47 protein-coding genes and 1 pseudogene (1 of these 48 running past the window's edge) are annotated in these 57,671 nt (G+C 61.7%); 10 read left to right on the forward strand and 38 right to left on the reverse strand.

Annotated features, from left to right (window positions below; genetic code table 11):
* Positions 1 to 130 precede the first annotated feature (130 nt).
* Entirely contained in the window at positions 131 to 589 is a 459-nt protein-coding gene (cadR, locus tag ACYAR8_RS21785; protein ID WP_074890843.1) for a Cd(II)/Pb(II)-responsive transcriptional regulator, read from the reverse strand.
* 83 nt (positions 590 to 672) lie between these two features.
* On the opposite strand from cadR, the gene ACYAR8_RS21790 reads away from it, so the two are divergent.
* Positions 673 to 2,967 (forward strand): heavy metal translocating P-type ATPase, encoded by a 2,295-nt coding sequence (locus ACYAR8_RS21790; protein ID WP_463581035.1) that lies wholly within the window; start codon positions 673 to 675, stop codon positions 2,965 to 2,967.
* 213 nt (positions 2,968 to 3,180) lie between these two features.
* On the opposite strand, the gene hutG is transcribed toward ACYAR8_RS21790, so the two are convergent.
* The 13 genes from hutG to hutC form a co-directional block, all read right to left on the reverse strand.
* Positions 3,181 to 3,984, reverse strand: coding sequence for an N-formylglutamate deformylase (gene hutG, locus ACYAR8_RS21795; RefSeq protein ID WP_108119141.1), 804 nt, complete (start codon positions 3,982 to 3,984; stop codon positions 3,181 to 3,183).
* 13 nt (positions 3,985 to 3,997) lie between these two features.
* Positions 3,998 to 5,203, reverse strand: a complete 1,206-nt coding sequence (gene hutI / locus ACYAR8_RS21800) for an imidazolonepropionase (protein WP_463581036.1) — start codon at positions 5,201 to 5,203, stop codon at positions 3,998 to 4,000.
* A 27-nt stretch (positions 5,204 to 5,230) separates the two neighbouring features.
* On the reverse strand, positions 5,231 to 6,625 hold the full coding sequence (locus ACYAR8_RS21805) for an amino acid permease (protein ID WP_463581037.1): 1,395 nt from the start codon (positions 6,623 to 6,625) through the stop codon (positions 5,231 to 5,233).
* 187 nt (positions 6,626 to 6,812) lie between these two features.
* The gene (hutH, locus tag ACYAR8_RS21810; protein ID WP_463581038.1) at positions 6,813 to 8,363 is read right to left on the reverse strand and encodes a histidine ammonia-lyase; all 1,551 of its coding nucleotides are present in this window, start codon (positions 8,361 to 8,363) and stop codon (positions 6,813 to 6,815) included.
* Positions 8,360 to 10,009 carry an HAL/PAL/TAL family ammonia-lyase gene (locus ACYAR8_RS21815; protein WP_463581039.1) on the reverse strand — a complete coding sequence of 550 codons (1,650 nt, stop codon included), beginning with the start codon at positions 10,007 to 10,009 and terminating at the stop codon, positions 8,360 to 8,362. Before ACYAR8_RS21815 ends, hutH begins: the two co-directional genes overlap by 4 nt.
* A 13-nt stretch (positions 10,010 to 10,022) precedes the next feature.
* Positions 10,023 to 10,898: a quaternary amine ABC transporter ATP-binding protein gene (locus tag ACYAR8_RS21820; protein ID WP_463581040.1), complete on the reverse strand. Its 876-nt coding sequence runs from the start codon at positions 10,896 to 10,898 to the stop codon at positions 10,023 to 10,025.
* Positions 10,895 to 11,746, reverse strand: a complete 852-nt coding sequence (locus ACYAR8_RS21825) for an ABC transporter permease (RefSeq protein ID WP_074890829.1) — start codon at positions 11,744 to 11,746, stop codon at positions 10,895 to 10,897. Before ACYAR8_RS21825 ends, ACYAR8_RS21820 begins: the two co-directional genes overlap by 4 nt.
* Before the next feature lie 186 nt (positions 11,747 to 11,932).
* Positions 11,933 to 12,898 (reverse strand): ABC transporter substrate-binding protein, encoded by a 966-nt coding sequence (locus ACYAR8_RS21830; protein ID WP_065986702.1) that lies wholly within the window; start codon positions 12,896 to 12,898, stop codon positions 11,933 to 11,935.
* 139 nt (positions 12,899 to 13,037) lie between these two features.
* Positions 13,038 to 14,507, reverse strand: a complete 1,470-nt coding sequence (locus tag ACYAR8_RS21835; RefSeq protein WP_463581041.1) for a purine-cytosine permease family protein — start codon at positions 14,505 to 14,507, stop codon at positions 13,038 to 13,040.
* A gap of 172 nt (positions 14,508 to 14,679) precedes the next feature.
* Positions 14,680 to 16,377, reverse strand: a complete 1,698-nt coding sequence (gene hutU, locus ACYAR8_RS21840; protein WP_074890826.1) for a urocanate hydratase — start codon at positions 16,375 to 16,377, stop codon at positions 14,680 to 14,682.
* Between the two features lie 347 nt (positions 16,378 to 16,724).
* Entirely contained in the window at positions 16,725 to 17,903 is a 1,179-nt protein-coding gene (gene nhaA, locus ACYAR8_RS21845) for a Na+/H+ antiporter NhaA (protein WP_108119133.1), read from the reverse strand.
* Between the two features lie 55 nt (positions 17,904 to 17,958).
* Positions 17,959 to 18,552 carry a HutD/Ves family protein gene (locus tag ACYAR8_RS21850; protein WP_463581042.1) on the reverse strand — a complete coding sequence of 198 codons (594 nt, stop codon included), beginning with the start codon at positions 18,550 to 18,552 and terminating at the stop codon, positions 17,959 to 17,961.
* The gene (gene hutC / locus ACYAR8_RS21855) at positions 18,549 to 19,259 is read right to left on the reverse strand and encodes a histidine utilization repressor (RefSeq protein ID WP_463581117.1); all 711 of its coding nucleotides are present in this window, start codon (positions 19,257 to 19,259) and stop codon (positions 18,549 to 18,551) included. The genes ACYAR8_RS21850 and hutC overlap by 4 nt, the downstream gene beginning before the upstream one ends.
* 190 nt (positions 19,260 to 19,449) lie before the next feature.
* Between hutC and ACYAR8_RS21860 the strand changes: the two genes are divergently transcribed.
* Positions 19,450 to 20,814: a formimidoylglutamate deiminase gene (locus ACYAR8_RS21860; protein WP_463581043.1), complete on the forward strand. Its 1,365-nt coding sequence runs from the start codon at positions 19,450 to 19,452 to the stop codon at positions 20,812 to 20,814.
* 108 nt (positions 20,815 to 20,922) lie between these two features.
* Here the strand turns inward: ACYAR8_RS21860 and ACYAR8_RS21865 are convergent, their stop codons facing one another.
* From ACYAR8_RS21865 to ACYAR8_RS21890, 6 genes are all read right to left on the reverse strand, one after another.
* A complete protein-coding gene (locus tag ACYAR8_RS21865) occupies positions 20,923 to 21,417 on the reverse strand; it encodes a lipocalin family protein (protein ID WP_245760079.1) in 495 nt (164 codons plus the stop codon).
* Positions 21,418 to 21,503: 86 nt separating this feature from the next.
* Positions 21,504 to 21,758 (reverse strand): outer membrane protein assembly factor BamE domain-containing protein, encoded by a 255-nt coding sequence (bamE, locus tag ACYAR8_RS21870; protein WP_065986688.1) that lies wholly within the window; start codon positions 21,756 to 21,758, stop codon positions 21,504 to 21,506.
* Between the two features lie 242 nt (positions 21,759 to 22,000).
* Positions 22,001 to 23,011, reverse strand: coding sequence for a class 1 fructose-bisphosphatase (locus ACYAR8_RS21875; protein ID WP_065986681.1), 1,011 nt, complete (start codon positions 23,009 to 23,011; stop codon positions 22,001 to 22,003).
* 380 nt (positions 23,012 to 23,391) lie between these two features.
* Positions 23,392 to 24,792, reverse strand: a complete 1,401-nt coding sequence (locus tag ACYAR8_RS21880; RefSeq protein ID WP_463581044.1) for a DUF3999 domain-containing protein — start codon at positions 24,790 to 24,792, stop codon at positions 23,392 to 23,394.
* Positions 24,789 to 27,656, reverse strand: a complete 2,868-nt coding sequence (locus tag ACYAR8_RS21885; protein ID WP_463581045.1) for a DUF2339 domain-containing protein — start codon at positions 27,654 to 27,656, stop codon at positions 24,789 to 24,791. Before ACYAR8_RS21885 ends, ACYAR8_RS21880 begins: the two co-directional genes overlap by 4 nt.
* A 370-nt stretch (positions 27,657 to 28,026) precedes the next feature.
* Positions 28,027 to 30,510 carry a glycogen/starch/alpha-glucan phosphorylase gene (locus ACYAR8_RS21890; RefSeq protein WP_463581046.1) on the reverse strand — a complete coding sequence of 828 codons (2,484 nt, stop codon included), beginning with the start codon at positions 30,508 to 30,510 and terminating at the stop codon, positions 28,027 to 28,029.
* A gap of 378 nt (positions 30,511 to 30,888) precedes the next feature.
* Between ACYAR8_RS21890 and pip the strand changes: the two genes are divergently transcribed.
* The 4 genes from pip to mdoH all read left to right on the forward strand — a co-directional run bounded on the left by pip (position 30,889) and on the right by mdoH (position 37,126).
* Positions 30,889 to 31,860 carry a prolyl aminopeptidase gene (pip, locus tag ACYAR8_RS21895; RefSeq protein WP_463581047.1) on the forward strand — a complete coding sequence of 324 codons (972 nt, stop codon included), beginning with the start codon at positions 30,889 to 30,891 and terminating at the stop codon, positions 31,858 to 31,860.
* Positions 31,861 to 32,298, forward strand: a complete 438-nt coding sequence (gene dtd, locus ACYAR8_RS21900) for a D-aminoacyl-tRNA deacylase (RefSeq protein WP_074890809.1) — start codon at positions 31,861 to 31,863, stop codon at positions 32,296 to 32,298.
* Between the two features lie 264 nt (positions 32,299 to 32,562).
* Positions 32,563 to 34,536: a glucan biosynthesis protein G gene (locus ACYAR8_RS21905; protein ID WP_463581048.1), complete on the forward strand. Its 1,974-nt coding sequence runs from the start codon at positions 32,563 to 32,565 to the stop codon at positions 34,534 to 34,536.
* On the forward strand, positions 34,529 to 37,126 hold the full coding sequence (mdoH, locus tag ACYAR8_RS21910) for a glucans biosynthesis glucosyltransferase MdoH (RefSeq protein WP_074890805.1): 2,598 nt from the start codon (positions 34,529 to 34,531) through the stop codon (positions 37,124 to 37,126). Before ACYAR8_RS21905 ends, mdoH begins: the two co-directional genes overlap by 8 nt.
* A gap of 216 nt (positions 37,127 to 37,342) precedes the next feature.
* Here the strand turns inward: mdoH and ACYAR8_RS21915 are convergent, their stop codons facing one another.
* The 12 genes and pseudogenes from ACYAR8_RS21915 to ubiE all read right to left on the reverse strand — a co-directional run bounded on the left by ACYAR8_RS21915 (position 37,343) and on the right by ubiE (position 47,973).
* Positions 37,343 to 39,286 (reverse strand): methyl-accepting chemotaxis protein, encoded by a 1,944-nt coding sequence (locus tag ACYAR8_RS21915; RefSeq protein WP_108119123.1) that lies wholly within the window; start codon positions 39,284 to 39,286, stop codon positions 37,343 to 37,345.
* A gap of 181 nt (positions 39,287 to 39,467) precedes the next feature.
* The gene (locus ACYAR8_RS21920; RefSeq protein ID WP_463581118.1) at positions 39,468 to 40,331 is read right to left on the reverse strand and encodes a methyl-accepting chemotaxis protein; all 864 of its coding nucleotides are present in this window, start codon (positions 40,329 to 40,331) and stop codon (positions 39,468 to 39,470) included.
* A 39-nt stretch (positions 40,332 to 40,370) separates the two neighbouring features.
* A pseudogene (locus ACYAR8_RS21925) lies at positions 40,371 to 41,384 on the reverse strand (methyl-accepting chemotaxis protein); the annotation flags it as partial.
* Between the two features lie 384 nt (positions 41,385 to 41,768).
* Positions 41,769 to 42,476 (reverse strand): 16S rRNA (uracil(1498)-N(3))-methyltransferase, encoded by a 708-nt coding sequence (locus ACYAR8_RS21930; RefSeq protein WP_463581049.1) that lies wholly within the window; start codon positions 42,474 to 42,476, stop codon positions 41,769 to 41,771.
* The gene (tatC, locus tag ACYAR8_RS21935) at positions 42,473 to 43,267 is read right to left on the reverse strand and encodes a twin-arginine translocase subunit TatC (protein WP_065986665.1); all 795 of its coding nucleotides are present in this window, start codon (positions 43,265 to 43,267) and stop codon (positions 42,473 to 42,475) included. Before tatC ends, ACYAR8_RS21930 begins: the two co-directional genes overlap by 4 nt.
* Positions 43,264 to 43,842: a Sec-independent protein translocase protein TatB gene (tatB, locus tag ACYAR8_RS21940; protein ID WP_463581050.1), complete on the reverse strand. Its 579-nt coding sequence runs from the start codon at positions 43,840 to 43,842 to the stop codon at positions 43,264 to 43,266. Before tatB ends, tatC begins: the two co-directional genes overlap by 4 nt.
* A 10-nt stretch (positions 43,843 to 43,852) precedes the next feature.
* On the reverse strand, positions 43,853 to 44,137 hold the full coding sequence (locus ACYAR8_RS21945) for a twin-arginine translocase TatA/TatE family subunit (RefSeq protein WP_065986662.1): 285 nt from the start codon (positions 44,135 to 44,137) through the stop codon (positions 43,853 to 43,855).
* A 42-nt stretch (positions 44,138 to 44,179) separates the two neighbouring features.
* A complete protein-coding gene (locus ACYAR8_RS21950; protein ID WP_065986654.1) occupies positions 44,180 to 44,512 on the reverse strand; it encodes a phosphoribosyl-ATP diphosphatase in 333 nt (110 codons plus the stop codon).
* Between the two features lie 2 nt (positions 44,513 to 44,514).
* Positions 44,515 to 44,907, reverse strand: a complete 393-nt coding sequence (hisI, locus tag ACYAR8_RS21955; protein WP_108119162.1) for a phosphoribosyl-AMP cyclohydrolase — start codon at positions 44,905 to 44,907, stop codon at positions 44,515 to 44,517.
* 56 nt (positions 44,908 to 44,963) lie between these two features.
* Positions 44,964 to 46,583, reverse strand: a complete 1,620-nt coding sequence (gene ubiB, locus ACYAR8_RS21960) for a ubiquinone biosynthesis regulatory protein kinase UbiB (protein ID WP_108119120.1) — start codon at positions 46,581 to 46,583, stop codon at positions 44,964 to 44,966.
* Positions 46,580 to 47,203 carry a ubiquinone biosynthesis accessory factor UbiJ gene (locus ACYAR8_RS21965; protein ID WP_463581051.1) on the reverse strand — a complete coding sequence of 208 codons (624 nt, stop codon included), beginning with the start codon at positions 47,201 to 47,203 and terminating at the stop codon, positions 46,580 to 46,582. Before ACYAR8_RS21965 ends, ubiB begins: the two co-directional genes overlap by 4 nt.
* Positions 47,203 to 47,973, reverse strand: a complete 771-nt coding sequence (ubiE, locus tag ACYAR8_RS21970; protein ID WP_065986646.1) for a bifunctional demethylmenaquinone methyltransferase/2-methoxy-6-polyprenyl-1,4-benzoquinol methylase UbiE — start codon at positions 47,971 to 47,973, stop codon at positions 47,203 to 47,205. Before ubiE ends, ACYAR8_RS21965 begins: the two co-directional genes overlap by 1 nt.
* Positions 47,974 to 48,114: 141 nt before the next feature.
* Between ubiE and ACYAR8_RS21975 the strand changes: the two genes are divergently transcribed.
* Positions 48,115 to 48,393, forward strand: coding sequence for a polyhydroxyalkanoic acid system family protein (locus tag ACYAR8_RS21975; RefSeq protein WP_108119118.1), 279 nt, complete (start codon positions 48,115 to 48,117; stop codon positions 48,391 to 48,393).
* A 15-nt stretch (positions 48,394 to 48,408) separates the two neighbouring features.
* Here the strand turns inward: ACYAR8_RS21975 and ACYAR8_RS21980 are convergent, their stop codons facing one another.
* From ACYAR8_RS21980 to ACYAR8_RS22005, 6 genes are all read right to left on the reverse strand, one after another.
* Positions 48,409 to 48,786, reverse strand: coding sequence for a gamma-butyrobetaine hydroxylase family protein (locus ACYAR8_RS21980; protein WP_463581052.1), 378 nt, complete (start codon positions 48,784 to 48,786; stop codon positions 48,409 to 48,411).
* A gap of 114 nt (positions 48,787 to 48,900) precedes the next feature.
* Positions 48,901 to 50,238 (reverse strand): ATP-dependent protease ATPase subunit HslU, encoded by a 1,338-nt coding sequence (gene hslU, locus ACYAR8_RS21985; RefSeq protein ID WP_074890793.1) that lies wholly within the window; start codon positions 50,236 to 50,238, stop codon positions 48,901 to 48,903.
* A 69-nt stretch (positions 50,239 to 50,307) separates the two neighbouring features.
* A complete protein-coding gene (gene hslV / locus ACYAR8_RS21990) occupies positions 50,308 to 50,838 on the reverse strand; it encodes an ATP-dependent protease subunit HslV (RefSeq protein ID WP_074890792.1) in 531 nt (176 codons plus the stop codon).
* Positions 50,839 to 51,114: 276 nt separating this feature from the next.
* Positions 51,115 to 51,804 (reverse strand): SPOR domain-containing protein, encoded by a 690-nt coding sequence (locus tag ACYAR8_RS21995; RefSeq protein ID WP_108119117.1) that lies wholly within the window; start codon positions 51,802 to 51,804, stop codon positions 51,115 to 51,117.
* Position 51,805: 1 nt separating this feature from the next.
* Positions 51,806 to 53,551: an arginine--tRNA ligase gene (argS, locus tag ACYAR8_RS22000; RefSeq protein WP_463581053.1), complete on the reverse strand. Its 1,746-nt coding sequence runs from the start codon at positions 53,549 to 53,551 to the stop codon at positions 51,806 to 51,808.
* Positions 53,552 to 53,671: 120 nt separating this feature from the next.
* On the reverse strand, positions 53,672 to 55,891 hold the full coding sequence (locus ACYAR8_RS22005) for a primosomal protein N' (protein ID WP_074890788.1): 2,220 nt from the start codon (positions 55,889 to 55,891) through the stop codon (positions 53,672 to 53,674).
* Positions 55,892 to 56,059: 168 nt separating this feature from the next.
* Between ACYAR8_RS22005 and rpmE the strand changes: the two genes are divergently transcribed.
* From rpmE to ACYAR8_RS22020, 3 genes are all read left to right on the forward strand, one after another.
* Complete coding sequence (gene rpmE / locus ACYAR8_RS22010) at positions 56,060 to 56,293, forward strand: 50S ribosomal protein L31 (protein ID WP_065986634.1); 234 nt, start codon at positions 56,060 to 56,062, stop codon at positions 56,291 to 56,293.
* 23 nt (positions 56,294 to 56,316) lie between these two features.
* Positions 56,317 to 57,117, forward strand: coding sequence for a thermonuclease family protein (locus ACYAR8_RS22015; protein WP_463581054.1), 801 nt, complete (start codon positions 56,317 to 56,319; stop codon positions 57,115 to 57,117).
* A gap of 181 nt (positions 57,118 to 57,298) precedes the next feature.
* A protein-coding gene (locus tag ACYAR8_RS22020; protein WP_074890785.1) for a malic enzyme-like NAD(P)-binding protein crosses the window boundary here: on the forward strand, positions 57,299 to 57,671 show its 5' end (the start). The gene runs 896 nt beyond the window's last position; only the first 373 of its 1,269 coding nucleotides appear in the window; it begins with the start codon at positions 57,299 to 57,301; the stop codon falls past the right edge of the window.

Here is a 57,671-nt window from a genome sequence, read left to right on the forward strand (position 1 = left end):
ATTCAATGGGATTGGCTGGAACGCCGACTTGTAGGACCGGCTTTAGCCGGGAAGGCGTCGGATGCCACGCCACAAAAGTGATGGTGCTCGCACTGACCTCTTCCCGGCTGAAGCCGGTCCCACTAACCAGTCAATGCCCGTGGCTACGGCCTACGTGGGAGTGTTCGACATCCGCGGTCACGACGCTGCCACTGATTTCCAGTCGATCCAGAATTCCACAGTGATCCGGCGCGCCTTCGCTGCAGCGTTGGCGCAGGTCGACCAGTTGCTCCTGCAGCGCTTGCAGGCTCGCGACGCGGGCGTTCACGTGCTGGATGTGTTCGTCGATCAGCGCGTTGACGTTCTCGCACTGATCCCGCGGACTGTCGCGCAGGGCCAGCAGGCTGCGGATTTCGTCCAGCGTCATATCCAGGCTTCGGCAATTGCGGATGAAGGTCAGGCGCTCGACGTGCTCCTGAGTGTACAAACGGTAGTTGCCTTCGCTGCGCGCGGGTTCGCTGAGCAGACCCTCGCGCTCGTAGTACCTAATCGTTTCAACCGGACATTCCGTGAGTTTTGCCAGTTCGCCGATTTTAAATGAAGGGTTCATGCGCAAGATCTCGATAGGACGCTTGACCCTATAGTGGCTACAGGGTGTTCACTTGGCAACACGCACATTTAGAGACTCAATCCATGAGTGACTCTGTACACACATCTTCCCCGAACAAACCCGCTCACGACGCGCACGACCACGCCGATCACGATCATGCCGATCATGACCATGGGCAAGCCAAACTCACGCCCGTGCACAAACACGACCACGCTGCCCACGCCTGCTGCTCCCACGACAGCGCGCCCGCCGTCGTGACCATCGATGGCGCGTCAGACGCTGATGGAAAACTGAGCAGCTTCCGTATCGAAGCCATGGACTGCCCCACCGAGCAGACGCTGATCCAGAACAAGCTCGGCAAGATGAAGGGCATTCAGAAGCTTGAATTCAACCTGATCAACCGCGTGCTGGGCGTGTGGCATGAGTTGCCGTCCACCGATCCCATCCGTGAAGCCATTGGCTCGCTGGGCATGCAGGCGGACCTGATCGAAGAGGGGGCTGACAAGGAAACCGCGTCGCTGCCGCCCGCCAACAAGCCGTGGTGGCCGTTGGCGTTGTCGGGTGTCGCTGCTTTGGCTGCGGAAGTCATCCATTTCACCAACGCCGCGCCCACTTGGGTGGTCGCCATCGTCGCGCTGGTCGCCATTTTCAGCGGCGGCCTGACCACGTACAAAAAGGGCTGGATCGCCCTGAAAAACTTCAACCTGAATATAAACGCGCTGATGAGCATCGCTGTCACCGGCGCGGTGCTGATCGGCCAGTGGCCGGAAGCGGCGATGGTGATGTTTCTGTTCACCGTCGCCGAGCTGATTGAAGCCAAGTCGCTGGACCGTGCCCGCAACGCCATTGGCGGCCTGATGCAGCTGACGCCGGAAACCGCCACCGTGCAGCAGAACGGCGAGTGGCTTGAGCTTGAGGTCAAGGATATTGCGTTGGGCAGCGTCGTTCGGGTCAAGCCGGGCGAACGCATCGGGCTGGACGGTGAAGTGGTTGCCGGCCAGTCGAGCATTGATCAGGCGCCCATCACCGGCGAAAGCTTGCCGGTCGAGAAAACAGTCGGCGACAAGGTTTTTGCCGGCACGATCAATCAGGCCGGTTCGCTGGAATACAAGGTGACCGCCGCTGCCAACAACTCAACGTTGGCGCGGATCATCCATGCCGTCGAGGCGGCCCAGGGCGCGCGCGCGCCGACCCAGCGTTTCGTGGACAGCTTTTCGAAAATCTACACACCCGCCGTGTTTGCGCTGGCGCTGGCGATCGCGATCATCCCGCCGCTGTTCATGGGCGCGGCGTGGTTCGACTGGATCTACCGCGCGCTGGTGCTGTTGGTTGTCGCTTGCCCGTGTGCGCTGGTGATTTCCACCCCGGTGACGATCGTCAGCGGTCTGGCGGCGGCGGCGCGCAAAGGCATCCTGGTCAAGGGCGGCGTATACCTGGAGATGGGGCATAAGCTCGATTACCTGGCGCTCGACAAGACCGGCACCATCACCCACGGCAAGCCGGTGCAGACCGATTACGTATTGCTCGATACGTCACTGGGTGAGCAGGCTGTGGCGATCTCGGCGAGCCTTGCCGGTCGCTCGGATCACCCGGTGTCTCAAGCCATTGCCAAGGCGGCGCAGGACGGCACCCGGCTGCCGGTTGAGGCGTTCGAAGCCCTCGCAGGGCTTGGCGTGAAGGGCGAGGTGCAAGGGCGTTTGTATCACTTGGGCAACCACCGTCTGGTGCATGACGCGGGGTATTGCTCGCCGGAACTGGAAGCGCAACTTGAGGCGCTGGAAAGCCAGGGCAAAACCGTGGTCCTGTTGTTCGACGCCTCCGGCCCGCTGGCGTTGTTTGCGGTCGCCGACACGGTCAAGGACAGCAGCCGCGAGGCCATCGAGCAACTGCATGCGCTGGGCGTTAAGACGATGATGCTGACGGGCGACAACCCGCACACGGCCAAGGCCATCGCCGCTCAGGTGGGGATCGATCAGGCGCAGGGCAATCTGATGCCGACCGACAAGCTGCAAGCCATCGAAGCCCTGTACGCGCAGAACCACCGCGTAGGCATGGTCGGGGATGGCATCAACGATGCGCCGGCGCTGGCCCGGGCGGAGATCGGTTTTGCCATGGCGGCGGCGGGGACGGACACCGCCATCGAAACCGCCGACGTGGCGCTGATGGACGATGATCTGCGCAAGATCCCGACGTTTATTCGCCTGTCGCGGGACACGGCTGCTGTGCTCAAGCAGAACATTGCGCTGGCGCTGGTGATCAAGTTGATCTTTCTGGCGGTGACCTTCGCCGGGATGGCGACCATGTGGATGGCAGTGTTTGCCGACATGGGCGTGAGTTTGCTGGTGGTGGCCAATGGATTGCGGTTGTTGAAGAAGTAACGGCCACCACCAGGAGACTAATGGTGCTCAGACAGGCCTCTTCCCGGCTGAAGCCGGTCCCACTAACGGCACGCGCGCATCCGGTGATGATCGTACCCACGCTCTGCGTGGGCGCGCGGGTGGCGGACGCTCCGCGTCCTTTGACGCGGAGCGTCAGGGGGATTGGTTCCCACGCAGAGCGTGGGAACCATCAAGAGAATCATCAACCCGAGGCTACTTCCCGTACGTCTCCCGCCCCCAGGCGATCATTTCCTCCAGCAGCCCTTTCAACACCAACTGCGTTGGCTCAGCCAGGTCCGGGCGGTAGTGGAAGGGCACGAACTCGTCCATGTACGTGCTCTGCGCCAGTTCCAGTTGCACCGCGTGGATGTGGTTGGCCGGGTCGCCATAGTGGCGGGTGATATGGCCGCCCTTGAAGCGCCCGTTGAGCACATGGCTGTAGTTCTTCGCGGCGGCGCACGTTGAATCCAGACGCTGAGCCAGCGCTTCATCACAACTCGCGCCATTGAACGTCCCGAGATTGAAGTCCGGCAGCCGACCGTCAAACAGATGCGGAATGTGCCCACGAATGGAATGCGCATCGAACAGCAACGCATAACCGAACTCGGCGCGCAGGCGTTCGAGCTCGTTGCGTAGCGTCTCGTGATACGGCGTCCAGATCTTCTCCAGATAGCTCGCGCGTTCTTCCTGGCTCGGCGCCAAACCCTCTTTGAACAGCGGATCGCCCTCGAACAGCGTCGAGGGGAACAGCCCGGTGGTCGCGCCGGCGTACAGCGGCGTGTCGTCTGAGGGGCGATTGAGGTCGATGACGAAGCGTGAATATTCCGCCGAAAGCACGCTTGCCCCCAGATCAGACGCAAAGTCATACAAGCGCGGAATGTGCCAGTCGGTGTCCGGCAGGCTCACCGCCTCGTCCACCAGGCCATCACGCACGGCGGGCGTCAGGTGCAGTCCCGGGTGCGGCATGCTGATCAACAGCGGTACGCGACCGCGAGTGAAACTCAGAACCTTGTCCACAGTATTCCCCTGATTAGAGAGTGCGTTCCACGCCATGACGAACGACGCGTTTGTCCAGATCGCCGCCCAGCCAATAGGCGAGGTCGGCAGGCCGTTCGATGTGCCAGGCGACGAAATCCGCCGTTTTGCCCACTTCCAGCGAACCATGGGTCTCGGCCATGCCCAGCGCCTGCGCCGCGTGAATGGTTACCCCGGCCAAGGCTTCTTCTGGCGTCATGCGGAACAGTGTGCAGGCCATGTTCAGCATCAGCCGCAGCGACAGGCCCGGCGATGTGCCCGGATTAAGGTCGGTGGAAATGGCGATCCTCACCCCGTGTTTGCGCAGGACATCCATCGGCGGCAATTGAGTTTCGCGCAGGAAATAAAACGCCCCCGGCAGCAAAACGGCGACCGTGCCTGAGGCCGCCATCGCGATGGCGTCTTCTTCGGTCATGAACTCCAGGTGATCAGCCGACAGTGCCTGATAACGGGCCGCCAGACTCGAGCCGTGCAGCGAAGACAACTGCTCGGCGTGCAGCTTCACCGGCAGGCCCAACTGGCCGGCGGTGATGAACACCTGTTCGACCTGCGCCGGCGAGAACGCCAGGTATTCGCAGAACGCATCGACCGCATCCACCAGATTTTCTGCCGCCAACGCCGGCAGCATTTCACTGCAGATGTGGGCGATGTAGTCATCGGCGCGGTCTTTGTACTCCGGCGGCAAGGCGTGGGCGGCGAGACAGGTGCTGCGCACGGTGATCGGCAGGTTTTCACCCAGTTGGCGAATCACCCGCAGGATTTTGCGTTCGCTGGCGAGGTCCAGGCCGTAGCCGGATTTCATCTCGATGGTGGTCACGCCATCTCTGAGCAGGTGCACCAGACGACGCTCGGCGCTGGCGTAGAGTTCTTCTTCACTGGCGGCCCGGGTCGCGCGTACGGTGCTGGCGATGCCGCCGCCCGCTGCGGCGATCTCGGCGTAGCTGACGCCCTGCAACCGCTGTTCGAACTCACCGCTGCGGTTACCGCCGAACACCGTGTGGGTGTGGCAATCGATCAGTCCCGGCGTCACCCACGCGCCGTTCAGGTCGACGCGCTTGATGTCACCCTGGTCCGGCATGTCTCGGAGAGGACCGATCCAGACGATCTGCGCTGCATCGGTCACGATGGCGGCGTCCTCGATGATCGAGTACGTGCCGTTCGCCATGGTTGCTGCGTGACAGTGGTGCCAGAGCGTTTTCATCGATCTCTCCAAGAGTGGGTCAATTAATCAGCTATTCGATGGGGCCTTGATCAGGTTCTGCTTCGGCTTGACCCAGATCCAGTACGCAACCACCAGCAAAGCAATCCACACCGCTCCCACCACCAGCGCCGCCTGGCTGTCCGGGAAATAACCCAGCACGCCAAACACAAACACCATGAACAACGTGGCAACAATCGGTGCGACGGGCCAGAACGGCACCGGGAATTTCAGCTGGGCGACTTCTTCTGCGCTCATCGAGCGGCGCATGGCGATCTGCGTGACCAGAATCATCAGCCACACCCAGACCGTCGCGAAGGTCGCAATCGAGGCGATAAGCAGGAACACGTTTTCCGGAATCAGGTAATTCAGCACAACGCCGCAGAGCAGCGCCACACCCATCACCAGCACTGTCATCCACGGCACGCCCTGGGCGGACAACTGAGCAAAACCCTTTGGCGCCTGACCTTGTATTGCCAGTCCGTACATCATGCGTCCGGCACCGAAGATGTCGCTGTTGATCGCCGAAACGGCTGCAGTGATCACCACGATGTTGAGGACGGTGGCTGCTGATGAAATCCCGAGGTGATCGAAGATCTGGACGAACGGGCTGCCCTGGCTGCCGATCTGCTGCCACGGGTACAGCGACATCAGGACGAACAGCGTAAGCACGTAAAACAGCAAAATTCGCAGCGGGACTGCGTTGATCGCGCGGGGAATCACGCGCTCCGGGTTCCGAGCTTCACCGGCGGTGATGCCGATGATTTCGATGCCGCCAAAGGCGAACATCACCACTGCCAGCGAGGCCACGAGACCGCCGATGCCGTTGGGCATGAAGCCGCCGTAGGCCCACAGATTGCTCACGCTGCTGACGCCGCCGCCCGAGACCGAGCCGAGGCCGAACAGCATGATGCCGAAGCCGGCGAGGATCATCGCGATGATCGCGCCGACCTTCAGCAGCGACAGCCAGAACTCGGTTTCACCGAAGACTTTGACGCTGCACAGGTTAAGCGCGCCGATCAGAAAGACGATGCCGAGCACCCAGATCCAGCGTGGCACCTCTGGAAACCAGAAGCCCATGTAAATACCGAAGGCGGTGACGTCGGCCAGGCAGACGATGACCATCTCGAACGCATAGGTCCAGCCGAGGACAAACCCGGCGAGCGGACCCAGATACGTGGTGGCGTACTCGCCGAACGAGCCGGACACCGGGTTGCGCACGGCCATCTCGCCCAAGGCGCGCATGACCATGTAAACCGCAGCACCGGCAATGATGTACACCAGCAGAACGGCGGGGCCGGCCAGCTTGATAGCCGACGCGGAGCCGTAGAACAACCCGGTGCCAATGGCCGAGCCCAGCGCCATGAAGCGAATGTGGCGAGCGCTGAGCCCGCGTTTCAGATCTGTAGCGTTTTGCGATGTCATTTCACACGTTCCTAGTCTTACTTTTTGCTGCGAAACGAGCGGCTCTTGTAGGAGTGAGCTTGCTCGCGATTGCGGTGTGTCAGACGGCAAATGCGTTTCTGACCTATTGCATCGCGAGCAAGCTCACTCCTACAGGGGTAAATCCCCTTCACTCATTTCAACGACAGGCCATCCCGGCCTGTCCCGATCAGAAGCTCGGCAGCAGGTCAGCAGAAACCAGGTCGCTCAGGCAGTTGGAAGCCAGCAGCTCGATGGCGGCCTCGATATCAGGGGCGAAGAAGCGGTCTTTCTCGTAGAACGGGACTTTGCCGCGCAGCGTGTTTCGGGCGATTTCCAGTTTTTCCGAGGTCTTCAGACCGTTGCGCAAGTCCAGACCCTGACACGCAGCCAGCCATTCTACAGCCAGCACGCCGCGAGTGTTCTCCGCCATTTCCCACAGACGCTTGCCGGCAGCAGGTGCCATCGACACATGGTCCTCCTGGTTGGCGGACGTCGGCAGGCTGTCGACGCTGTGCGGGTGGGACAGCGCCTTGTTTTCACTGGCCAGGGCTGCGGCCGTGACCTGAGCGATCATGAAACCTGAGTTAACCCCGCCGTTGGCCACCAGGAACGGCGGCAGCTGCGACATGTGCTTGTCCATCATCAGCGAGATGCGGCGTTCGCTCAGCGAGCCGATTTCGGCGATGGCCAGGGCGATATTGTCGGCCGCCATGGCAACGGGTTCGGCGTGGAAGTTACCGCCGGAAATGACTTCGCCTTCGGCTGCGAACACCAGCGGGTTGTCCGACACCGCGTTGGATTCGATCGCCAGCACTTCGGCGGCCTGACGCAATTGGGTCAGGCAGGCGCCCATGACTTGTGGCTGGCAGCGCAGGGAGTAGGGGTCCTGAACCTTGTCGCAGTCGCGGTGGGAGTCGGAAACCTGACTGCCGTCGCCGAGCAGGTCGCGATAGGCCGCAGCCGAATCGATCTGGCCGCGCTGACCGCGTGCAGCATGAATGCGTGCGTCGAACGGCGCGCGGGAGCCGAGCACGGCTTCAACGGTCAGCGCGCCGCAGCTCAGGGCGCCAGCGAACAGGTCTTCGGCTTCGAACAGGCCACGCAACGCATAGGCTGTCGACACTTGCGTGCCGTTGAGCAGCGCCAGGCCTTCTTTAGCCGCCAGCGTCAGCGGCGTGAGCCCGGCGATCGCCAGCGCTTCCACGGCATTCAGCCATTCGCCCTTGTGGCGCGCCTTGCCTTCGCCCAGCAACACCAGCGACATGTGCGCCAATGGTGCGAGGTCGCCGGAGGCGCCGACCGAACCCTTGAGCGGGATGTGCGGATAGACCTCGGCGTTGATCAGGGCGATCAACGCGTCGATGACCTGACGGCGAATCCCGGAGAAGCCCCGGCTCAGGCTGTTGACCTTGAGCACCATGATCAGGCGCACCAGCTCATCGCTGATCGGCCCGCCAACGCCTGCGGCGTGAGACAGCACCAGCGAACGCTGCAGGTTCTCCAGGTCGGCGCTGGCGATGCGCGTCGACGCCAGCAGGCCGAAACCGGTATTGATGCCGTAAGCGGTGCGGTTTTCGGCGAGGATCTGTTCAACGCAGGCCACGCTGTCTTCGATCTGGCGATCGGCGCTGGCGTCGAGGGTCAGCGTTACCGGCCGCTGATAGATCGCGCGCAGTTGGGCGAGGCTCAACTGGCCAGGGATCAGATTCAGCGGGGTCGCCTGTTGGGTGTTGGTCACGATGCTGCTACTCCTTGATGGGTATCGGTCGTCTGCGCTGAACCGGCTCCTGCCTGTCCCGCGCGAGGGGCGCTTGCGCTGCGACCGTTGTTGTCGGTGTCGGGGTTAGCGCCTGCCGCGTAGTCGCGGCAGCGCTGGAATACGGTTTCCAATGACTCTTCGTTCTTCAGCAGCGTCACGCTGCTGGCGATGTCCGGGGCCAGCCAGCGGTCTTCGTCGTAGGCCGGCACGCGCTCGCGCAAAAGACGCCACGCGACTTCGGTGCCGACGCCAAAACGCGGGCCCTTGAAAAACTCGAACGCCTGGGCGGCCAGCAGATACTCGATGGCGAGGATCTGCGTCACGTTCTCCAGCACCTTGTGCAGCTTCAAGGCGGCGCTGGTGCCCATGCTCAGATGATCCTCCTGCAGGCCGGACGTCACGTAGTTATCAATGACCGCCGGTTGTGCCAACTGGCGGTTTTCGGCACACAGCGAGGCGGCGACGTATTGGGTGATCATCATCCCGGAATTGACCCCCGGCTGGCTGACCAGAAACGCCGGAAGCCCGCTGACTGTCGGGTTGATCAGCCGGTCCAGCCGTCGCTCGGCAATCGAGCCCAGTTCGGCCATGGCGATCGCCAGCAAGTCAGCGGCCATCGCCACGGACTGGCCGTGGGGGTTGGCCTGGGAAACCACCCGATACGCTTCGGGTGTGCCCAGCAGCAGCGGGTTGTCGGTGGCCGAGTTGAGCTCTATTTCGATCTGCCGCGTCGCGTGGGCCAACTGGTCGCGGGTGGCGCCGTGGACCTGCGGGATCGAGCGGATGCTCAGGGCGTCCTGGGTGCGGATGCCCTGACTGTTGGCGAGCACCTCGCTGCCGGCGAGCAGGCCGCGCAGGTTTTTGCCGACCTGCTGCATGCCGGGGTGCGGCTTGAGCGCAATGATGGTTTCGTCAAAGGCGTCGAGCTGGCCCCGCAGACCTTCGAAGGTCATGGCGCTGATAACATCGGCCCACTGCATCAGGCGATTCACGTCGGCAATCGCCAGGCAACTGAGGCCGGTCATGCACGGCGTGCCGTTGACCAGACACAGGCCGTCCTTGGCCCCCAGCTCCACCGGCGACAGGCCTTCTTCGCTGAGCGCCTGCAACGCCGACATCACTTGCCCGCGATAACTCACCTGACCGACGCCCAACAGCGCGACGCCGATGTGCGCCATGTGAGTGAGATATCCCACGGACCCCTGGGACGGCACTTGCGGTGTGATGCGGCGATTGAGCAAGGCGAGCAAGGCCTCGACCACCTGACGATGAATCCCGGACTTGCCCTGGCTGTAGTTGATGATCGCGGCGCAGGTGATCGCGCGCGTCTGCTCGTCCGGTAGCGCCGGGCCGACGCCGCAGGCATGGCTGAGCAGGGTGTTGCGCGACAGCCGACCCAGTTGCTCCCCGGCCAGCGAAACATTGCACAGCGCGCCGAGGCCGGTGTTCACGCCATAAGCGCGCTCCCCGCTGGCAACGATGCGCTGTACGATCGCCTGGGCGTTGTCGATGTGCGCCCATGCGCTTTCCGACAACGCCAGCGTTGCGCCATGGCGGGCAACGGCGGTCACCTCCTGCCAGCTGACCGGGCCCTCACCGATGATGATCAGTTCTGCTCGCGACATGACCACAGCGTCCTTAGAGAGTCGCCACGCGCCGCTGCACGAAACGATCAACGTAATCGTCGGCAGGCGAGTAGAGGATTTCTTTCGGCGTCCCGACCTGGATCAACTGACCGTCCTTCAAAATCGCGATGCGGTTGCCGATACGCACGGCTTCGTCGAGGTCGTGGGTGATGAAAACGATGGTCTTCTTCAGGTTCGACTGCAGCTCCAGCAACTGGTCCTGCATCTCCGCGCGGATCAGCGGATCGAGGGCGCTGAACGCTTCGTCCATCAGGATGATGTCAGTGTCAGCCGCCAGCGCCCGTGCCAGGCCGACACGCTGCCGCATGCCGCCGGAGAGCTGATGGGGGTACTTCTTCTCGTAGCCCTTCAGGCCCACCGTGGTGATCCAGTGCTGCGCGCGCTCGGCGCATTGCGCTTTGCTCTCGCCACGAACGGTCAGGCCGTAGGCGACGTTGTCGATCACGGTCTTGTGCGGCAGCAGGCCGAAGCTCTGGAACACCATGCTGATCTTGTGCCGACGGAAGTTGCGCAGCGCTTCCATGTCGTAGGTCAGGATGTTCTCGCCATCGACCAGAATCTCGCCGCTGGTGGGATCGATCAGGCGGTTGAAGTGGCGCACCAGGGTCGATTTCCCCGAACCCGACAGGCCCATGATCACGAAGATCTCGCCGCTGGAGATGGACAGCGACAGGTCGTTCACGCCGACCACGCAGCCCGTCTGCGCCAGGACCTGATCCTTGCTCTGATTATTCTGAACCATCGCCAGGGCATCCTTGGCGCGGTTGCCGAAGATCTTGTACACGTTCTTGACGACGATTTTGCCGCCCGGGCTCACCGCACTGTCTGGGCCGCCCGAGTTCGCTGGATTAATTATCTCGACGCTCATTTGTTCGCCTCATGCCGTGGACGGCCGTAGGCCTGCGTAATACGGTCGATCACGACCGCCAGAATGACGATGGCCAGACCCGCTTCCAGGCCGCGTCCGACGTTGAGGGTCTGGATGCCGACCAGCACGTCTTCACCCAGACCGCGCGCACCGATCATCGAGGCGATCACCACCATCGACAGCGCCATCATCGTGGTCTGGTTGATCCCGGCCATGATGCTCGGCAGCGCCAGCGGCAGTTGCACGCCAAACAGTTGCTGCCAGCGGTTGGCGCCGAATGCGTTGATCGCTTCCATGACTTCGCCATCGACCTGACGAATGCCCAGGTCTGTCAGACGAATCAACGGCGGCGCGGCGTAGATGACGGTGGCGAAAATCGCCGGGACTTTGCCCAGACCAAACAGCATCAGCACCGGAATCAGGTACACGAAGCTGGGCATGGTCTGCATGATGTCCAACAGCGGCATCAACACCGAACGCAGGCGATTGCTGCGCGCCGACAGAATGCCGAGCGGTATGCCGATGATTACCGAAATGAGCGTGGCCACCAGCATCAGCGCCAGGGTCTGCATCAGCTTGTCCCACAGGCCTACGGCGCCGACCAGAAACAGCAGGCCGACGATGACGACTGTGGTGGTGATCTTGCGGGTCGCGTGCCAGGCGATCAGGCCGACGATGGCCAGCAGGAGCCACCACGGCGCAACGCGCAACAGGCCTTCGAGCTTGACGATGGCCCACAGCAGCGTGTCGGAGATGTGCCGGAACACATCGCCGTAGTTGGTGACCAGCTTGTCGACCCAGTCATTGACCCAGTCGGCGATGGAGAACGTGAAGCTTTCGGGGAACATATCGTTATCTCGATGTTTAGAGTGGCGGCCTGGTTCCTGTAGGAGCGTGGCTTGTCCCGCGATCTGTCGCGAAGCGGCAGCAAAATCAAACGTTGCGGTGTGTCTGACATACCGCGTTCGGCTTATCTACGACCGGTTCCCGGCCGCTCGCGGGACAAGCCACGCTCCTACAGACAGCGGTGCCTGTCAGAGAGAGGCATCCACCTTCTTCGCCGCATCCTCGCTCACCCACTGATGCCAGACTTCCGGGTGCTCCTTGAGGAAGATTTTCGCCAGCTTCGGCGACTCGATGCGCTCTTTGGTCATGCGCGCCAGATTCTGGTTGAGCAGGTCGATCGGGATGTTGACCTTCTCCATCACCGACACCAGTTCAGGCGCCTGTTCGTGGAACGCCTTGGACAGGCCGACCTTGATCTCGATGGTCTTGTTCACGCCGGCTTTCTCTTCCAGACGCACCATGTCCACCTGGCCCATCAGCGGGGTCGGCGACCAGTAGTACGCCAGGATCGGCTCGCCACGCTTGTAGCTGGACAGAATCGCCGCATCCAGCGCCGGGCCGGTGCCTGGGCGGAAGTTGGTGTATTTGCTTTCCAGGCCATAGCTCTTCAGCATTTCGCTGTTTTCCAGCTCGCAGGTCCAGCCGGCCGGGCAGTTATAGAAACGGCCTTTTTCCGGCTCTTCGGCGTCCTTGAACAGGGCTGCGTATTTGCCCAGATCGGCGATGGACTTGAGGTCCGGTGCCTTGGCTTCCAGCTTGCGCTTGGCGTCGCCTTCGATCACGTAACGCGGCACGTACCAGCCTTCCACCGCACCCTTCACCGGTGAGCCGACGCCGACCACTTTGCCGGCGGCTTCAGCCTTGTTCCAGACTTCGCTGCGGCCGACCCATTCTTCGGCAAACACTTGAATATCGTTGGTGCTCAGGGCGTTTTCCATGGTGATGGAGTTGCCCGGCAGACTATCCACTTCGCAGCCATAGCCCTTGTTCAGCACAACTTGCAGCACGTCGGTCAGCAGCATTGCGCTTTCCCAGTTCAGACCGGCGAATTTCACCGGCTTGCCGGACTCGCACCATCCCGCCGCTTGACTGGCGCCACTGGCGAGCACGCCCGCGGTGAGCAACGTGGATAGCAGGGCCTTTTTCGTGTTCATTGAGTGACGCTCCGGTCTTTTAGTGGATGACGGCAGTAGCGAAAACAGACGGCTTCCAGCCAAGGGGAGAGGCACTTGTCGGCCTCGTCCCGCTTCTCTCTCCAGCATGCCCCCTGCAACAGACGTGCATGACGAACGGTCAGTTCACCGCGACGTGCGCAGGGGCAACGGTGCGGCTTGCCTGAAGCGCCTCGGAATCCGTCGGCAGGATCAGGCGATCGGCCACGTTGCCCGGCCACTTCTTCGCCGCCACGTAGTACAGCACAGCGGGCACGATGAGGCCGATGATCCACGAAATGTCGGTGTCATCAAGGCTCGCCACCAGCGGGCCAGTATAAAAATGGGTGGAGATGAACGGCATTTGAATCAGCACGCCCAGCACGTAAATTCCGATGCCCATCCCGTTCCAGCGGCCATAGCGACCGTTCGGGTCCGAGAGCGCCGGGATGTCGTAGCGTTCTTTGGTGATGCAGTAGAAATCCACCAGATTGATCGCGCTCCACGGCGTGAAGAACGCCAGCAGAAACAGGATGAAAGCCGAGAAATCCTTGAGGAACGAGTCCTTGCCCAGCAGCGCCAGGGCCGTTGCGATGCCGACCATGGCGAAAATGTACGTCAGCCGCAGCGCGCTGGAGATGTGCCGATTGCCACGGAAGCCGCTGACAATGGTGGCGATGGACATGAAGCTGCCGTAGGCGTTGAGCGTAGTGATGGTCACCTTGCCGAACGCAATGCTGAAATACAGCGCTGCCGCGACCGCGCCAGTCCCGCCAAGGCCGACGATAAACGAGACCTCGTGATGGGCGAAATTTTTGCCCGCCAGTGCCGCCGCGAACACGCCGAAGACCATGGACGCCTGCGCGCCGATCACCGACCCCAGACCTACCGCCCAGAACGTTTTGCCGGCTGAGGTGCTGCGCGGCAGATAGCGCGAGTAGTCCGCAACGTAAGGGCCAAAGGCGATCTGCCAGGACGCCGACAGGGAAATCGCCAGCAGGAAGCTGCTCAGCGAGAAGTGCTTGTTGCCCAGCAACGCGCCAACGTCATTGCCCGCCAGCAGCGCGGCGAACAGGTAAACGAAGGCGATCACGCCGATGAGGCTGGCGACCCGGCCGATCAGGTGGATGACCCGGTAGCCCAGAATGGTCAGTACCACGATGGCCGCGGCGAAGATCACCACGCCCTGCCAGTCAGGAACGTTGATCAGTTGCGCCACCGCTTGACCGGCAAGCAACGAGCCGCTGGCAGAAAAACCGATGTACATCAGGCACACCAGCACCAGCGGAATCACCGCGCCGTAGACGCCGAACTGCACCCGGCTGGAAATCATCTGCGGCAGACCGAGCTTCGGGCCTTGTGCCGCATGGAGCGCCATGACGCCGCCGCCGATGAGTCGCCCGATGAAAAGCCCGATCAGCGACCAGTACACATCACCGCCCAGCACCACGGCCAGCGCCCCGGTGACGATCGCGGTGATCTGCAGGTTGGCGCCCAGCCAGAGGGTGAACTGGCTGAACAGACGACCGTGTCGCTCGGCATCAGGGATGTAATCGATCGAACGCCGCTCGATCACGGAAGCAGGTGCAGCACGATCATCTTGAACAGCCATTGCGAAGATCCCCGTAAGTCGAATGTTGGGACGCATAACTGCGGAATGCATCTCTCCGTAGGAGTGAGCTTGCTCGCGATTTCGTAATGTCGGGCGCCATCAATGGTGAATGGTCCGACGCTATCGCGAGCAAGGTGGAGCGCCACCGCGGTCACTCCTATAGGGAAGTGCTTTAGCCGTTAATCATCGGCAGGTTGAGACCCTGCTCTTTGGCGCAGTCGATCGCGATCTGATACCCCGCATCGGCATGACGCATCACACCGGTGGCCGGGTCGTTGTGCAGGACTCGGGCGATACGTTCGGCAGCTTCATCGGTGCCGTCGCAGACGATGACCATGCCCGAGTGCTGCGAGAAGCCCATGCCGACGCCGCCGCCATGGTGCAGCGAGACCCAGGTCGCGCCGCTCGCGGTGTTGAGCAGGGCGTTGAGCAGCGGCCAGTCGGACACGGCGTCGGAGCCGTCCTGCATCGACTCGGTCTCGCGGTTGGGGCTGGCCACGGAGCCGGAGTCGAGGTGATCACGACCGATCACCACCGGCGCCGACAGCTCGCCGCTGCGGACCATTTCGTTGAAGGCCAGGCCCAGTTTGGCGCGCTGGCCCAGGCCGACCCAGCAGATACGCGCCGGCAGACCCTGGAAGCTGATGCGCTCGCGGGCCATGTCCAGCCAGTTGTGCAGGTGCGCGTCGTCCGGGATCAGCTCTTTGACTTTGGCGTCGGTCTTGTAGATGTCTTCAGGATTGCCCGACAGCGCGGCCCAGCGGAACGGACCGACGCCACGGCAGAACAGCGGGCGAATGTAAGCAGGCACAAAGCCGGGGAAGTCGAAGGCATGGGTTACGCCGACTTCTTTGGCCATCTGACGGATGTTGTTGCCGTAATCGAACGTCGGCACGCCCATTTTCTGGAACGCCAGCATGGCTTCGACGTGCTCGGCCATGGACTGCTTGGCAGCCTTGACCACTGCGGCAGGCTCGGTGGCGGCGCGCTCGCGGTACTGCTCCCAGGTCCAGCCTTTTGGCAGGTAGCCGTTGAGCGGATCGTGGGCGCTGGTCTGGTCGGTGACCATGTCCGGGCGCACGCCACGACGGACCATTTCCGGAAGGATCTCGGCGGCGTTGCCGCACAGGGCGATGGAGATCGCCTTGCCTTCGGCGGTGTATTTGGCGATGCGGGCGAGGGCGTCGTCGAGGTCCGTGGCTTGCTCGTCGACATAGCGGGTTTTCAGGCGGAAATCGATGCGGCTTTGCTGGCATTCGATGTTCAGCGAGCAGGCGCCCGCCATGCCGGCAGCGAGTGGCTGCGCGCCGCCCATGCCGCCAAGGCCTGCGGTCAGTACCCAACGGCCTTTCAGGTTGCCGTCGTAATGCTGACGGCCGGCTTCGACGAAGGTTTCGTAGGTGCCTTGAACGATGCCCTGGCTACCGATGTAGATCCAGCTGCCGGCGGTCATCTGGCCGTACATCGCCAGGCCTTTTGCATCCAGTTCGTTGAAATGCTCCCAGCTCGCCCAGTGAGGGACCAGATTGGAGTTGGCGATCAGCACGCGGGGCGCGTTGCTGTGGGTCTTGAACACGCCGACCGGTTTGCCGGACTGCACCAGCAGGGTTTCGTCGTCATTCAGGTTCGTCAGGCTTTCGACGATCTTGTCATAGCATTCCCAGTTACGCGCCGCACGACCGATACCACCGTAGACCACCAGTTCGTTCGGGTTCTCGGCGACTTCCGGGTCGAGGTTGTTCATCAACATCCGCAACGGTGCCTCGGTCATCCAGCTCTTGGCGGTCAGTTGCGTGCCACGGGCTGCGCGGATTTCCACATCGCGGCGTTTGGTCCATTGCGGAGCAGGGGTGTTGTGGTCAGTAGTCACTTAACAATCCTCGATGATCAATCCGGCCTGGACGCGGGGGCCCGTGACGAACGTGGGAATAAGGCTCTGCATGGGCGCCGTCGTTGTGAACGAACCGGCCTGGCTGCACGCTTTGGCAACTCATGCTTACTTGTACATACAAGCATATGCAACCAAGGGGCCAACGTTGGTTTTGCAAGCGCAGAAATCCCGTCGGCCCGCATTGCGTCGGGCTTGCCAGGGATCCAGTTGTGCGAAGGGTTATGGATGCAAGGAAGGTGAAAAGAAGGAAATTGTTACTTTTCGGTGCGGGTGCCCCAGCACAGTGCGTGGCTGGGGGTAACAGAGAGTCTGCTGTCAGAGCTGGATCAATGCTGAGCCAGCTTGCTGCGCAACAGCCACACCCCGGCAAGCGCCGACGCGATTGAGCCCAGCAACACGCCCACTTTCACTTCATCGATCAGATGCGCTGCACCCGGGAAGGCCAGGTTGCCGATGAACAGGCTCATGGTGAACCCGATCCCGCAGAGCAGGGCCACGCCATACAGCTGGGGCCAGTTGCTGCCTTCCGGCAGTGTCGCCAGCCCGGACCGGATCGCCAGTACCGCTGCGAGAAATACACCAATCTGCTTGCCGACAAACAGGCCCAGCGCCACACCCAGCGGTACCGGGTCGACCAGGTTGCCGAGAGTAATGCCCGACAGGGACACGCCCGCATTGGCAAAGCCGAAGATCGGTACCACCGCGAACGCCACCCAGTAGTGCATTTTTTCTTCGAGAAACAGCAGCGGCGAGCGGGCTTCTTCTTTACGCGTGCCCAGCGGAATGCACAGGGCCAGTGCCACACCGGCCAACGTTGCGTGCACGCCTGATTGCAGCACGAAGAACCACAACAGCAGACCCAGCAGCAGGTACGGCAGCAATCGCTGCACGCCCATGCGGTTCATGATCACCAGCACGGCCAGCGTCGCGAAGGAGGCGCCGAGCATCACCATATCCAGGCCGGTGCTGTAGAACAGCGCAATGATGGTGACGGCGCCCAGGTCATCGAGAATCGCCAGTGCGGCCAGAAACACCTTCAACGAAGTCGGCACGCGCTTGCCCAGCAATGACAGCACGCCGAGGGCAAAGGCAATGTCGGTGGCGGCAGGGATCGCCCAGCCACTCATGGTTTCGGCGTTGCCCATGTTGACGCCGATGTAGATCAGCGCCGGCACCAACATGCCACCCGCTGCCGCAAAACCGGGGAGTGCACGCTGGCCCCAGGTGGCAAGACCACCGGCCAATACTTCGCGTTTTATTTCCAGGCCGACCATCAGAAAGAAGATCGCCATCAGCCCGTCGTTGATCCATAGCTCGATCGACAGCCCGCCCCAGACACTGTGCAGTGCGGCGAAGTACGAGGGGGCGAGGGGGGAGTTGGCGACGATGATCGCTGCGAGGGCGGCACCCATCAGCACGAGGCCGCCTGCCGATTCCGATGCTAGAAAACTGGCAAGGATGGCGAGGGCTCGTGGGCTTTCTTTGTTGTCGTTGAGCGTCGTCATGGTCGTCCCTGTGCTGGCGAAAAAAAGACGCAATCTAACACAGGGGTGGCGGGACTCAGACGCGCGACAGCTCGATCACGCACACGCGGCTGGCGCGCGGGGCGTAGAGCACCGTCTCCAGCAGCGTGCCCGGGGCATTGTCCAATTGTAAGCAGTCATGTTTTTCGAGCACTTGCGGCGGGTGCTCGCCGACATTGGCGGCCATCTGCTCGGCGGCGCTGAACACCAGAAACACATCGGCCGAACTGAAAAAACGCTGGGGCTGCATCACATCGATCCACTGCAGGCGCGCGCGGTAGCGGGCTGGCGAGTAGATCAGGTTGAAGTCGCGGATCGGGCCGTCGAGCAGTGTGCACGACACTGCGCTGTCGCCGCTGAACGCGAACGGATCGGACGGCAGCAGTGGCTCGCTGTTCTTGCCATCGATATTCAGCGTCATGCCTGTGCCTTGCAGCACGGTAATGATGCGCTGATAACCGGCGAACACCGAAAAGCCGCCCGACTCGGCGATGTCGGCAATCGACAGCCGCCAGCCGAAACCTTCCAGGCCTTCGCCGGCATCGCGGGTGATTTCCTCGGTGCTGCCGCCACCGTTTTTCCAAGGCATGCGCGGGTAGTCCGCAGCGCGCAGAACAGTCAGTTGAGTCATTTACTGAAGCGTCCTTCCAGGCGGTGGCGTGAGCCGGGGTGAATGAGGCGGGCGGCCGTCACCGGTTGGCGGCCGGACCAGGTGCGTCGACGCACCAGCAGGCACGGCTCGCCCTGCTCGATCTGTAGCAACTTGCATTCGTCGGGCTCGGCGAGAATCGCCTCAACCACGTGCTCACCTTCGGTCAGCGGCGCGACCTGGGATAGGTAGGCGTAGGGCGTTTGTTGAGTGAAATCCTGCTGTAGGTAGTCCGGCGCGACGAGGGCGTTGACGAAACGGTCTTCGATTTGCACGGGAATATCGTTTTCGAAATGCACGATCAGCGAATGAAACACCCGCTGGCCTTCACGCATGTCCAGCGCCAGCGCGCGTTCGGAACCGGCAGCTTCTTCGGTGAGGATGATGACCTGGCAGGTGTGGGCGTGACCGCGGGCGGCGATCTCGTCGGCAATGTTATGCACCTCGAACAGCGCGGATTGAGTCTTGGGCTCGGCGACGAACGTGCCGACGCCCTGCATGCGCACCAACATCCCTTCGGCGGTCATCTCGCGCAGTGCGCGGTTGATGGTCATGCGGCTGAAGCCCAGTTGCGTCACCAGTTCGCTCTCGGACGGCACGCGGTGGTGCGGCGGCCAAGTGCCATTCTGAATCTGCTGGGTGATCATGTGCTTCACCCTGGCGTACAGCGGCGCCGGACTGTCACCCATCTGGGAAGCCAGCGGCAAATTGGCAGGCGGAGTCGGCACAGAGAAATCCTTGTTATGGCGTTATTCAGGCGAAAGAGATTACAGCGTCCACGCTAGCGATTAACACGTGTGCCGACAAGCGCGGCGAAGTTTACCGACCGTATAAACGTCTGTATATGTATAGACAATTTCAAGCGAGGGGTGCCGAGTCATGTCCGTTTTCTTTGCCGAACGCGCGTTATTGCCCACCGGCTGGGCCAGCAACGTACGTTTCGAGGTCAGCGCTGATGGGCTGTTGAGTCATGTTCAGGCCGACGCCGATGCCGGTGACGCCGAACGGCTCAACGGGCCTGTCGTGCCGGGTATGCCCAATCTGCACTCCCACGCTTTTCAGCGCGCCATGGCGGGCCTGGCGGAAGTGGCCGGCAATCCCAATGACAGTTTCTGGACCTGGCGCGACCTGATGTATCGCCTCGTCGGGCAGATCAGCCCGCAGCAGCTCGGCGTCATCGCGCGGCAGCTCTACATCGAGATGCTCAAGGGCGGCTTCACCTCGGTTGCGGAATTCCACTACGTCCATCAGGACACCACCGGCAAGCCCTATGCCGACCCTGCCGAGCTGGCGCTGCAGGTCAGTCAGGCCGCGAGTTCGGTCGGCATCGGCATGACCCTGCTGCCGGTGCTCTACAGCCACTCCGGTTTCGGCGGCCTGACGCCGAACGAGGGCCAGCGCCGGTTCATCAACAGCACCGACAGTTACCTGGATCTGCAGTCCCGCCTGAAGCCCGTCATCGCCGCGGAATCCGCCCAGGCGCTGGGGCTGTGCTTTCATTCGTTGCGCGCCGTGACCCCGCAGCAGATCAGCGACGTGACGGCCGCCAGCGACCGCCATTGCCCGGTCCACATCCATATCGCCGAGCAGCAAAAGGAAGTCGACGATTGCCTGAGCTGGAGCGGTCGCCGGCCATTGCAATGGCTGTACGAAAACGTCGAGGTCGATGGGCGCTGGTGCCTGGTTCATGCGACCCATGCCCAGCCGGACGAAGTGGCGTTGATGGCGAAAAGTCGTGCGATCGCGGGACTGTGCCTGACCACCGAAGCGAACCTCGGCGACGGGATTTTTCCGGCGGTGGATTACATCGCCCAGGGCGGGCGTTGGGGCATTGGCTCTGACAGCCATGTGTCGCTGAGCGTGGTGGAAGAGTTGCGTTGGCTGGAATACGGCCAGCGTCTGCGCGATCAACGTCGAAATCGCCTGTACCGGCCGGATCAACCGATGGTCGGACGCACGCTGTACGATGCGGCGTTGTTGGGCGGTGCACAAGCGATGGGGCAACCGGTAGGCGCTTTGGAAGTTGGCAAGCGTGCGGACTGGCTGGTGCTGGACGGCAACGATCCGTATCTCGCGACGGCGTCCGGCGATGCCATTCTCAATCGCTGGATGTTCGCCGGGAGTGATCGTCAGATCAAGGATGTGATGGTCAATGGCCGCTGGGTGATCCGCGACGGCCATCATGCCGATGAAGGCCCTAGCAGCCGCGCGTTCACTCAGGTATTGCGGGAATTGCTGGGCTGATGCATCTGCGGTGAGTGCCCCGAGACACTCGCAAGCAATGTGGAGCGCCACACCGGTCGCTCCCACGGACATATGAACATCCTGTGGGAGCGAGCTGCTCGCGAAGGGTTAGTCTGCCTTGCCTACTTTTGAATCCGCCACCCGCCAGATCAGCTTGGTGGTGTCGTAACCCTGCTGCTGCGCTCTCATCAGCATGTCGTTACGCACTGAGTCCGACACCTGAGGCGTGCGCGACAGCAGCCACAGGAACTTGCGGCTCGGGCTGCCGACCAGAGCGACTTTGTAATCGGGGCTCACGTACAGCACCCAGTAATCACCCTTCGCCACACCCGGGAAGAGGTTCGAGAACCAGTTATCGAACACGACCCACAGTTTGTCGGTCTTGCCCTGAATCTGCGGCGAAGCCGTCCCGCTTGCCTCCTCCCACTTGCCCTCGATCGTACGGCAGCGGTTGGTGACGGCAATATTCCCATCATCCTTCAGCGTGTAGTGCGCTTCGGACTGCGCGCAGTTGCGCTGGAAGAACATCGGCAGCCTCGCCACTTCGTACCAAGTGCCCTGGTAACGCTTGAGGTCGACGTGATCAACCGTCTTCGGCGCCATGGATTCGCTTTCAGACTTGACCGCACAGCCAGCCAGCCAAACCGCCGCTATCGCCACAGCGCCGAACTTCAATGCCTGACGAATACTCATTCAAGGCCCTGCGCGGAAAACAGCACGACCTTGTCGGCGGCGTACTGGACGCTGATGAACGTCTTCGCATCGCCCCATGTGCAGCTGGACATGCCCAACGCGCCGGAGCACTCGGTCGGGCTGCCGAGCAATTGCTCGACCTGCGCCTTGGGCATGCCGGCCGTGATTTTCGAGTAGTTTTCCTGAGTGACCTTGCTGCAGGCCGCCAGCAGAACGCAGAACGACAACACCGCGAGAGTGCGCAAAGACATGAGATGAAGCTCCTGAATCGAAGGGGGGGGGCAGCGTCGCAGCGCCTAACGTCAGTCATTGATGTTGATGACGGACTCAGCGCTCGCCGCGAACCCTGTAGGAGCGCGCTTGCCCGCGATTACGTTTTGTCGGTCACGAATAGGTTGCTGACCCACCGCATTTCGCGGGCAAGCGCGCTCCTACAGAGTGGTGCGGCGGGCATGTCATTCACGTCGTAGGCCAAAAGCGGCCATTCAGAACTTTATTCCTTGTGATACGCCGTGGCGCGTTCGACTTCTTCTTTCGAACCCAGGAACACGGCGACCCGCTGGTGCAGGCCTTCGGGCTGGATGTCGAGGATGCGCTGATGGCCGTCGGTCGACGCGCCGCCGGCCTGTTCAACCAGGAACGACATCGGGTTGGCTTCGTACATCAGGCGCAGCTTGCCCGGCTTGGAAGGCTCGCGGGAGTCGCGCGGGTACATGAACAGACCGCCACGGGTCAGGATGCGGTGGACGTCGCCCACCATCGCCGCGACCCAGCGCATGTTGTAGTTCTTCTTCAGCGGGCCGTCTTCGCCAGCCAGCAGCTCTTCGACGTAGCGCTTGACCGGGGCTTCCCAGTGACGCTGATTGGACATGTTGACCGCGAATTCCTGAGTGGACTCCGGGATCTTGATGTCTTCGTGGCTGAGGACAAAGCTGCCCATCTCGCGGTCCAGGGTGAAGCCTTTGACGCCGTCACCCAGGGTCAGTACCAGCATGGTCTGCGGGCCGTAGATAGCGTAACCGGCGGCGACTTGCTGTGTGCCTGGCTGCAGAAACGCCTTCTCGTTCAGCGCTTCGTTCTGGCTCAGATACTCGTTGGGGCAACGCAGCACCGAGAAGATCGTGCCGACCGGGGCATTGATGTCGATGTTGGACGAACCGTCCAGTGGGTCGAACACCAGCAGGTAGGCCCCTTTCGGGTATTTGCCGGGGATCTGGTAGGCGTTGTCCATTTCTTCGGAGGCCATGCCGGCCAGGTGACCGCCCCATTCGTTGGCTTCGAGCAGAATCTCGTTGGACATCACGTCCAGTTTCTTCTGCACTTCACCTTGCACGTTTTCGGTGCCCATGCTGCCGAGCACGCCGCCCAGAGCACCTTTGGATACCGCGTGGCTGATCTCCTTGCACGCACGCGCCACGACTTCAATCAGAAAGCGCAGATCGGCAGGGGTGTTGTTGGTGCGGGTCTGCTCGATCAGATAACGACTCAAGGTAACGCGGGACATGGAGAGCTCCGAAATGGGGGATAAAAACGCGCACAGTCTAGCGTGAGCGGAGATTTAATACTGCCTGTCAGACCGGGCAGGTAGTGATTCAGTTCACGGGCTACATCCTAGTGAGACCAGCTTTAGCCGGGAAGAGGCCAGTGTGAACACCACAAATCTTGTAGCGTGACGACCGACGCCTTCCCGGCTGAAGCCGGTCCCACAAGGGATCGTCGCACCCAGTCGCATCGGGTGTGCGTTAAGCGTAGCGCGGACGGGGTGACGAATTGGTGGGCATCGGCTGCAATTTTTTCGATGCCGGATCGATTCAGCGTCATCACCCCGGCACTTATTCTCTGGCGCCTCAGTTGAGCGCCTCGGTTGGCGCTTTATCGTGCGCGTTACTTGCCACGAGAACCACGCAGCGTGCCAAGCGCCATCCATGCCAGAAAAACCACCCCGAGTATCAGCACGGCCCACAGACCGATGCGCTTCATGTCGGGACCACTGGCCTCCACGGGCGCTGCCGGAGCAACCGGCGCCACAGGTGTGGCGGCCATGGACGCGCTGCCCAGTGCTGCCAGCTTCTCCGGGCTGACACCGGGAATCAGCGTCGCCAATGGCAACGCAGCGCTTTTCACCGTGGCGTTGCCAACCGCCAGGCTGTAAGGCGGCGCGCCGCGTCCGAGGAACACCAGTTGTGTGGCACGCACGGCAAAACTCAGCGCTGGCGCGTCCTTGCCCAGGCCGCCGCCTCGATCATCTACCTCAAGTTTCAGTTGCTGCACGACATTGCCCGGCAGCTCCATTTCGTCCTGCACAACGTCCTGACCATTCTGGCTGAGCCGATAAAGCAGGCCGTTGTCGATCATCTGCCAAGGCGCGTTGCTGTCACGACGGCCATAAAGCGTGGCGGGCGCGAGGCTGTTGGGTTGCGCGATATCGATCCGCATGCGTTCCAGCGGCAGGGCCACCGGCAGTTGCCATACATAAACGCCGGGTTTTTCGACGCGTCCATTGATGGCCGGCGACCAGCTCAACGGCAGCACACCGGGCTGCGTGCTGATCAGTTGCACGGCGTTCAACGTCGGCGCGGACAGGGGCGATTTCCACAGCAAGCGTAGATAGCGGGCGCTGCGCCCCGGCAGATTAACAACGCGCTGCTCAACCAACTCTTCGGCGAACGACAGCCTCGCGACCTGACCTTCGCCCCAGCGCTGCCAATGCTGGAGGTCGTCACTGGCCTCGATGCTGAACCGCTGAAAACCATCGCGCTCGCTGCTCCAGTCCAGAATCAGTTGATCCAGCGGCGCGTTGATCGCGCTGGTGTCCAGCAACCAGCCGCGCAGGATCTCTTCGCCCGCCTCGATCTCACCCTGAGGCTGAACCTCTACCAGCGTGCCGGTGGGCGTGCGCTCGACGCGGATTTTCGGCTCGGCGTCTTTCGCGGCATCACTGTTGTACAGCGGGAACCACTTCACCGAGACCGGGCTTGCCTCGGCTGCGCGCTGGGGCGGGCTTTGGGTGATTGCGTAGGGTTGGGCCTGGCCGTCGGCATTGAAAACGCGCACGTCGTTGAGAGTGCTTTGGCGCGCGTTCAGCTGCACGCCGAGGGGCAATTCCAGCCGATACCAAGGCCCTTCGCCGCTGACGGTCAGCGGCGCATGGGTGGTGAAATCATCCGGCAGATCCTCCGCCTGGCTGAGCGGCGCCGCGCACAGCAGCGAGCCCAGCAACGGGGCAAGCAGGGCGGCCTTGATGACGAACTGACGACTCAACTGAACACTCCTTACGCGCTTCATTTTGATGCCCGGTCCGCCGCGTCGGCATCGGTCAGGCCCTCTCTTCGGGCCGGATGCCGGGGCGGAAGGGGGGCGAAATATCCCACCACCAGCAACAGAACGCCAACGCCGATAAAGGAAATGATTCGCTCCAGACCGCCACGATTGCTCAGCTCGACGAAGAACAGCTTGGCCACGACGACGCCGATCAGTGCGGCGCCGACGATCCACAGGTCGCGGCGGGCGCGCAGATGGCCGCCGATCATCAGCGCCAGCGCGGTCAGGGTCCAGACGATGGAAAGGCCGGCCTGCACGCGCATTGATTCAAACAGCGCGTCGGGGTACCAGGCCACGCCGGCCCAGTGATGCGCCGTGCGCAGCACCATGGCGGTGATCAGCGCGAACAGCGACGCGCCGGCAATCACCAGCGCCGCTTTCTGCGCACGCGCCTCGCTGATGCCCAATTGCGGAAGTTGCTGGCGGGTCCAGCTGAAGATGCCGGTCAGCGTAATCAGCAAGCCCAGCTCCAGCGGGTTCAGCAATGGCAGATAGGGCAGGGGATCGGCAGCGCCGTCGCTGAACCCGTTCGCCATCCAGAACCAGGCGAGCATCAATGCAGCCAGCGGCGCCGCAGCCCAGACGCGGTACTCACGCGGATACGCACTGACAGGCCAGGGCCACGTGCGGGATGCCGTCATCGCCAGCAAATACAAGCTTGGCAGCAACGCCCAGCCCAGCCAGCGCCAAGCGTTATACGCCTCCGACAACACCAGCAACCCGTAACGAAGTTGCAGCGAGAGCACGCCGATGATCAGCCAGCAGCCGATCACGTGGGCAGCACCGCGCAGGCGCGGGAGCAGCAGTTTGTCGAGCCGCTTCAAGGACCACAGGTGAACCGCAAACACCGCAAGCCAGCCCAGCCAGCCCCAATCGGCGGCAGGGTTGTAATAGGGGCTGAAGCTCATCAGCGCGAGCAACACAGCGCTCATCGGCGTCAGCAGCGTCGATAGCTGAGCGATTCCCGTCCAGTTCAGGCGTAGGGCAGCCATTGTCCACAGCCCGGCGCTGACCGCACCCAGCACCAGCAACGCCGAGAACACGTTAGTGCCTGCTACAGGGTCAGTCATGATGAACAGCGCGACAGACCACCACAGCGTCCCCCACATCAACAACGCAGGTTGCAATACACGTTCGCTTAGCGACAGACGCAAAGTCCCGATGCGTTCTACGGTGAGCGCGCTTACCAAGCCAGACAGCGCGATGATCAAGGGGGTCCAGAAATCCCCCTGATTGAACGTAGGGACATACCAACGCCCGACCACGCCCATGAACGCGATCCCTGCGCCCAGTTGCAACAGCAGCCCGAAACCTCGAGCCAGCACGCGGTTCTGGCGCATACCGAGCCAGAACACCGCGGCGCCTTCGACCGCCCAGGCGACGGTCGTCCATTGCGCGCTCAGGCCAAGGGGAATCGCCAGCGTCCCGAACACCACGCCCAGCGACAGGCACGTTTCAACCAGCAGCAACGCCCGACCCGGTGCGCGCCCGGCCAGGAACCGGGCGATGCCCATGTACAGCAAGCCCAGCGCCAGTGCGCTCAACGCAGCGCCGAATTCCAGATGTTTGACGAGCGCGTACTGCAGGCCGAAACCGACGATGGGCGTGCCGAACAACAGGCTGCCATCGACGTAGTGGGTTTGGCGTGCGGACCAGCGCAGGGTCGCTTCCCGGCTGTCGTCGTCGGGCCCGGCTGCGTGTTCCTGCAGCTTGCGCCGGGCGAACAGCAGACCGATGGCCAGGTACATCAGGAAGAACAGAATCAGGAAGGGTTCGGTGCTCCAGAACAGCTCGGGCGTGTACGCGTCCATGCCCCAGGCGAAGCCGATGCCGAATGTGCCGATGAAGCCGATCAGGTTCAGCGGGCGCCAGGCCTTGAACCAGGCGATGGCGAAGATGCCAGCATTGAGCAGGGCGAAATAACTGAACAGCGCGACGTGACTGCCCTCGCCAGAGGACGTCAGCAGCGGCGCGGCAAATCCGCCCAGGGCGGCGACGCAGGCGAGGGCCAGGGAGTTTTGCGTGACTGCGAGAATGGCCGAAAACACGGTGACCGCAACCAGCAGGCTGAATGCCATGCCCGGCGCCAGCAGGGTGTGAACTTTCATCGCGGCGAACACGGTCAGGTACAGCACCGCGACGCCCGTCCCCTGCAGCATCAGCGCGAAGGATTCATTGCGATGACGCAGCCACCAACCCAGGCCCAGCAGCGCCAGCGCTGCCAAAGCGACGCCGGCATAGCGAGCTTCGATCGGAACGACCATGCCTTCGGTGGCGTAGCGCAGCAGAAACGCCAGGCCGAGAAACAACAGCACCACGCCGACCCGCAGCACGGTGTTGCCGCCGAGCAGCCAGTTTTTCGCGCGCAGTAAGGCGCTGTCGAAGAGGCTGTGCTGGGGAGGAGCGGGCTGGGTTGAAGCGTGCTGAGAGGCGGGCACGTAACTCGGGGCTGTGGATGATGGCGCCGGTGCAGGGCGACTCCATTCCGAATCGCCGACATCCGGGGTGACTGGCTCGAGGTCCGGAAGATCCCACAGCAGTTCCGGGCCGTCGTCTGCGATGGGCTGAACATTTAACGGCGCTGACACGGGCGCATCCGGCAACTGGGCGGCGGAATCCAGCTGGCTTAAGCGTTGTTGTACGGCGTCCAGGTCCAGCCGGGTCTTGGCAAGTTCGGCTTTCTGCGCGGCGGTTTCCCGCGTCAATGCGCTCAGCCGGAAGCTCAAACCCGCGGCCAGACCAATGACCGCACCGACAGCGCCGCCCAACAGCGACTCATCAAGAAGCGCCCCGAGCACCAGCCCGGCCAGCATAAGAATCCATTGCACGCGACGACATCCCTTTTCGGCCGATTACCGGCGATGGCGAAAAGTATATCGGGGCTCAGGAAAGGGGAAACATTTTGTGTCGGGGAAGGAGAACTGAGTCGCTGGTGCATCAGGGCGCAATCATATCCGGCGTTCGAATGCTGATCTGTTGATGCTGCTGGCCCAAACGGTGGGTTGAGAGAACGTTGGGAGGAAGGGGACTGATTTATTTACAACGCTTCACCGTAAATTAATCTGTCCCCGCCCAGGCGTTCCTGGTGAATGAAAGTAAGTCTTCGCGAGCAAGCTCCCACAGGATTTGTACTTGCTGCGAGAGCGAGCAGTCACATCAAGGTGATCGTCTCGGTTGAGACAATCACCTCACGCGCCCTTAATCCAGCGCGTTCCAGATTTCGGTCGCGTACTCGCGGATGGTCCGGTCCGAGGAGAACCAGCCCATGCGCGCGGTGTTGAGCACCGCCGAGCGCCACCATTCTTTCGAATCGTGCCAGCGCGCTTCGACCTTGGCCTGTGCGTGCCAGTACGACTCAAAGTCAGCGCAGACGAAGAAGCGGTCGTAGTTGATCAACTGATCGATCAACCCGGCGTAGCGATAAGGATCATCCGGCGAGAACACCCCGCCCCGAATCGCTTGCAGCACGTCATTCAAACGCCCGGATGCGGCGATGTCCTGATGCGCGTTGAACTCACCGGCATGCTTGCGCGCTTCGACTTCCTGCGAGGTCATGCCGAAGATGAACATGTGCTCCAGGCCGACCTGCTCGCTCATCTCCACGTTGGCGCCGTCGAGGGTGCCGATGGTCAGTGCGCCGTTGAGGCCGAACTTCATATTGCTGGTGCCGGACGCTTCCAGGCCCGCCGTGGAAATCTGCTCCGACAAATCCGCCGCCGGAATGATGCTTTCCGCCAGGCTGACGTTGTAGTTGGGCATGAACACCACTTTCAAACGGCCGCGCAGCGTAGGGTCGTTGTTGACCGTGCGCGCGATGTCGTTGGTCAGCTTGATGATCAGCTTGGCCGAGTGATAACTGGCCGCCGCCTTGCCGCCGAAGATCTTCACGCGAGGCACCCAATCGGTGCTCGGGTCGGCACGCATGGCCTGATACAGCGCCACGGTGTGGAACAGGTTCAGCAACTGACGCTTGTATTCGTGGATACGTTTGACCTGGACGTCAAACATCGCCTCAGGGTTAACCACGATGCCCATGCGGTCCTGAATGATCGTCGCCAGGGCCTGTTTGCTTTGCAGGCGTTGGGCAGCGAATTCCTTCTGGAATCGTGCGTCGTCGGCCAGCGGCTCCAGTCTCAGCAGCGCGGTCTCGTGGTTGTCGAGCACTTGCTCGCCCAACTCGTTGACCAGCATGGACGTCAGTTGCGGGTTGGACTGGAACAACCAGCGGCGGAAGGTGATGCCGTTGGTTTTGTTGTTGATGCGGTCCGGATGCAGCTTGTGCAGGTGGGCGAAAACGGTCTTGCGCATCAGCTGGGTGTGCAGGGCCGACACACCGTTCACGCTGTGCGAACCCAGGAAAGCCAGGTTACCCATGCGCACGCGACGGCCGTTGTCTTCTTCGATCAGCGAGACGGCGCGCAACAGGTCGAACAGCGCAGGATCGTCTTTGAAGTCCAGGCGAACCTTGTCGATGTGCTGGGCGTTGATCATGTAAATGATCTGCATGTGGCGCGGCAACATGCGCTCCATCAGGCCGACGGACCAGGTCTCCAGCGCTTCAGGCAGCAGCGTGTGGTTGGTGTAGGCCAGGGTGCCGACAGTGATGCGCCAGGCCTCGTCCCACTCCACCTCGTGCAGGTCGATCAAGACGCGCATCAGCTCTGCCACGGCGATCGACGGGTGCGTGTCGTTCATCTGGATGGCCACGTGTTCCGGCAGGCTACTGATGCTGTAGCCCATGTTCTTGTGGCGGCGCAGCAAGTCCTGCAGCGACGCCGAGACGAAGAAGAACTCCTGACGCAGGCGCAGTTCCTGGCCGGCTTCGGTGCTGTCGTTTGGATACAGCACGCGGGAAATACTTTCTGCCCGCACCACTTCCGCCACCGCACCGACGTGGTCGCCGGCGTTGAAGCGTTCCAGGTGCAGATCTTCCACTGCACGGGCACGCCACAGGCGCAGCGTGTTGACCGCTTTGCCGCGCCAGCCCACTACCGGCGTGTCGTACGCGATCGCGCGGACGGTTTCGCCTGCGGTCCAGACCTGCCGGGTTTCGCCCGAAGCATCCAGAACCGGTGCGCCGGCTGCATCAAGCTGGGGCTGTACGCTGCCGCCGAAGCCGATTTGGTAAATCACTTCAGGGCGTTCGAATTCCCACGGGTTACCAAAGTCCAGCCAGTTCTCGGTCTGCTCCTGCTGCCAGCCATCAACGATGGCCTGACGGAAGAGACCGTGCTCGTAACGAATGCCATAGCCATGACCGGCAATGCCGAGGGTCGACATGCTTTCCATGAAGCACGCAGCCAAACGGCCAAGGCCGCCATTGCCCAGTGCAGCGTCAGGCTCCAGCGAGCGAATCTGCTCCAGGTCGACGTTCAGCCCTTTCAATGCTTCGCGCGCGGTTTCGAGGATGCCCAGGTTGCTCAGGCTGTCGAACATCAGACGGCCGATCAGGAACTCGAGGGAGAGGTAATAGACGCGCTTTTTTTCCTGCCGGTAGACGTAGCGCGTGTGGTTCATCCAGCGCTCCGCCATTTTGTCGCGAGTCGCCAAGGCAATTGCCATGAACCAGTCATGGTCGAAGGCATGGTCGGGGTCTTTACCGACGGCAAACTCGAGTTTGTTCAGCACAGCTTCTCGGAAGGCTGCCACTTCAGCGTCACGAACGTTGGGTTCCGGAGACATCGGGTACGACCTCAAGTTGTTTTGACGATTAAATGGGTGCGTAGACTGTAGGGCGTGTCATTGGTTATTTCCTCCCGGTCGGATGAAAAATACGCGAATGCACGACCCTCGGTTCGACTCGAACAAGCTACCTCGGTTCGCCGTCATTGCACACAGGCGGCGAATCTCTGGCGCTTTCCCATGATCTTGGGACGCCTTGCATTGATCGTTCCACTCTGGCGCTGATCTTGCTCATGCTTGCTGCCAGCGGAGACGTGCCCGCGATACAGGGGATGACAGTTGGTCAGAATCAGGCAGGCATGTTCATTCGCTGATTCAGGTTTATGATGCCCAACGGCAGATAGATCGCAGCCCCTGAACTGGACTTTTGGAGCACCTATGCAGACTTTGTACCCGCAGATCAAACCTTACGCCCGGCACGATCTGGCAGTGGAAGAGCCGCATGTGCTGTACGTCGATGAAAGCGGCACGCCGGACGGCTTGCCGGTAGTGTTCCTTCACGGCGGGCCGGGTTCGGGATGCGACGCGCAGAGCCGGCGATATTTCGATCCGAACCTCTATCGCATCATCACCTTCGATCAGCGCGGCTGCGGCCGCTCAACGCCACACGCCAGTCTGGAAAACAACACCACCTGGCACCTGGTCGATGACCTCGAGCGCATCCGCACCCATCTGGGCATCGACAAGTGGGTGGTGTTCGGTGGTTCGTGGGGGTCGACGCTTTCCCTCGCCTACGCGCAGAAGCACCCTGACCGGGTTCATGCACTGATTCTGCGCGGCATCTTTCTGAGCCGGCCCCAGGACATCAAGTGGTTCTATCAGGAAGGTGCGAGCCGCCTGTTCCCGGATTACTGGCAGGACTACATGGCGCCGATTCCGCCGGACGAGCGCCACGACGTGCTCGGTGCATTCCACAAACGCCTCACCGGCAACGATCAAATCGCCCAGATGCACGCCGCCAAGGCATGGTCGACGTGGGAAGGGCGCACCGCCACGCTGCGTCCGAACCCGCAGGTGGTCGATCGCTTCACCGAGCCCCATCGTGCGCTGTCCATCGCGCGCATCGAATGTCATTACTTCACCAACGGCGCTTTCCTTGAAGAAAATCAGTTGATTCGCGACATGCCGAAAATTGCCCATCTGCCGGGCATCATCGTGCATGGCCGCTACGACATGATCTGCACGCTGGACAACGCCTGGGAGTTGCACCAGGCGTGGCCGAACAGTGAGCTGCAGGTCATCCGCGAAGCCGGTCACTCGGCGTCCGAGCCAGGCATCACCGATGCCCTGGTACGCGCGGCATCAGAAGTGGCGCGCCGCTTGCTGGATCTGCCGCCGGAAGAGGCATAAATGAAAGCCTTGCTTCAGCGCGTTTCCCAGGCGCGCGTCGACGTTGCCGGCCAGACCATTGGCGCGATTGATCAGGGTTTAATGGTCCTGATCGGTATTGAGCCTCAAGACACGCCGGCCAGCGCCGACAAGATGTTGCACAAGCTGCTTAACTACCGGGTATTCAGTGACGCCGACGGGAAGATGAATCTTTCGTTAGTCGACGTTAACGGCGGGTTACTGCTGGTCTCTCAGTTCACACTGGCGGCGGATACCAAAAGCGGGATGCGGCCGAGTTTTTCAAAAGCTGCACCCCCGGCCCTCGGCGCCGAGCTGTTTGGCTACTTGGTGACAAAGGCCAAAACCACTCACGCCACGGTGGAAACGGGCCAGTTTGGTGCAGATATGCAGGTTCACCTGATCAATGATGGCCCTGTGACATTTTTGCTTGAGGCCTGAACAGCCCGGTCTGTTTGATGGCCCCGGATTTACTCGCTCCAAACGCAATAAATAGTTTGCGTCCCCTGATGCGTTGTAACGCGAGCTACTGGATAATCGCGCGCTACAAGGACGGGCCAAGGCCCGTTAAATCGGTAAAACGCAGACTGGTCCGACACCGCTTGGGGAATCATTGGTCCCTTTTGGAGTCGGAACAATGCTCGCCAACCCGGCATTTGATAGCTGGCCGTTGGTTTCTTCATCTGTTTTCGGCGAGGGTTGCTCGTGATTGTTAGTCCATGTAATGCACCAAAGAACCCGGGCGGTCGCTTGCGCAGCGCACTGCTGGCAGGGTCGGCTTTGTTTTGTCTGTTCGGCGCCAGTCAGCTCTGGGCGTTCGATCTCGACGACGTGGCGACAAAGGCCAAAGATCTGGCCGGACAGAAATTCACCGCGCCGAAGAGCAATCTTCCGGCCGAATTCCGCGACATGAAGTTCGCGGATTATCAAAAGATCCGCTTCCTGCAAGACAAGGCCGAATGGGCCAATGACAAGACCCCGTTCAAGGTGTCGTTCTATCATCAGGGAATGCACTTCGACACCCCGGTCAAAATCAACGAAGTCACCGCCAACTCCGTCAACGAGATCAAATACGACCCGAGTCGTTTCGATTTCGGCGATGTGAAGTTCGATCCCAAGTCGACCGAGAACCTGGGCTACGCCGGTTTCCGCGTCACTTACCCGATCAACAAAGACGACAAGCAAGACGAAATCATGACCATGCTGGGCGCGAGCTACTTCCGCGTCATCGGTAAAGGTCAGGTTTATGGCCTGTCGGCGCGCGGGATGGCGATCGACACAGCCATGCCATCGGGTGAGGAATTCCCTCGTTTCACCGAGTTCTGGATCGAGAAGCCGGGCCCGGATGACAATCATCTGGTCATCTTCGCCTTGCTCGACTCCCCACGCGCCACTGGTGCGTACAAGCTGACCCTGCGTCCGGGCACCAACTCACTGGTTGATGTCCAGTCGCGCATGTACCTGCGTGACAAGGTCGGCAAACTGGGCGTAGCCCCGCTGACCAGCATGTTCCTGTTCGGTGCAAACCAGCCTTCGAAAGTCCTTAATTACCGTCGCGAGCTGCACGACTCCAGCGGTCTGTCGATTCAGGCAGCCAATGGCGAGTGGATCTGGCGCCCGCTGAACAACCCTAAACACCTCTCGGTCAGCAGCTTCTCTGTAGAGAACCCGCGCGGCTTCGGTCTGCTGCAACGTGGCCGCAACTTCAGCCATTACGAGGACCTGGACGACCGCTACGACAAACGTCCAAGCGCCTGGATCGAGCCGAAGGGCGACTGGGGCAAGGGCACCGTTGATCTGGTCGAGATTCCGACTGCCGACGAAACCAACGACAACATCGTTGCGTTCTGGAAGCCGGAAACCCAGCCAGAGCCGGGTCAGCCGATCGACTTCAACTATCGTCTGCACTGGACCATGGATGAGGATGCCATTCACTCGCCTGACTTGGGTTGGGTCAAGCAAACCCTGCGCTCCACTGGCGACGTGAAGCAATCGAACCTGATTCGTCAACCGGACGGCAGCGTTGCCTACCTGGTCGATTTCGTTGGCCCGACCCTCGCCAAGCTGGGCGAAGATCCGTCGATCCGCAGTCAGGTCATCACCGATGACAACACCGATCTGGTCGAGAACAACCTGCGCTACAACCCGGTGACCAAAGGCTGGCGTCTGACGCTGCGCCTGAAGGTCAAGGATCCGGGCAAGTCGGTTGAAATGCGTGCTTACCTGCTGCGCGAAACCCCTGCCGAACCAGGCAAGGAGCCGGCGGTCATCACTGCTGACAAGTCGGACAAGAAGCCGGCCACCAAGGCTGACGCCAAAGCGGCTGTTGCTGCGGCGCCAGTGGTTGCTGCACCGAAGGATGAGAAAGCCGAAATCGTCAAAACCGACGCCTTGAAGGCCGGTGATGCGAAAGACGCGAAAGATATGAAGGACGCTAAAGGCCCTAAATCCGACAGCAAAGATGCCGCCAAGGCAGCCGATGCCACCAAGGTTGCCGAAGCCAAGTCGGACGAGGCGTACAAGCCTGAAGCCGCTCTGGGCGACGCTGCCAAGGCCAACAAAGGCATGAAAGATACCCCGCAGCCAGCGGTACAGGCTGCATCCACCCCACAGGGGCCGGCCATGATTCAACAAGTCCTGACCGAAACCTGGAGCTACCAGTTGCCAGCCGATGAGTAATTCACACGCGGTGCCAGAGCCTTTGAATGAGTCTCTCAGCGAGTACCTGGCGCATTTGCCGATGACCGACGCGCAGCGGGCAGAACTTGCCAGCTGCACCTCGTTCGCTGAGCTGCACGAGCGCCTTTCGGCGCAAACCGTCGCTGATTCCGCCGAGGCCGCCCAGGCTTCGGTGGGTCGTCGCCTGACCCTGACGACCGCTGATGAACTGCACGAAGCCGAGATGCTGAGTGTTGACGCCAGCGGCCGCGTTGTCCTGAAAGCCACGCCGCCGATTCGTCGGACCAAAGTCGTGCCGGAGCCGTGGCGGACCAACATCCTGCACCGCGGCTGGCGTCGACTGACCGGCAAGAGCAATCCGCCACCGCCCAAGGACGATCTGCCGCGCGATCTGCCGAAGGCACGCTGGCGCACTGTGGGTTCGATCCGCCGTTACATCCTCCTGATCCTCATGCTGGGCCAGACCATCGTCGCCGGCTTCTACATGAAGGGCATCCTGCCGTACCAGGGCTGGTCGCTGGTTTCGTTCGACGAAATCAGTCATCAGACCCTCTGGCAGACCGCTGTTCAGGTCATGCCGTACGCGCTGCAGACCAGCATCCTATTGCTGTTCGGGATTCTGTTCTGCTGGGTGTCGGCGGGTTTCTGGACCGCGCTGATGGGTTTCCTGGAACTGCTCACCGGCCACGACAAGTACCGTATTTCGGGTGCAAGCGCGGGCAATGAGCCAATCGAAGCCGGTGCGCGCACTGCGCTGGTCATGCCGATCTGCAACGAAGACGTACCTCGCGTATTTGCGGGTCTGCGGGCGACGTTTGAATCGGTCAAGGCCACGGGCGATCTGGATCGCTTCGACTTCTTCATTCTCAGCGACTCCAACGAAACCGACATCTGTGTAGCCGAGCAGCAAGCCTGGCTGGACGTGTGCCGTGAAACCGGTGGTTTCGGCAAGATCTTCTATCGTCGTCGCCGCCGTCGCGTTAAGCGCAAGAGCGGTAACCTTGATGACTTTTGCCGTCGCTGGGGCGGTGAATACCGCTACATGGTCGTGCTTGACGCTGACTCGGTGATGAGTGGCGAATGCCTGACCAGCCTCGTGCGTCTGATGGAAGCGACGCCGGACGCAGGTATCATCCAGACTGCGCCGCGTGCCTCGGGCATGGACACGCTCTATGCCCGCATGCAGCAGTTCGCGACTCGCGTGTACGGCCCGTTATTCACGGCCGGCCTGCACTTCTGGCAGCTGGGTGAATCCCACTATTGGGGTCACAACGCGATCATTCGCATGAAGCCTTTTATCGAGCACTGTGCCCTCGCGCCGCTGCCCGGGAAGGGTGCGTTTGCGGGCGCGATTCTGTCCCACGACTTCGTCGAAGCCGCGCTCATGCGCCGTGCCGGCTGGGGCGTTTGGATTGCCTACGACCTGCCGGGCAGTTATGAAGAGCTGCCGCCGAACCTGCTGGATGAGCTCAAGCGTGACCGTCGCTGGTGCCACGGTAACCTGATGAACTTCCGCCTGTTCCTGGTGAAAGGCATGCACCCGGTACACCGCGCCGTGTTCCTGACCGGCGTGATGTCCTATCTGTCGGCGCCGTTGTGGTTCTTCTTCCTGGTGTTGTCCACCGCGCTGCTGGCGGTGAACACGCTGATGGAGCCGACCTACTTCATGGAGCCGCGTCAGCTGTATCCGTTGTGGCCACAGTGGCACCCGGAAAAAGCCGTTGCGTTGTTCTCCACGACGGTGGTGCTGTTGTTCCTGCCGAAGCTGCTCAGCGTGATTCTGATCTGGGCCAAGGGCGCGACCGGCTTTGGTGGTCGCATCAAGGTCACCCTGTCCATGCTGCTGGAAATGCTGTTCTCCATGCTGCTGGCGCCAGTGCGCATGATCTTCCACACCCGCTTTGTACTGGCTGCGTTCCTGGGCTGGGCAGCGACGTGGAACTCGCCGCAGCGTGATGATGACTCGACGCCGTGGAGCGAAGCGGTCAAGCGCCACGGGCCGCAGACGCTGCTGGGCTTTTGCTGGGCGCTGCTGGTGGCCTGGCTGAACCCGAGCTTCCTCTGGTGGCTGGTGCCTATCGTGGGTTCGTTGATGCTGTCGATCCCGGTGTCGGTTATCTCCAGCCGTACGAATCTGGGCTTGAAGGCGCGCGACACCAAGCTGTTCCTGATTCCGGAAGAACACACGCCGCCGCAAGAGCTAGTGTCTACGGACCAGTACACCCATGAAAATCGCTGGCATGCGCTGAACGACGGCTTTGTTCGCGCTGTGGTTGATCCGCAGCAGAACGCTTTGGCCTGCGCCTTGGCAACTTCTCGCCATCGCGAGGCCGAGCCGATCGAGTGGATGCGTGTCGAGCGTGTACGTCATGCGATCAAAGGCGGCCCTGAGCTCCTGAACAACCACGAGCGCTTGCAGTTGCTGAGCGACCCGGTTGCACTGGCTCGGTTGCACGAGCTGGTCTGGAGCGAAGGCAATTCTGCCTGGCTCAATGCCTGGCGCGCTTCGGTGGAAGCCGATCCCCATGCGCCGCTGCTGCCCTTGCAGCCAGCGACCCATGTGAAAGACGTGACCCCCGTACACGCCTGATTCATGCGCTAAACAAAACGCCGCCGAAGAGCCATCTTCGGCGGCGTTTTTGTGTCCGGGCTTCGGACGTCTGCGCAGGGCCCATGGCCATGCGCAAATCAATTGTAGGAGCGCGCTCGCCCGCGAAAGCATTCCGTCAGCAAATAATGAGTCGTCTGATCCACCGCAATCGCGGGCAAGCGCGCTCCTACAGGTAAGGCGGTGGCACCTGCGCAATCAACTCACCCGAAACTTCCCGACCATCTCCTGCAACTGCACACCCAGCCGCGCCAGTTCGATGCTGGAAGCGGCGGTCTCTTCGCTGGACGCTGCGGTTTGCTCGGACACATCCCGCACGTTCAGCACGCTGCGGTTGATCTGCTCCGCCACGCTGCTCTGTTCCTCGCCCGCCGCGGCGATCTGCTGGTTCATCGCCTGAATCGTCGACACCGTGCGCGTGATGTGTCCCAACGCGCTGCCGGCCTGGCGACTCAGTTCGACGCTGCTGTCGGTCAGGGTTCGGCTGGCATCAAGTGTCATCACCACTTGCTGGGTGCCGCTTTGCAAGGCCGCGATCAGCACTTCGATTTCTTCAGTCGATTCCTGGGTGCGCTGGGCCAGCCCTCGAACCTCATCGGCGACGACCGCAAAACCGCGTCCCGCTTCGCCTGCCCGGGCAGCCTCGATCGCGGCGTTCAGGGCAAGCAGGTTGGTCTGCTGCGACACTGACTTGATGACGTCGAGCACACCGCCGATCTTGTCGCTCTCCAGCTTCAGCTTGCCCATGGCTTCGGTCGAATTATTCACCTCCAGCGCCAGGCGCTCGATCTGCGCGATGGCGTCGTTGACCACCTTGTCGCCGTCCCGCGCCTGTTGATCGGCGTGTCGTGCCGCTTCACTGGCTTCTTCGGCATTGCGGGCGACTTCCATGACGGTCGAGGTCATCTGGTTCATCGCCGTGGCGACGCAGTCCGTTTCGTCTTTCTGGCTGGTGACGCCCACGCTGGTTTGCGCAGTAACGGCGGACAGTTGCTCCGCCGCGCTGGCGATCTGGGTTACGCCGTCGCTGATGCCACTGATGAGCTGGCGCAAGCTCAGTGTCATGTCCTGCATGCTGCGCTGGAGCATGCCCATCTCGTCTCGACGGCCGACTTCGAGGTCCTGACTCAGATCACCCTTGGCGATGCGCGCAGCGGCACTCAAGGTCAGCCGTAGCGGCGTGATGATCTGCTGGGTGATCAGCCACGCCGCGAGCAGGCCGAGGAGCATTGCCAGCCCTGCGACACCGCTGAGTGTCTGCCGCGACTGAGTGGCTTCGGCATCACGGCGCTGACCTTGCAGTGCCGTGATCTCGCCGGTGGAGGTGAGCAGACTCTCGCTCAGCGCCTCCATGGACTCCTGAGCCGCTTCAACCTTGACCTGCAAGTCTTTGAACTGGCCCATGTGCTCACGGTACTTGAGCAGCGTCTTACGGGCATTGAGCAATTCACTGACATTGCCATCGGCCTGATCGGTAGCTATCTGCTCGACTTCCTTCAACGCTTCGTCGATGGCGGTGATGGCGGCAATCTCATAGGACTCTCTACCGCTGAACACGTACGCCTGGACTTCGTAACGAGCGTTTTGCACCTGTCCGCGCAATTGCTGGATGTTGGTGAACTCCCCGAGGCGCTCGCTGCTGTCCTGCTCCTGACTGACGGCTTTCAAGACCTCGCTTTCCACCTGACCGATGGACTTGATCGCCTCTTCAGACAGAGCGGCCAGCTGTGCACGGGAGTCTGCTCGCGCACTTAACAGCTTGGCCAGATCGGCAAAGGTGGACTCGAGCGACCTGACAGTGTCGCTCTGCCCATTGAGCAACTTGAGGATGTCGGCAGGCGGGGCGTCCTCGCGCAATACCACCAGATGGGCTTCGATTTCGTTGATGCGGGCAACGACGCGCGAGGCGCTGTCAGCGGTGTTTTCGACCCGGAAGACGATGCGCTCGGCGCGCAGGTCCTTGGTCATCGCGTTGAGCTGGGCGATGGAAGTCAATGACTCCGAGCGCTCAATCATGGTGTCGAGCCCATGCCAGCCGGTCAGGGTAATGGCCAGGGTGAGAAGCAGAACCAGGCCGAAGCCCAGTGAGAGTTTGAGTTTGACGCTGGTGTTGGCCAGCGCCCGATTGATGCCTTGCAGCATGATGCGTCTCCTGCGGATGAGCGATAAACGCGCATCGGCAGGGGAAGCGGAGGCGTGACCTGATCAGGTCGTAGGAGATTTCCGAAGGGCGGGAAGGGGTGACGCGTGTCACAGATTCCGCCCCTGATGGGAGGTTTTCGGCAGGTTCGTTACTGAAACGGGAGCTGATCAGGTAACTGGATCAGACCCGGAAGCGACCCACCAGCGCTTGCAGATGGCTGCCCAGGCGCGCCAGCTCGACGCTCGACGCGGCGGTTTCCTCGCTCGCGGCCGAGGTCTGTTCCGACACGTCGCGCACGTTGAGCACGCTGCGGTTGATCTCTTCGGCCGTAGCGCTCTGCTCCTCGGCCGCTGCGGCAATCTGCTGGTTCATGGATTGAATCGCAGACACGGTGCGGGTGATGCTTTCCAGTGAGGTGCCGGCGCGGCGGGTCAGCTCAACGCTGCTGACGGTAAGCTCGCGGCTGTTGTCCATGATCGTTGCCACTTGCCGGGTGCCGTTCTGCAGCCCGGAAATCAGCTCTTCGATCTCTTCCGTGGACTTCTGCGTGCGCTGCGCGAGGCTGCGCACTTCGTCCGCGACCACGGCAAATCCCCGCCCGGCCTCGCCAGCCCGCGCGGCTTCGATAGCGGCGTTCAAGGCGAGGAGGTTGGTTTGCTGCGCAACCGACTTGATCACATCAAGAACGCTGCCGATCTTGTCGCTTTCGCGCTTGAGTTCAGCCATCGCCTCGGTGGAGTGACCAACTTCGGTCGCGAGAAGCTCGATCTGCGCGATGGCCTCGTTGACGACCTTATCGCCTTCGCGCGCCTGTAGGTCAGCGGCTACGGCCGCCTCGGAAGCCTCTTCGGCGTTGCGGGCCACTTCCTGCACGGTGGCGGTCATCTCATGCATCGCGGTCGCCACCTGATCAGTCTCGACTTTCTGGCTGTTGACCCCGGCACTGGTCTGTTCGGTCACCGCCGACAGTTCTTCGGCGGCGCTGGCGATCTGGGTCACGCCTTCGCCGATGCCGCCGATCAATTCGCGCAGCTCCACGGTCATGCGCTGGATGCTGCCCTGCAACTGGCCAAGTTCGTCGCGCCGGTCGACGCTTAAATTTTGAGTCAGATCACCAGACGCCACGCGCTCGACGGCAACGAGCGTCTGCCCCAGCGGCACCGTGATTTGCCGGGTAATCACCCAGGCTGCGAAGACACCGAGGATCAGGGCCACCAGGGTAGTAATGCCCAGGGTCGACTGGGCCTGACGGGTGTCTGCATCGCGCTTGGCGTTTTGCGAAACGTTCAGTTGTTCGCTGGCGTCCAGCAGCTGTTCCCCCAGCTCGGTCATCTTGGCCAGCGCCTGAACGCTGACCAGTTGGGCTTCACGGTATTGGCCGACGGCGTCGCGGTAGCCTTTGAGCGCCAGGTTGGCCTTTTGCAGCTGCGGGATGTATTGGGAGGAAACGTCGCCCGCCAGCGTGTTGACCCCGACGATGGCTTCGTCGATCGCAGCGGTGGCGTTCTTCTCGAAATCCGGTTTGCCGCTGAAGGTATAACCGCGCACCTGGAAGCGTGCCTGCTGAATCTGTTTGCTGACATCCACCGCGCTGTTGAATTGCAGGATGTTGTCGTGCTGCAGCAACGCCTGTTCGATCTTGTTGACGACATCAACTGCAGCGTCTGCGGAAGCGCCCAAGTTGGTTCGGCTGGCTTCGCGGGTCTGGATAGCCTTGGTCATGTCGGCAAAGGCGCGGCGGTATTCGCCGGCGGCCTGCGCCTGAGCGTCCATCAATTTGAGATCGCCAAGGCCTTTGACCATGCTCTGGCCGGTTTTCAGGTCGGCATCGAGCTTGTCCAGCGCGGTCATGACAGCCGTCGCGGCTTCAGCGCTGTATTGAGTTTCATACACCATGCGTGCCGTGCGCAGATCCATCGTCCGCTCACTGATCTGGGAGATCATCCCCAGCTTGTCGCCGCGCTCGATCACCGCCTTCACGCTTGACCAGCCCGTCGCCGTGATGAGCAGCGTCAGCAACAGCACAAGGCCGAAACCGACACCGAGTTTGAGACGGACGCTCATATTTCCAAGGTGTTGGGTAAACCAGCGAGACATTATGATTCCTGCGAATTGTAGTTATGGACGCCTGTGCATCGGCCGATGCGCGTTGAACTGAAGCGTGGGGTGATGAAGGGCTTGGTGGGCAGGCTCAAGACTGCTGCGCAGCCGATCGCAGGCAAGCGCGCTCCTGCGCCTTCGGCAGGAGCGGGTCAGTCGTTGATCGGCAGAGATGAGTTCGGTGTTGATCGTCAGGTTGAGTGCCGCTGGTGCGGATGCTCATTGCGTTTGCCGGTGGCACGGATGCTCATTGCGAGTGCTACGCGTCCGGATGTCGACGTTCTGTCTTGGATTCTGCCCGAAGGGTGTAGGAGCGCGCTTGCCCGCGAACTGCCGCGAAGCGGCAGCAAACCAGGCGCCTCACTCAGATACACCGCAGCTCTAGAACAACCGGGCGAGCAACGCGGTCACGGCGGTTTCGACGCGCAGGATCCGCGCGCCTAACTGCACCGGATTCAGGCCTGAGGCCTGGAGCAAATCAACTTCGTAGGGAATCCAGCCACCTTCAGGGCCGATGGCCAGGGTGACAGGCTGCTCGACCGCGCGCGGGCAGGCGGGGAAATCACCCGGGTGGCCGACCAATCCCAGCGTCCCTTCAACCACAGCGGGGAGGCGGTCTTCAACGAATGGCTTGAAGCGCTTCTCGATGACGATCTCCGGCAGTACGCTGTCCCGGGCCTGCTCCAGCCCGAGAATCAACTGCTCGCGAATCGCCGCAGGCTCCAGAAAGGGCGTCTGCCAGAAGCTTTTTTCGACGCGGTAACTGTTGACCAGGATGACTCGGGGCACACCCATCGTTGCCACGGTCTGAAACACCCGGCGGAGCATTTTCGGGCGGGGCAGGGCGAGGACCAGGGTCAGCGGCAGTTTGGCCGGCGGGGCGTGCTCGAAGCTCACCGAAAGCTCGGCTTCCCGAGGTTCCAGCCGCAACAACTGTGCGCTGCCGAGCAGCCCGTTAACCCGGCCAACCCGCAGGCTGTCGCCGACTTCGCTGCGATGCACTTCCTGCATGTGCTTGAGGCGGCGGTCACGCAGTACAACCCGGTCCGCCGCAATAAAGTCGGCGTCCTCAAGCAACAGCAGGTTCACGGCTGGGTCGCTGGTGGTTGGCTCTGTTCGTCTTCAGCTTTTTCGTCATCTTCATGATCACCGCGCTTGGTGATCATCGAACTGCACAGCACGCCGATTTCAAACAGCAGCCACATCGGCACGGCCAGCAGGGTCTGCGAAAAGATGTCCGGCGGGGTGAGAATCATGCCGACCACGAAGCAGCCGATCACCACGTACGGGCGAATCTTCTTCAGGTATTTGACGTCGACGATGCCGATCCACACCAGCAGCACAACTGCCACCGGGATCTCGAACGCGACGCCAAACGCCAGGAACAGCGTCATGACGAAGTCCAGGTAACTGGCGATGTCCGTCATCATCGACACGCCTTCCGGCGTGACACTGGCGAAGAAGTGGAAAATCAGCGGGAAGACCAGAAAGTACGCGAACGCCATGCCGGCGTAGAACAGGATGATGCTGGAGATCAACAGCGGCACTGCCACGCGCTTTTCATGCTTGTACAGGCCTGGCGCAATGAAGCCCCAGATCTGATACAGGATCACCGGCATCGCCAGGAACAGCGCCACCATCATCGTCAGCTTGAACGGCGTGATGAACGGCGAGGCCACATCGGTCGCGATCATCGTTGCGCCGTCAGGCAGAAACTTGCGCAGCGGGGCAGAAACGAAGGTGTAGATCTTCTGGGTGAAGTAGAACAGCGCGCCGAAGATCACAAAGATCGCCAGCACGCAGCGCAGCAGACGCGAGCGCAGTTCTGTCAGGTGCGAGACCAGCGGCATTTGCTGGTCGTTTTCCGGGATTTCGCTCATGGGGCTCGTGGTGGCAGTGACGAATCGTTGGCAGAAGGCGCACTTTGCACCGCGGTCGCAGAGGTTGTGACCGGCGCAGTTACGGGAACAGATCCCGGCCCGGCAGGCGAAGGTGCCGACGCAGGCGCAGCAGGCTCGACATGAACGGGCGGCGGCGTGACCGAAGCGCTCTCAGCCGGAGCAGCCGGGCCAATGTCGGCGCTCTGTACCGGGGAGGCTGCACCCATGACCGGCGCCGTGGATGGCCCTTCCGATGCCGGGGCCGGCGAAACGGGCTTCTCGGCAGTCGGCTCAGCCGGCGCGGGTGTCACGGGCGCAGCAGGCGGTTGTTGCGGCTGCATGATCTTGCGAGCTTCCTCTTCCAGCGAAAGAATGTGCTCGTTGTGCAACTGACGCCGAATCTCGTCAGCGCCGATTTCGCGCTCAACTTCCTGTTTGATCGCATTGAAGCTGCGTTTCAGGCGGCCGATCCAGAGCCCGGCCGTCCGTGCTGCGCCTGGCAGACGCTCGGGGCCCAGGACCAGCAGGGCAACGAGGCCGACCAGCAGCAGTTCAGAAAAGCTGATACCAAACATGCGTCACGACCTAGTCTTTGCGGAGGGGGTCTTCGACTCGTTGCGCTTGAGCGTCGATCGTGTGCGGCTGGTGCAGCGGCTGAGTCGGAGGCACCGGCTGCGCGGTTGGCTGTGGCTGAACAGGCGGCTGCACCGTCGGCTCTTCCGGATGCTTGTCGTCGTCATTCATGGCCTTGCGAAAGCCCTTGATCGACTCACCCACGTCAGTCCCCAGGTTCTTGAGTTTCTTGGTGCCGAACACCAGCACGACAACCACAAGAATGACGATCCAGTGTTTCCAGTCAAAAATGCCCATAACGCGTTCCTCACAAGAAATTTCGGGCCGCAGCCCCTGTGTTTATTCCGCCGAGCGAGACGCTTTCTCGGCGTGGCCGGACAGGCCGAAACGGCGGTCCAGCTCATCGAGCACGGCTTGCGGGTGTTGGCCCAGTTGGGCAAGCATCACCATACTGTGGAACCACAAATCGGCGGTTTCGTAGACGACATCACTGCAGTCACCGCTGATGGCAGCGTCCTTGGCAGCGATTATGGTTTCGACCGACTCTTCGCCGACCTTTTCCAGAATCTTGTTCAGTCCCTTGTGATAAAGGCTGGCGACGTAAGACGAGTCGGCAGCCGCGCCCTTGCGCGATTCAAGCACCTCGGCAAGGCGTGACAAGGTATCAGTCATGTTCAGTGTCCTGCTTGGTAAATGGCGTCCGGGTCTTTGAGCACCGGGTCCACGGTCTTCCAGCCGGCATCATCGTAGACGCGGTAGAAGCAGCTCTCGCGGCCGGTATGGCAAGCGATGCCGCCGATCTGCTCGACCATCAGGATAATGACGTCGGCATCACAGTCCAGGCGCAGTTCATGCAGCTTCTGCACGTGGCCCGATTCTTCGCCCTTTCGCCACAACTTGCCACGCGAACGTGACCAATAGATAGCGCGCTGTTCGCTGGCAGTCAGGCTCAAGGCTTCGCGGTTCATCCAGGCCATCATCAGCACGCGACCGGTCTTGTAGTCCTGCGCGATGGCGGGCACCAGACCGTCCTTGTCCCACTTAATCTCGTCCAGCCAGTCTTTCATCATCGGCTCCGGCCGCTCCAGGGGAGGGTTAGTGTGCCAGCGGCTCGCGCCGATGGCTATCGGCGAACGACCAGATAGACCCCTGCCGCCAGCATCAGCAAGGCAGGCCAGGCACTCAGGGTGTTCAGCGCCGCGCCGGTCTGGGTATGGGTGATCGCCAACAGCACGCCGCCGGCCAGCAGGCCAGCGCCGAGCAAGCGAAGGGCCCAATGATCACCATCGCGCCGATACGGCGGAGGCGGATCGTGACGATGGGGCTGCGACAGACGCTCGAGCAAATCCCGGGTCATGTTGGCCAGATGCGGAATCTGTTCCACCTGGGATTGCAGGTTGCCCAGCAGGGTTTTCGGGCTGACGCGCTCGCGCATCCAGCGTTCGAGGAACGGCTGTGCAGTCGCCCAGAGATCAAGTTCCGGATACAGCTGACGGCCGAGGCCTTCGATGTTGAGCAGCGTTTTTTGCAGCAGCACCAGTTGCGGCTGCACTTCCATGTTGAAGCGGCGAGCGGTCTGGAACAGGCGCATCAACACCTGCCCAAAGGAAATGTCCTTCAACGGCTTCTCGAAAATCGGCTCGCACACGGTACGGATGGCCGCTTCGAATTCATTCAGCTTGGTCTCGGCGGGCACCCAGCCCGAGTCGATGTGCAGCTGTGCAACGCGGCGGTAGTCGCGCTTGAAGAAGGCAAACAAGTTGCGCGCCAGATAGTCCTGATCCTCAGGAGTCAGGCTGCCGACGATGCCGCAGTCGATGGCGATGTACTGCGGATCCCACGGCGTGACCGTGCTGACGAAAATGTTGCCGGGGTGCATGTCGGCGTGGAAAAAGCTGTCACGGAAGACCTGGGTGAAGAACAGTTCAACGCCGCGCTCGGCAAGCTTCTTCATGTCGGTGCGCTGATCGGCAAGAGTCGCCAGGTCGGTCACTTGCACGCCGTAGATGCGCTCCATGACCAACACCTTCGGCCGGCACCAGTCCCAATAGACCTGCGGCACGTAAAGCATGGTCGAGCCCTCGAAGTTGCGGCGCAGCTGGCTGGAGTTGGCCGCCTCGCGCAACAGGTCGAGTTCGTCGTAGATAGTTTTTTCGTAATCGGCGACGACGGCCACCGGATGCAGCAGTCTCGCGTCTGCGGAAACCCGCTCGGCAATCTTCGCCAGGATGAACAGCCAGGCAAGATCGGAGCCGATGATCGGCTTCAAGCCCGGCCGCACGACCTTCACCACCACCTCTTCGCCCGTCTTCAGGCGCGCGGCGTGGACTTGGGCGACAGACGCCGAAGCCAGCGGAGCTACGTCGAAACGGCTGAAAACTTCGCTGATCTTTGCGCCCAGCTGCGATTCGATCAGCGCCACGGCCTTGGCGGAGTCGAACGGCGGCACGCGGTCCTGCAGCATCATCAGCTCGTCGGCGACGTCTTCGGGCAGCAGGTCGCGGCGGGTGGACAGCAACTGCCCGAACTTGATGAAAATCGGCCCCAGGTCCTGCAACGCCAGACGCAGACGCGCGCCACGGCTCAGTTCGTTCTTGCGCCGCGGCAGCCAGCGCCATGGCAGCACGAAGCGCACGGCCAACAGCCACCACGGCAGGGGCAGGGCGAACAACAGGTCATCGAGGCGGTAACGGATTACGACACGCTGGATGCGAAACAGACGGCGGACGGCAAGCAGGCTCATGCGTTATCGCTGGATTTGAGGGAGTGGGCCAGACGCTCGAAGCGGGCTTCGAGGCGTTCCAGGTCTTGTTTGGTCTGATCCAGTTCGGCGAAGCGGGCTTCGGCCTCGCGTTTGCCGACCAGCGTGCGGGATTCTTCGGCCAGGTATTCGGCCAGGTTGTGGCTGAGGCTGGTTGCGCTGTCGCGGGTCCAGCGCGCGCTGTTGCGCAGGTGCCCGCCGATCAAGGGCGCCGCGACGGGACCGAGCCAGCGTTGCAGCTCGTACTCCCAGTCGAGGTCCAGGTCCTGCAGCACGCCCACCAGCTCAAGCAGCACGGCACTTTCGCCATCCAGCTCGACTTCCGGGCTGTGTAGCACGGCATTTTTGTCTTTGCTCATCGCCAGACGCATCAGGCTCGCAGCGGGGGCGCGCAGGGTTACATCTGCGCCGCCATCCCAGTTCGCCGCCAGCATCAGGCCGTCGTCACTGGGCAGCACGTGCAGATGAAACGCCGGGCTGGTGCATTCGATCGCGATGACCTTGCCGCTCAGCCGGTCAAGGCGTGGCAGGGCGGTGCTGTCCATGCGCAGCACGCGATTGATGCCGTGCTCGGCACTGGCGAGCAAGCCGTTGATCAGCATCAGGGCTTGATGCCCCGATGCAGCGCGACGATGCCGGAGGTCATGTTGTGGTAAGTCACGCGGTCGAAACCGGCCTGAACCATCATCGACTTCAGGGTTTCCTGATCGGGGTGCATGCGGATCGACTCTGCCAGATAGCGGTAGCTTTCCGAATCGTTGGTGATCAGCTTGCCGGCCAGCGGCATGAAAGCGAACGAGTAGGCGTCGTAGATCTTGGACATGACTTTGCTGGTTGGCTTGGAGAATTCAAGCACCAGCAACCGACCACCCGGCTTGAGCACGCGCAGCATGGAGCGGATGGCGTCTTCTTTGTGCGTCACGTTGCGCAGGCCGAAGGCGATGGTCACGCAGTCGAAGTGGTTGTCAGGGAACGGCAGCTTTTCAGCGTCGGCCTGGACGAACTTGATGTTGCCGGCCACCCCGCGATCCAACAGGCGGTCACGACCCACCTTGAGCATCGAAGCGTTGATGTCGGCCAGTACGACTTCGCCGGTCGGGCCGACAAGATGGGAGAACTTCTTCGCCAGATCACCGGTGCCGCCCGCGATGTCGAGTACGCGGTTGCCGCTGCGAACGCCGGACAGTTCGATGGTGAAGCGCTTCCAGAGGCGATGCATGCCGCCGGACAGTACGTCGTTCATCAGGTCATATTTGGCCGCGACGGAGTGAAATACCTCGGCGACTTTCTCGGCCTTCTGGCTTTCCGGTACGTTTTTGTAACCGAAGTGGGTGATGGGTTCGGCATCGCTGCCTTTGCGCGGATCATTCATATCGCTGTCACCGGAATAAAGTGGCGCCATTCTAATCGTCGGGGCTGGCTTTGTCTTGACAAGGCGCACGGCCAACAGTTTCTTCGCTTCGGGCCGCTGGTATAGTGCGCCGACGATTTAAGCCGAAGCAGGAGCCCGTCAGTGGCCAGAATTACCGTGGAACGCCAGCACACGCTGGGAAAGGAAAAGGCCCGCGAGAAGGCTGAGATCATGCTGCAGAAACTGTCCGACAAGTACGGCATCGAGCACGAGTGGACAGGCGACACCGTGGCTCTGGAAGGCAAGGGCGCCAAGGGCACTGTAGCGGTCGAAGATGAGTGGGTGCGGGTGAATATCGACCTCAACTTCTTCCTCTCTCCCATGAGCAGCTCTATTCAGACCGAAGTTGAACGGCAGCTCGACAAGGTACTCACTGCCTGAAGCTTGTAGAGACGGCTAGAGCATCAGCTTTATGACTTGCTCGGAAGGGTCGCGGGATTTGCCGGCGGCCTTGAGTTCGGCCAGATACTCCTCCCACAGTTGCGCCTGGCGTTGCGCCAGTTGCTCCAGGTATTCCCAAGTGAACAAGCCGCTGTCATGACCATCGTCGAAGGTCAGCTTCAGCGCGTACTGGCCGGCGGGCTCTACCTTGGTGAGCCCGACGCCCAGCTTGCCAAATTGCAGAATCGGATTGCCGTGGCCCTGCACCTCCGCCGAAGGCGAGTGCACCCGCAGAAATTCCGCCGGCAAGCGGTATTCCTCATCCGCCCCATATTTCAGGCTGAGGACCTTCGAGGCTTTGTGCAGCTGGATAGCGGTGGGGATGCGGGTCATGGAGGTGGTCTCAACGGCGAGCTGTGAGCTACAAGCGGCAAGCTACAAGCCAAGCAGATTTCGGTAGCCAGTGAAATCTGCTTGCAGCTTGAAGCTCACAGCTTGCAGCTGCTATCAAAGAATGTACCGCGACAGATCTTCGTCTTCCGCCAGCTCACCCAAGTGGCTGTTCACGTATTCAGCGTCGATCTGAATCGTCCCGCCATCCTGCGTACCCGCCAAGTCGCCGGCACTGAAAGAAACCTCTTCCAGCAACCGCTCAAGCAGCGTGTGCAAGCGACGCGCACCGATGTTCTCGGTCTTCTCGTTGACCTGCCAGGCAATCTCGGCCAGGCGCTTGATGCCATCCGGCAGGAACGCGATGTTCAGGCCTTCGGTCTTCAGCAGCTCGCGGTATTGCTCGGTCAGCGACGCATGGGGTTCGGTCAGAATGCGTTCGAAATCCTGCGGGCTCAGCGCTTTCAGTTCGACACGAATCGGCAGACGACCCTGCAGCTCAGGCACCAGATCGCTTGGCTTGCTCAGGTGGAACGCACCGGAGGCGATGAACAGAATGTGATCGGTCTTGACCATGCCCAGCTTGGTGTTGACGGTGCAGCCTTCGATCAGCGGCAGCAAGTCGCGCTGCACGCCTTCGCGGGACACATCGGCGCCACCGACATTGCCGCGCTTGGCCACTTTGTCGATCTCGTCGATGAACACGATGCCGTGCTGCTCAACCGCTTCCAGCGCCTTGGCTTTCAGTTCTTCGTCGTTCACCAGACGGCCCGCTTCTTCATCGCGAACCATTTTCAGCGCGTCTTTGACTTTCAGCTTGCGGCTCTTCTTCTTCCCCTTGCCCATGTTGGCAAACAGGCTTTGCAGCTGGTTGGTCATCTCTTCCATGCCTGGCGGCGCGGAAATATCGACGCCGCCCATCTCGGCGACCTCAATCTCGATTTCCTTATCGTCCAGCTGACCCTCGCGCAGACGCTTGCGGAACAGCTGACGGGTGTTGGAATCGCTGCCCGACGTCGCGTCTTCGTTGAAGCCCGCGCGTGCCGGTGGCAGCAGGGCGTCGAGAATGCGGTCTTCTGCGGCGTCTTCGGCGCGGTGGCGAACTTTGGTAATTTCCTGCTCGCGCAGCAGCTTCATTGCGGCGTCGGCCAGATCACGGATGATCGACTCGACATCGCGGCCGACATAGCCGACCTCGGTGAACTTGGTCGCTTCGACCTTGATAAACGGCGCGTTGGCGAGCTTGGCCAGACGACGGGCGATTTCGGTTTTACCGACGCCGGTCGGACCGATCATCAGGATGTTCTTGGGGGTGACTTCGACGCGCAGCTCTTCAGGCAGCTGCATCCGGCGCCAGCGGTTACGCAGCGCAATGGCGACGGCGCGTTTGGCATCGTCCTGGCCGATGATATGGCGATTGAGTTCGTGGACGATTTCACGGGGAGTCATGGACATGGTTTTCAACGGTCCTCGGCAGAATGCAAGTCGGGCAGGCCGCGATGAATGGCGGCCATCACCCTACGCTTACTCGGCGAGGTCCTGCTCCTCAATAGTGATGTTGTGGTTGGTGAAGACGCAGATGTCGCCGGCAATGTGCAGGGCGGTTTCGGCGATTTCACGGGCAGAGAGTTCGGTCTTCAGCAGCAGCGCGCGGGCTGCGGCCTGGGCAAAGGCGCCGCCGGAACCCATGGCGATCAGGCCGTCTTCGGGCTCAACGACGTCGCCGTTGCCGGTAATGATCAGCGAAGCGTCTTTGTTGGCAACGGCCAGCATGGCTTCAAGGCGGCTCAGGGAGCGATCGGTACGCCATTCTTTCGCCAGTTCTACGGCGGCACGCACAAGGTGACCCTGGTGTTTTTCCAGCTGGGCTTCGAAACGCTCGAACAGGGTGAAGGCGTCAGCGGTGGCGCCTGCGAATCCGGCGATGACCTGGCCGTGGTAAAGGCGCCGGACTTTCTTGGCGTTGCCTTTCATGACGGTATTGCCCAGAGAAACCTGGCCGTCACCGGCCATGACGACTTTGCCTTGGCGGCGCACTGAAACGATGGTGGTCAAGGGGAGAGTCTCCACGCTGCGGGGCGAAAATGCCCTGATGGAAACTCATATGGGGGTGGGGGCGGGTATTTCAACCGTTGAGTGGGTTGAGAGATGAATGGCGGTGCGTCAGGTTGCTTCAAGTTTGTGTAGGAGTGAGCTTGCTCGCGATTGCGGTGAATCAGGCACCCATTATGTTGGATGTGCCAATGTCATCGCGAGCAAGCTCACTCCTACAACTGATCGTGCCCGCGTGGAGCGGGACCGATCGTTGGTCCTGCGGTGGGCGACAGTGCCCTAGCGAGCCTGGCGCTGTTGCAGCAGCAGGTTGCTGAAGCCGCCGCCCGCCAGTTGCTTCTGCGCTATGGTCAGCTGTTCGCGGTTGCTGAACGGGCCGACCAGTACGCGGTACCAGGTTTCATCCTTCACCGTGCCCGACTCTACCGTCGACGTTTGCCCCAGCAGAATGATCTGCGCGCGCACTTTCTCGGCGTCGGCCTGTTTGCGGAACGAGCCCGCTTGCAGGAAGAACGTCGTCACGGCCGCCGGTTTGGTCACCGGAGGTGCGGGTGGCGGGGTCAGACCGCTGAGCGCGGCCTGGGCCCGAGCCGTGTCGATCTTCGCGGCCACTTCAGGCGTAACCGGTGTGCTTGGCGCCACGACCGGCGGCGTCTTCTCGGGCACCGCTTCGTTCGGCACGATGACTTCCGACTCAGGCAACAGCGTGTAGAAGTCGTACTTCGGCTTCACGGGCGCGGTCGGGCTGGGCGGCGTCTTGTTCGCTTCGGCGATCTTCGCGGCCTTGGCTTCGGCCTTGACGCGCTTGATGTCGTCGCCACTGCCGGGTTCGAGCTTCATCAGGAAAACGACGAAAGCGCCGACGGTCAGGCCGATCGCCATCCACACCCAGCCCGGAATCGGCGTCTTTGCGGGAGCCTGATACCGGCTGGCGCCGCGCTTGGGAGCAGGTTTCTTTTTAACGGCCAACTTACATACGCTCCAGAGTGTCCAGACCCAGCAACTGCAGGCCTTGCTTGAGGGTGCGACCGGTCAGGGCGGCGAGGCGCAGACGGCTTTGCTGTTGTTCAGGGTTTTCTGCCGCCAGGATCGGGCAGTTCTCGTAAAAACTGGAGAACAGACCGGCGAGGTCGTACACGTAGGCGCAGAGCACATGGGGCGTGCCCTTGTCGGCCACGGTGTTGACGGTCTCGCCGAACTGCGCCAGACGCGCGGCCAGGTCTTGCTCCTGGGGTGCGTCCAGGATGATTTGGCCCTGGCTCGCGTCGAAGGTTTCGCCCTTTTCTTCGAGCTTGCGGAACACGCCGGCCACACGGGTGTAGGCGTACAGCAGATAAGGCGCGGTGTTGCCTTCGAAGCTGAGCATCTGGTCGAAGTTAAAGCTGTAGTCGCTGGCGCGATGCTTGGACAGGTCGGCATATTTCACCGCACTGATGCCCACGGCCTTGGCGATCGAGCGCAACTCGTCTTCGGCGACGTCCGGGTTTTTCTCTTTCACCAGGGTGTAGGCGCGTTCTTGCGCTTCGTCGAGCAGGTCGACCAGCTTGACGGTGCCGCCATCGCGGGTCTTGAACGGACGGCCATCGGCGCCGTTCATGGTGCCGAAGCCCATGTGCTCCATCTGCATGTCGTTGGTGACGAAGCCTGCCCGGCGCGCCACTTCGAAGACCTGCTGGAAGTGCAGGGCCTGACGTTGATCCACGAAGTACAGCGCGCGATCGGCTTTCAGCACGTTGCTGCGGTAGCGAATGGCGGCAAGGTCGGTAGTGGCGTACAGATACCCGCCACCGGCCTTTTGCACGATCACCGGCAGCGGCGTGCCTTCGGCGGTTTTGAATTCTTCGAGGAACACGCACTGCGCGCCGTTGCTCTCGACCAGCAGGCCGGCCTTCTTCAGGTCGGCGACGACATTGGCGAGGTCGTCGTTGTAGGCGCTTTCGCCCATGACGTCCTTCGGCGTGAGTTTGACGTTCAGGCGTTCGTACACTTCCTGGCAATGAGACAGGGAGATGTCCTTGAAGCGCGTCCACAGGCTAAGGCACTCGGCGTCGCCCGCTTGCAGCTTGACCACCAGCCCACGTGCGCGCTCGGCGAACTCTTCGGACTCGTCGAAACGGCCCTTGGCGGCGCGGTAGAAGTTTTCGAGGTCAGCCAGCTCGTCGCTGGTCGCCGGGGTTTCCTGGAGATAGGCCAGCAGCATGCCGAACTGAGTGCCCCAGTCGCCGACGTGGTTCTGACGGATCACGGTGTCGCCAAGGAACTCAAGAACGCTGGCCACGCCGTCGCCAATGATGGTCGAGCGCAAGTGGCCGACGTGCATCTCTTTGGCCAGATTCGGTGCAGACAGGTCAACCACAACGCGTTGAGCGGGGCCGTTTTTGCGCACGGACAGGGTCGCGTCGGCGAGGGCTTCGTCGAGCCGCGAAGCCAGAGCCTGGGTGTTCTGGAAAAAATTGAGGAAGCCGGGGCCGGCAATATCGACCCGGGTGATCTGCTCATCGGCCGGCAATGCGGCGACAATTTTCTCGGCCAGATCGCGCGGTTTCATGCCTGCAGGCTTGGCCAGCATCATGGCGATATTACTGGCGAAGTCGCCGTTTTTCTTGTCCTTGGCGTTCTCCACCTGAATCGCCGGCGTCAGCCCTTCCGGCAAGACGCCATCGGTGACGAGTTGGCTCAGAGCTTGTTGAATCAGCTGGCGGATGGTGTCTTTCATGGTGCTCTCTTTCGACCGCAAGCGCGGCCGCGCCTGGATGCGCGGGTGGAAAAACTGGGCATTATCCGTGGCCGGAGCCGCCTTGCCAACCGCGCTGGATGCGCGGTCAGCCGATGCGAATCAATAAAGGTCCACCGGATCCACGTCCAGCGACCATCTGACCTGGCGCCCGCTTGGCATGTTTTCCAGCGTAAGCAGCCAGGTCGCGAGCAGCTTGTGCAGCGGCGCGCGGGCGTTTGCCTGAACCAGCAATTGAGCGCGATAGCGTCCGGCGCGCCGTTCCATCGGTGCCGGAACCGGCCCCAGCAGCTCGATGCCGCCCAGCGCCATGTCCTTCAATAAACGCTCGGCTTCGGTGCAGGCTTCATCCAGAAAGCCTTCGGCCTGACCCGGCTTGTGCGCTTCTGCGCGCAACAGCGCCAGGTGTGAAAACGGCGGCAGCCCGGCGGCGCGACGTTCGCTCAAGGCCTGCTCGGCAAAAGCGAAATAACCCTGCTCGGTGAGTTGAATCAATAAAGGATGGTCGGCCAGATGGGTCTGGATGATTACCTTGCCCGGCTCTTCGGCGCGCCCGGCTCTGCCTGCGACCTGCACAATCAATTGCGCCATGCGCTCGCTGGCGCGGAAGTCACCGGAGAACAGCCCGCCATCGGCGTCGAGAATCGACACCAGCGTCACGCGAGGGAAGTGATGCCCTTTGGCGAGCATCTGGGTGCCCACCAGAATGCACGGCTGGCCTTTCTGGATGGTCGCGAACAGCTGATTCATCGCGTCCTTGCGCGAGGTGCTGTCCCGATCAACCCGCAAAACCGGATAGTCGGGGAACAGAATCGCCAGCCGCTCCTCGGCACGCTCGGTCCCCGCACCCACCGGGCGCAGATCGACCTTGCCGCACGCCGGGCAATTGCGTGGTACGCGCTCAACATGGCCGCAATGGTGACAACGCAGCTCGCCCGAACGCTGGTGAACGGTCATGCGCGCATCGCAGCGGGGGCATTCCGACAACCAGCCACAGTCGTGACACAGTAGCGTCGGGGCAAAGCCGCGTCGGTTGAGGAACACCAGCACTTGCTGGCCCGCCGCCAGGGTCTGGCCGATGGCTTGTTGCATAGGGCCTGAAATGCCGCTGTCGAGGGGGCGGCTTTTCACATCCAGCCGCAGGAAACGAGGCTGCTGCGCACCGCCCGCTCGTTGATTCAGGCGCAGGAGCGCATACCGGCCGGTGTGGGCGTTGTGCAGGCTTTCCAGCGAAGGCGTCGCCGAGCCGAGCACGATCGGGATGTCCTCCTGATGCGCCCTCACCAGCGCCAGGTCCCGTGCGTGGTAGCGCAGGCCTTCCTGCTGTTTATAGGAGCCGTCGTGCTCCTCGTCGATGATGATCAGCCCGGGGTTTTTCATCGGGGTGAACAGCGCCGAACGGGTGCCGATGATGATGTCGGCTTCGCCATCGCGTGCTGCCAGCCAGGCATCGAGCCGATCCCGATCGTTGACTGCCGAGTGCAGCAGCGCGATGCGTGCGTTGAATCGCTGCTCGAAACGCGCAAGGGTCTGTGGGCCCAGGTTGATCTCCGGAATCAGCACCAGCGCCTGCTTGCCCGCTTCCAGCGTTTCGCGGATGAGCTGCAGGTACACCTCGGTCTTGCCGCTGCCGGTGACCCCTGCCAGCAATGAGGCGTGAAAGCTGCCGAACCCCGAACGAATGGCTTCAAAGGCGGCCCGCTGTTCGGTGTTGAGCGGCAGTTCCGGCTGCGCCAGCCAGTGTTCGTGCCGCTCGACCGGCCCATGACCGCGCACCTCGACGGTCACCAGTCCCTTGGCGAGCAGCAGATTCAGGCTGTCCCGGTTAAGCATCAGCTTGCTCAGCAATTGATGAGCCACGCCGTGGGGGTGTTGGGCCAGCGTGCGCAGCGCTTCTTTTTGTTTCGGCGCCCGGGCGATGCGAGGGTCATCGATGCTGGCGTCAGGAGCCGCCTGCCAGAACCGCTCTTGTCGGGCTTCCGCCGGTTCGCCCTGGCGCAGCAGCACCGGTAACGCCCAGCTGAATGTGTCGCCCAGGCTGTGCTGGTAATACTGTGCAGTCCACAGGCACAGCTTGAACAATGCAGGCGGCAATGGCACGTCGGCGTCCAGCACCGCAATCGCCGGCTTGAGCTTGTCGGCCGGCACTTCGCTGTGGTCAACGACCTCCACCAGCACGCCAATCATCTCCCGACGGCCGAACGGCACGCGCAGGCGCATCCCTGGCTGCAAGGCACTGCGCGGCACACCTGCGGGGGCAAGGTAGTCGAACAGGCGGCGCAGCGGCGAGGGCAGGGCGAGGCGCAAGATGGCGTCGGACACGCGGGGGATATCCTGTTACGGAGTATGACGAAGGGCGCGATCTTAGCAGACGACCGGCGTTAACGTTCCCTTGCGTGATTGGCGTTGTCTGTTAATATGCGCGGCCTAATTCCGTGCGGTATTCAACAATAGTGTTGGGTGGCGGCACGATAGCCTGAGGAAATACCCATGAAAGCTGATATCCATCCAGTTTACGAAGCCATTGACGCAACCTGCAGCTGCGGCAATGTCATCAAAACCCGTTCCACACTGGCCAAGCCTCTGAGCCTGGACGTGTGCAACGAGTGCCACCCGTTCTACACCGGCAAGCAAAAAACTCTGGACGTCGGCGGTCGTGTCGACAAGTTCAAGTCGCGTTTCGGTGCGTTCGGTCCTACCAAAGCTCCTGCTGCTGCAGAGTAAGGTTGGCCGTTCTGGAGTCGCCGATGCGTTTCTCCAGGCTGCTTAAAAAGGCGTCCCTCGCGGGCGCCTTTTTTATGTCCGCGATTTGGCTTTCGGCGGCCCAGGCTTTGTGTCCGGCCCCGGCGTCGCTGCCTGTGGCTCAGGTGCAGCGAGTGGTCGACGGCGACACGGTGCGTCTGATCGATGGTCGCAGCGTTCGCATGATTGGCTTGAATACGCCAGAAACCGGCAAAAAGGGTCAGTCCGCCCAGCCGTTTGCCGAAGCGGCCAAGCGTCGTTTGCAGGCGTTGGTGGATGCAAGCGACGGGCAGGTCAGGCTGCGCGTCGGTGAAGAGCCGACCGATCACTACGGACGCACGCTCGCTAACGTCTATGGCCGCGATGGCGCCAATCTCGAGGCGCAACTGCTCGCCGAAGGCCTTGGCTATCTCGTCGCAGTCTCTCCGAACGTAGCGCTGGTCAGCTGCCAGCAGGCCGCGGAGAAGTCAGCTCGCCAGGCCGGCCTGGGCCTGTGGCGCATTTCGCCGGTTCAGCCGGCGGAGCAGATCAACACCGGCGGGTTCGCGTTGGTCAGCGGGCGCGTGACCCGCGTGCAGCGCAATGGCGGCGGCCTGTGGATCGAATTCGGCGATGCGCTGGTGCTGCGCATTGCGCCCAAACTGCTCGGTCAGTTTGACACTGCCGCGTTGCAGCGGTTGAAGGGGCAGCGCATCGAAGCCCGTGGCTGGGTGGTTGATCGTTCTCGTCGGGGCGGCCTTAGAGCAGATCAGCCTCGCTGGATGATGCCGATCACTCATCCTGCAATGTTGAATACAGTTAATTAATAAATTGTAGACATTTCTTGAACAGATTGTCGCCGTTAGAGGCTGTGTGTCCTGCGGCTCTACGCTGAAAGTCGTAGATGCGGCCTCTTGACACAGGTGACCCGCCAGTCTTGTTAGGACTTTATGACTTGCGTATGCTCGGCGGTCCGTCTGTCCAACAGTAAAAAAGCGGAATGCCCCCATGTCAGATTTGAAAACTGCCGCTCTCGAATACCACGCTCATCCCCGTCCAGGGAAACTCAGCGTCGAGCTCACCAAAGCCACTGCAACCGCTCGCGATCTGTCGCTGGCTTACAGCCCGGGTGTGGCTGAGCCGGTCCGCGAAATCGGTCGCGATCCGGAGCTTGCCTACAAGTACACCGGCAAAGGCAACCTGGTAGCGGTCATCTCTGATGGCACCGCGATTCTGGGTCTGGGTAACCTCGGGCCTCTCGCGTCCAAGCCGGTCATGGAAGGCAAGGGCGTGCTGTTCAAGCGCTTTGCCGGTATCGACGTGTTCGATATCGAAGTCGACTCGGAGAGCCCGCAGGCCTTCATCGACACCGTGCGACGCA

The organism is Pseudomonas sp. HP_01 (assembly GCF_055284355.1).

Excerpts from the sequence above, each read along its gene's own strand:
- ubiB (WP_108119120.1), bottom strand. The coding sequence starts at position 46,583 with ATGAGCCTGCTTGCCGTCCGCCGTCTGTTTCGCATCCAGCGTGTCGTA.
- tatC (WP_065986665.1), bottom strand. The coding sequence starts at position 43,267 with ATGAGCGAAATCCCGGAAAACGACCAGCAAATGCCGCTGGTCTCGCAC.
- ACYAR8_RS21920 (WP_463581118.1), bottom strand. The coding sequence starts at position 40,331 with ATGACCGTGGAGCTGCGCGAATTGATCGGCGGCATCGGCGAAGGCGTG.
- pip (WP_463581047.1), top strand. The coding sequence starts at position 30,889 with ATGCAGACTTTGTACCCGCAGATCAAACCTTACGCCCGGCACGATCTG.
- hutI (WP_463581036.1), bottom strand. The coding sequence starts at position 5,203 with ATGAAAACGCTCTGGCACCACTGTCACGCAGCAACCATGGCGAACGGC.
- hslU (WP_074890793.1), bottom strand. The coding sequence starts at position 50,238 with ATGTCCATGACTCCCCGTGAAATCGTCCACGAACTCAATCGCCATATC.
- ACYAR8_RS21945 (WP_065986662.1), bottom strand. The coding sequence starts at position 44,137 with ATGGGCATTTTTGACTGGAAACACTGGATCGTCATTCTTGTGGTTGTC.
- ACYAR8_RS21835 (WP_463581041.1), bottom strand. The coding sequence starts at position 14,507 with ATGGCTGTTCAAGATGATCGTGCTGCACCTGCTTCCGTGATCGAGCGG.
- argS (WP_463581053.1), bottom strand. The coding sequence starts at position 53,551 with ATGAAAGACACCATCCGCCAGCTGATTCAACAAGCTCTGAGCCAACTC.
- tatB (WP_463581050.1), bottom strand. The coding sequence starts at position 43,842 with ATGTTTGGTATCAGCTTTTCTGAACTGCTGCTGGTCGGCCTCGTTGCC.
- ACYAR8_RS21890 (WP_463581046.1), bottom strand. The coding sequence starts at position 30,510 with ATGTCTCCGGAACCCAACGTTCGTGACGCTGAAGTGGCAGCCTTCCGA.
- hutC (WP_463581117.1), bottom strand. The coding sequence starts at position 19,259 with ATGGGTGACAGTCCGGCGCCGCTGTACGCCAGGGTGAAGCACATGATC.
- ACYAR8_RS22015 (WP_463581054.1), top strand. The coding sequence starts at position 56,317 with ATGCGTTTCTCCAGGCTGCTTAAAAAGGCGTCCCTCGCGGGCGCCTTT.
- ACYAR8_RS21860 (WP_463581043.1), top strand. The coding sequence starts at position 19,450 with ATGTCCGTTTTCTTTGCCGAACGCGCGTTATTGCCCACCGGCTGGGCC.
- ACYAR8_RS21915 (WP_108119123.1), bottom strand. The coding sequence starts at position 39,286 with ATGCTGCAAGGCATCAATCGGGCGCTGGCCAACACCAGCGTCAAACTC.
- ACYAR8_RS21950 (WP_065986654.1), bottom strand. The coding sequence starts at position 44,512 with ATGACTGATACCTTGTCACGCCTTGCCGAGGTGCTTGAATCGCGCAAG.
- ACYAR8_RS21850 (WP_463581042.1), bottom strand. The coding sequence starts at position 18,552 with ATGACTCAACTGACTGTTCTGCGCGCTGCGGACTACCCGCGCATGCCT.
- bamE (WP_065986688.1), bottom strand. The coding sequence starts at position 21,758 with ATGTCTTTGCGCACTCTCGCGGTGTTGTCGTTCTGCGTTCTGCTGGCG.
- nhaA (WP_108119133.1), bottom strand. The coding sequence starts at position 17,903 with ATGACGACGCTCAACGACAACAAAGAAAGCCCACGAGCCCTCGCCATC.
- cadR (WP_074890843.1), bottom strand. The coding sequence starts at position 589 with ATGAACCCTTCATTTAAAATCGGCGAACTGGCAAAACTCACGGAATGT.
- ACYAR8_RS21805 (WP_463581037.1), bottom strand. The coding sequence starts at position 6,625 with ATGACATCGCAAAACGCTACAGATCTGAAACGCGGGCTCAGCGCTCGC.
- ACYAR8_RS21880 (WP_463581044.1), bottom strand. The coding sequence starts at position 24,792 with ATGAAGCGCGTAAGGAGTGTTCAGTTGAGTCGTCAGTTCGTCATCAAG.
- hisI (WP_108119162.1), bottom strand. The coding sequence starts at position 44,907 with ATGAAAGACTGGCTGGACGAGATTAAGTGGGACAAGGACGGTCTGGTG.
- ACYAR8_RS21980 (WP_463581052.1), bottom strand. The coding sequence starts at position 48,786 with ATGACCCGCATCCCCACCGCTATCCAGCTGCACAAAGCCTCGAAGGTC.
- ACYAR8_RS21820 (WP_463581040.1), bottom strand. The coding sequence starts at position 10,898 with ATGAGCGTCGAGATAATTAATCCAGCGAACTCGGGCGGCCCAGACAGT.
- ACYAR8_RS21830 (WP_065986702.1), bottom strand. The coding sequence starts at position 12,898 with ATGAACACGAAAAAGGCCCTGCTATCCACGTTGCTCACCGCGGGCGTG.
- ACYAR8_RS21825 (WP_074890829.1), bottom strand. The coding sequence starts at position 11,746 with ATGTTCCCCGAAAGCTTCACGTTCTCCATCGCCGACTGGGTCAATGAC.
- ACYAR8_RS21875 (WP_065986681.1), bottom strand. The coding sequence starts at position 23,011 with ATGTCCCGCGTTACCTTGAGTCGTTATCTGATCGAGCAGACCCGCACC.
- ACYAR8_RS21865 (WP_245760079.1), bottom strand. The coding sequence starts at position 21,417 with ATGGCGCCGAAGACGGTTGATCACGTCGACCTCAAGCGTTACCAGGGC.
- mdoH (WP_074890805.1), top strand. The coding sequence starts at position 34,529 with ATGAGTAATTCACACGCGGTGCCAGAGCCTTTGAATGAGTCTCTCAGC.
- rpmE (WP_065986634.1), top strand. The coding sequence starts at position 56,060 with ATGAAAGCTGATATCCATCCAGTTTACGAAGCCATTGACGCAACCTGC.
- ACYAR8_RS21965 (WP_463581051.1), bottom strand. The coding sequence starts at position 47,203 with ATGCTGATCAACGGCTTGCTCGCCAGTGCCGAGCACGGCATCAATCGC.
- ubiE (WP_065986646.1), bottom strand. The coding sequence starts at position 47,973 with ATGAATGATCCGCGCAAAGGCAGCGATGCCGAACCCATCACCCACTTC.
- ACYAR8_RS21815 (WP_463581039.1), bottom strand. The coding sequence starts at position 10,009 with ATGTCGCGAGCAGAACTGATCATCATCGGTGAGGGCCCGGTCAGCTGG.
- dtd (WP_074890809.1), top strand. The coding sequence starts at position 31,861 with ATGAAAGCCTTGCTTCAGCGCGTTTCCCAGGCGCGCGTCGACGTTGCC.
- ACYAR8_RS21790 (WP_463581035.1), top strand. The coding sequence starts at position 673 with ATGAGTGACTCTGTACACACATCTTCCCCGAACAAACCCGCTCACGAC.